The organism is Pasteurella skyensis (assembly GCF_013377295.1).
Lineage (GTDB): Bacteria > Pseudomonadota > Gammaproteobacteria > Enterobacterales > Pasteurellaceae > Phocoenobacter > Phocoenobacter skyensis.
This window is the reverse complement of the sequence record NZ_CP016180.1, coordinates 1,960,833-2,018,503: the sequence shown is the minus strand read 5'-3', so window position 1 is coordinate 2,018,503 and position 57,671 is coordinate 1,960,833. Positions and strand designations below refer to the sequence as shown.

53 protein-coding genes, 4 tRNA genes, 3 rRNA genes and 1 pseudogene (2 of these 61 cut by a window edge) are annotated in these 57,671 nt (G+C 35.7%); 32 read left to right on the top strand and 29 right to left on the bottom strand.

What is annotated here, in order from left to right:
• A protein-coding gene (locus A6B44_RS09760) for a hypothetical protein (protein WP_176673519.1) crosses the window boundary here: on the top strand, nucleotides 1-22 show its end. The gene continues 1,445 nt to the left of window position 1, outside the view; only the last 22 of its 1,467 coding nucleotides appear in the window; the start codon falls outside the window, past its left edge; the stop codon is at nucleotides 20-22.
• 583 nt (nucleotides 23-605) lie between these two features.
• Here the strand turns inward: A6B44_RS09760 and A6B44_RS09755 are convergent.
• On the bottom strand, nucleotides 606-1,319 hold the full coding sequence (locus A6B44_RS09755) for a tRNA1(Val) (adenine(37)-N6)-methyltransferase (RefSeq protein ID WP_090921448.1): 714 nt from the start codon (nucleotides 1,317-1,319) through the stop codon (nucleotides 606-608).
• A 183-nt stretch (nucleotides 1,320-1,502) separates the two neighbouring features.
• Here A6B44_RS09755 and mioC point away from each other — a divergent pair, with 183 nt between their 5' ends.
• From mioC to rrf, 6 genes are all read left to right on the top strand, one after another.
• The gene (mioC, locus tag A6B44_RS09750; protein WP_090921449.1) at nucleotides 1,503-1,940 is read left to right on the top strand and encodes an FMN-binding protein MioC; all 438 of its coding nucleotides are present in this window, start codon (nucleotides 1,503-1,505) and stop codon (nucleotides 1,938-1,940) included.
• A 331-nt stretch (nucleotides 1,941-2,271) separates the two neighbouring features.
• Nucleotides 2,272-3,814, top strand: a 16S ribosomal RNA gene (locus tag A6B44_RS09745).
• A gap of 73 nt (nucleotides 3,815-3,887) precedes the next feature.
• Nucleotides 3,888-3,964 (top strand) — tRNA-Ile (locus A6B44_RS09740).
• A 36-nt stretch (nucleotides 3,965-4,000) separates the two neighbouring features.
• Nucleotides 4,001-4,076 (top strand) — tRNA-Ala (locus A6B44_RS09735).
• Nucleotides 4,077-4,358: 282 nt separating this feature from the next.
• A 23S ribosomal RNA gene (locus A6B44_RS09730) occupies nucleotides 4,359-7,260 on the top strand.
• Nucleotides 7,261-7,371: 111 nt separating this feature from the next.
• Nucleotides 7,372-7,487: ribosomal RNA gene (gene rrf, locus A6B44_RS09725) — 5S ribosomal RNA — on the top strand.
• Together the 16S, 23S and 5S rRNA genes with 2 tRNA genes alongside form the textbook arrangement of a ribosomal RNA operon.
• A 363-nt stretch (nucleotides 7,488-7,850) precedes the next feature.
• On the opposite strand, the pseudogene A6B44_RS09720 reads toward rrf, so the two are convergent.
• The 6 genes and pseudogenes from A6B44_RS09720 to A6B44_RS09695 form a co-directional block, all read right to left on the bottom strand.
• Nucleotides 7,851-8,756: pseudogene (locus tag A6B44_RS09720) on the bottom strand (IS256 family transposase, variant Zn-binding type); the annotation flags it as partial.
• A gap of 183 nt (nucleotides 8,757-8,939) precedes the next feature.
• Nucleotides 8,940-10,586 (bottom strand): chaperonin GroEL, encoded by a 1,647-nt coding sequence (groL, locus tag A6B44_RS09715; RefSeq protein ID WP_090920796.1) that lies wholly within the window; start codon nucleotides 10,584-10,586, stop codon nucleotides 8,940-8,942.
• Nucleotides 10,587-10,634: 48 nt separating this feature from the next.
• On the bottom strand, nucleotides 10,635-10,925 hold the full coding sequence (locus A6B44_RS09710) for a co-chaperone GroES (protein ID WP_090920795.1): 291 nt from the start codon (nucleotides 10,923-10,925) through the stop codon (nucleotides 10,635-10,637).
• A 221-nt stretch (nucleotides 10,926-11,146) separates the two neighbouring features.
• On the bottom strand, nucleotides 11,147-11,548 hold the full coding sequence (gene rraB / locus A6B44_RS09705) for a ribonuclease E inhibitor RraB (RefSeq protein ID WP_090920794.1): 402 nt from the start codon (nucleotides 11,546-11,548) through the stop codon (nucleotides 11,147-11,149).
• A 3-nt stretch (nucleotides 11,549-11,551) separates the two neighbouring features.
• Nucleotides 11,552-12,184 (bottom strand): ribosome biogenesis GTP-binding protein YihA/YsxC, encoded by a 633-nt coding sequence (yihA, locus tag A6B44_RS09700; RefSeq protein ID WP_176673534.1) that lies wholly within the window; start codon nucleotides 12,182-12,184, stop codon nucleotides 11,552-11,554.
• A gap of 8 nt (nucleotides 12,185-12,192) precedes the next feature.
• Nucleotides 12,193-12,612 (bottom strand): DUF805 domain-containing protein, encoded by a 420-nt coding sequence (locus A6B44_RS09695; RefSeq protein ID WP_090920792.1) that lies wholly within the window; start codon nucleotides 12,610-12,612, stop codon nucleotides 12,193-12,195.
• A gap of 227 nt (nucleotides 12,613-12,839) precedes the next feature.
• Here A6B44_RS09695 and A6B44_RS09690 point away from each other — a divergent pair, with 227 nt between their 5' ends.
• Together A6B44_RS09690 and A6B44_RS09685 are read left to right on the top strand one after the other, a co-directional pair.
• A complete protein-coding gene (locus A6B44_RS09690; RefSeq protein ID WP_090920791.1) occupies nucleotides 12,840-14,726 on the top strand; it encodes a DUF294 nucleotidyltransferase-like domain-containing protein in 1,887 nt (628 codons plus the stop codon).
• 23 nt (nucleotides 14,727-14,749) lie between these two features.
• The gene (locus A6B44_RS09685; protein ID WP_090920790.1) at nucleotides 14,750-15,481 is read left to right on the top strand and encodes a 3'-5' exonuclease; all 732 of its coding nucleotides are present in this window, start codon (nucleotides 14,750-14,752) and stop codon (nucleotides 15,479-15,481) included.
• 63 nt (nucleotides 15,482-15,544) lie between these two features.
• On the opposite strand, the gene A6B44_RS09680 is transcribed toward A6B44_RS09685, so the two are convergent.
• Entirely contained in the window at nucleotides 15,545-16,150 is a 606-nt protein-coding gene (locus A6B44_RS09680) for a trimeric intracellular cation channel family protein (protein ID WP_090920789.1), read from the bottom strand.
• Nucleotides 16,151-16,221: 71 nt separating this feature from the next.
• Nucleotides 16,222-17,166 (bottom strand): 2-hydroxyacid dehydrogenase, encoded by a 945-nt coding sequence (locus tag A6B44_RS09675; protein WP_090920788.1) that lies wholly within the window; start codon nucleotides 17,164-17,166, stop codon nucleotides 16,222-16,224.
• Between the two features lie 159 nt (nucleotides 17,167-17,325).
• Here A6B44_RS09675 and nhaA point away from each other — a divergent pair, with 159 nt between their 5' ends.
• A complete protein-coding gene (nhaA, locus tag A6B44_RS09670) occupies nucleotides 17,326-18,495 on the top strand; it encodes a Na+/H+ antiporter NhaA (protein ID WP_090920787.1) in 1,170 nt (389 codons plus the stop codon).
• Between the two features lie 53 nt (nucleotides 18,496-18,548).
• On the opposite strand, the gene A6B44_RS09665 is transcribed toward nhaA, so the two are convergent.
• On the bottom strand, nucleotides 18,549-19,073 hold the full coding sequence (locus tag A6B44_RS09665) for a rhodanese-like domain-containing protein (protein ID WP_090920786.1): 525 nt from the start codon (nucleotides 19,071-19,073) through the stop codon (nucleotides 18,549-18,551).
• On the bottom strand, nucleotides 19,070-19,366 hold the full coding sequence (locus A6B44_RS09660) for an ArsR/SmtB family transcription factor (RefSeq protein ID WP_218061371.1): 297 nt from the start codon (nucleotides 19,364-19,366) through the stop codon (nucleotides 19,070-19,072). Before A6B44_RS09660 ends, A6B44_RS09665 begins: the two co-directional genes overlap by 4 nt.
• Before the next feature lie 148 nt (nucleotides 19,367-19,514).
• Here A6B44_RS09660 and A6B44_RS09655 point away from each other — a divergent pair, with 148 nt between their 5' ends.
• A complete protein-coding gene (locus tag A6B44_RS09655) occupies nucleotides 19,515-19,865 on the top strand; it encodes a carboxymuconolactone decarboxylase family protein (protein ID WP_090920785.1) in 351 nt (116 codons plus the stop codon).
• Nucleotides 19,866-19,967: 102 nt separating this feature from the next.
• Here A6B44_RS09655 and A6B44_RS09650 read toward each other — a convergent pair whose 3' ends face one another.
• Entirely contained in the window at nucleotides 19,968-21,128 is a 1,161-nt protein-coding gene (locus tag A6B44_RS09650; protein WP_090920784.1) for a chorismate mutase, read from the bottom strand.
• Between the two features lie 442 nt (nucleotides 21,129-21,570).
• On the opposite strand from A6B44_RS09650, the gene A6B44_RS09645 reads away from it, so the two are divergent.
• Entirely contained in the window at nucleotides 21,571-21,990 is a 420-nt protein-coding gene (locus tag A6B44_RS09645; RefSeq protein WP_090920783.1) for a hypothetical protein, read from the top strand.
• 156 nt (nucleotides 21,991-22,146) lie between these two features.
• On the opposite strand, the gene mrcB is transcribed toward A6B44_RS09645, so the two are convergent.
• The 13 genes from mrcB to fkpA all read right to left on the bottom strand — a co-directional run bounded on the left by mrcB (nucleotide 22,147) and on the right by fkpA (nucleotide 34,210).
• Complete coding sequence (mrcB, locus tag A6B44_RS09640) at nucleotides 22,147-24,486, bottom strand: penicillin-binding protein 1B (RefSeq protein ID WP_176673518.1); 2,340 nt, start codon at nucleotides 24,484-24,486, stop codon at nucleotides 22,147-22,149.
• Between the two features lie 64 nt (nucleotides 24,487-24,550).
• Nucleotides 24,551-24,973: a hotdog fold thioesterase gene (locus A6B44_RS09635; protein ID WP_090920782.1), complete on the bottom strand. Its 423-nt coding sequence runs from the start codon at nucleotides 24,971-24,973 to the stop codon at nucleotides 24,551-24,553.
• On the bottom strand, nucleotides 24,948-28,256 hold the full coding sequence (recC, locus tag A6B44_RS09630) for an exodeoxyribonuclease V subunit gamma (RefSeq protein WP_176673517.1): 3,309 nt from the start codon (nucleotides 28,254-28,256) through the stop codon (nucleotides 24,948-24,950). Before recC ends, A6B44_RS09635 begins: the two co-directional genes overlap by 26 nt.
• A gap of 52 nt (nucleotides 28,257-28,308) precedes the next feature.
• Nucleotides 28,309-28,602 carry a DUF5374 domain-containing protein gene (locus A6B44_RS09625; protein WP_090920780.1) on the bottom strand — a complete coding sequence of 98 codons (294 nt, stop codon included), beginning with the start codon at nucleotides 28,600-28,602 and terminating at the stop codon, nucleotides 28,309-28,311.
• Nucleotides 28,602-29,258, bottom strand: coding sequence for a DUF2572 family protein (locus tag A6B44_RS09620; protein ID WP_176673516.1), 657 nt, complete (start codon nucleotides 29,256-29,258; stop codon nucleotides 28,602-28,604). The genes A6B44_RS09625 and A6B44_RS09620 overlap by 1 nt, the downstream gene beginning before the upstream one ends.
• Nucleotides 29,242-29,946: a PulJ/GspJ family protein gene (locus tag A6B44_RS09615; RefSeq protein ID WP_143054808.1), complete on the bottom strand. Its 705-nt coding sequence runs from the start codon at nucleotides 29,944-29,946 to the stop codon at nucleotides 29,242-29,244. Before A6B44_RS09615 ends, A6B44_RS09620 begins: the two co-directional genes overlap by 17 nt.
• A complete protein-coding gene (locus tag A6B44_RS09610) occupies nucleotides 29,903-30,442 on the bottom strand; it encodes a pilus assembly FimT family protein (RefSeq protein ID WP_246253109.1) in 540 nt (179 codons plus the stop codon). The genes A6B44_RS09615 and A6B44_RS09610 overlap by 44 nt, the downstream gene beginning before the upstream one ends.
• A gap of 110 nt (nucleotides 30,443-30,552) precedes the next feature.
• Nucleotides 30,553-31,509, bottom strand: coding sequence for a magnesium/cobalt transporter CorA (corA, locus tag A6B44_RS09605; protein ID WP_090920778.1), 957 nt, complete (start codon nucleotides 31,507-31,509; stop codon nucleotides 30,553-30,555).
• Between the two features lie 236 nt (nucleotides 31,510-31,745).
• Nucleotides 31,746-32,018, bottom strand: coding sequence for a sulfurtransferase complex subunit TusB (tusB, locus tag A6B44_RS09600; protein WP_090920777.1), 273 nt, complete (start codon nucleotides 32,016-32,018; stop codon nucleotides 31,746-31,748).
• Nucleotides 32,019-32,026: 8 nt separating this feature from the next.
• Complete coding sequence (tusC, locus tag A6B44_RS09595; RefSeq protein ID WP_090920776.1) at nucleotides 32,027-32,398, bottom strand: sulfurtransferase complex subunit TusC; 372 nt, start codon at nucleotides 32,396-32,398, stop codon at nucleotides 32,027-32,029.
• Nucleotide 32,399: 1 nt separating this feature from the next.
• Complete coding sequence (tusD, locus tag A6B44_RS09590; RefSeq protein WP_090920806.1) at nucleotides 32,400-32,780, bottom strand: sulfurtransferase complex subunit TusD; 381 nt, start codon at nucleotides 32,778-32,780, stop codon at nucleotides 32,400-32,402.
• Nucleotides 32,781-32,782: 2 nt separating this feature from the next.
• Nucleotides 32,783-33,442 carry a helix-turn-helix transcriptional regulator gene (locus tag A6B44_RS09585; protein WP_090920775.1) on the bottom strand — a complete coding sequence of 220 codons (660 nt, stop codon included), beginning with the start codon at nucleotides 33,440-33,442 and terminating at the stop codon, nucleotides 32,783-32,785.
• A gap of 48 nt (nucleotides 33,443-33,490) precedes the next feature.
• A complete protein-coding gene (gene fkpA, locus A6B44_RS09580) occupies nucleotides 33,491-34,210 on the bottom strand; it encodes an FKBP-type peptidyl-prolyl cis-trans isomerase (protein WP_090920774.1) in 720 nt (239 codons plus the stop codon).
• A gap of 113 nt (nucleotides 34,211-34,323) precedes the next feature.
• Between fkpA and A6B44_RS09575 the strand changes: the two genes are divergently transcribed.
• Nucleotides 34,324-34,548 carry a SlyX family protein gene (locus A6B44_RS09575; protein WP_090920773.1) on the top strand — a complete coding sequence of 75 codons (225 nt, stop codon included), beginning with the start codon at nucleotides 34,324-34,326 and terminating at the stop codon, nucleotides 34,546-34,548.
• Nucleotides 34,549-34,635: 87 nt separating this feature from the next.
• Here A6B44_RS09575 and A6B44_RS09570 read toward each other — a convergent pair whose 3' ends face one another.
• Together A6B44_RS09570 and dapD are read right to left on the bottom strand one after the other, a co-directional pair.
• Complete coding sequence (locus A6B44_RS09570; RefSeq protein WP_090920772.1) at nucleotides 34,636-36,048, bottom strand: PTS transporter subunit EIIC; 1,413 nt, start codon at nucleotides 36,046-36,048, stop codon at nucleotides 34,636-34,638.
• Nucleotides 36,049-36,221: 173 nt separating this feature from the next.
• Nucleotides 36,222-37,043, bottom strand: a complete 822-nt coding sequence (dapD, locus tag A6B44_RS09565; RefSeq protein ID WP_090920771.1) for a 2,3,4,5-tetrahydropyridine-2,6-dicarboxylate N-succinyltransferase — start codon at nucleotides 37,041-37,043, stop codon at nucleotides 36,222-36,224.
• 199 nt (nucleotides 37,044-37,242) lie between these two features.
• Here dapD and A6B44_RS09560 point away from each other — a divergent pair, with 199 nt between their 5' ends.
• The 4 genes from A6B44_RS09560 (at nucleotide 37,243) to A6B44_RS09545 (ending at nucleotide 39,993) form a co-directional block, all read left to right on the top strand.
• Nucleotides 37,243-37,554: an HI1450 family dsDNA-mimic protein gene (locus tag A6B44_RS09560; protein WP_090920804.1), complete on the top strand. Its 312-nt coding sequence runs from the start codon at nucleotides 37,243-37,245 to the stop codon at nucleotides 37,552-37,554.
• Between the two features lie 16 nt (nucleotides 37,555-37,570).
• Nucleotides 37,571-38,053, top strand: a complete 483-nt coding sequence (locus tag A6B44_RS09555) for a flavin reductase (protein ID WP_090920770.1) — start codon at nucleotides 37,571-37,573, stop codon at nucleotides 38,051-38,053.
• Nucleotides 38,054-38,175: 122 nt separating this feature from the next.
• The gene (tehB, locus tag A6B44_RS09550; protein ID WP_090920769.1) at nucleotides 38,176-39,039 is read left to right on the top strand and encodes an SAM-dependent methyltransferase TehB; all 864 of its coding nucleotides are present in this window, start codon (nucleotides 38,176-38,178) and stop codon (nucleotides 39,037-39,039) included.
• Between the two features lie 354 nt (nucleotides 39,040-39,393).
• Entirely contained in the window at nucleotides 39,394-39,993 is a 600-nt protein-coding gene (locus tag A6B44_RS09545; RefSeq protein WP_090920768.1) for a nicotinamide mononucleotide transporter, read from the top strand.
• 53 nt (nucleotides 39,994-40,046) lie between these two features.
• On the opposite strand, the gene A6B44_RS09540 is transcribed toward A6B44_RS09545, so the two are convergent.
• Nucleotides 40,047-40,439, bottom strand: coding sequence for a YchJ family protein (locus tag A6B44_RS09540; RefSeq protein ID WP_090920767.1), 393 nt, complete (start codon nucleotides 40,437-40,439; stop codon nucleotides 40,047-40,049).
• A 304-nt stretch (nucleotides 40,440-40,743) separates the two neighbouring features.
• On the opposite strand from A6B44_RS09540, the gene prfA reads away from it, so the two are divergent.
• From prfA to tuf, 14 genes are all read left to right on the top strand, one after another.
• On the top strand, nucleotides 40,744-41,820 hold the full coding sequence (prfA, locus tag A6B44_RS09535; RefSeq protein WP_420801013.1) for a peptide chain release factor 1: 1,077 nt from the start codon (nucleotides 40,744-40,746) through the stop codon (nucleotides 41,818-41,820).
• Nucleotides 41,821-41,827: 7 nt separating this feature from the next.
• On the top strand, nucleotides 41,828-42,334 hold the full coding sequence (locus A6B44_RS09530; protein WP_090920764.1) for a DUF2569 domain-containing protein: 507 nt from the start codon (nucleotides 41,828-41,830) through the stop codon (nucleotides 42,332-42,334).
• A gap of 96 nt (nucleotides 42,335-42,430) precedes the next feature.
• The gene (gene bamJ, locus A6B44_RS09525; RefSeq protein WP_090920762.1) at nucleotides 42,431-43,060 is read left to right on the top strand and encodes a BamJ family beta-barrel-assembly machinery protein; all 630 of its coding nucleotides are present in this window, start codon (nucleotides 42,431-42,433) and stop codon (nucleotides 43,058-43,060) included.
• Nucleotides 43,061-43,279: 219 nt separating this feature from the next.
• Complete coding sequence (gene mutY, locus A6B44_RS09520; protein WP_090920759.1) at nucleotides 43,280-44,365, top strand: A/G-specific adenine glycosylase; 1,086 nt, start codon at nucleotides 43,280-43,282, stop codon at nucleotides 44,363-44,365.
• 2 nt (nucleotides 44,366-44,367) lie between these two features.
• Nucleotides 44,368-44,643 (top strand): oxidative damage protection protein, encoded by a 276-nt coding sequence (locus A6B44_RS09515; RefSeq protein ID WP_090920757.1) that lies wholly within the window; start codon nucleotides 44,368-44,370, stop codon nucleotides 44,641-44,643.
• Nucleotides 44,644-45,714, top strand: a complete 1,071-nt coding sequence (gene mltC, locus A6B44_RS09510; protein WP_090920755.1) for a membrane-bound lytic murein transglycosylase MltC — start codon at nucleotides 44,644-44,646, stop codon at nucleotides 45,712-45,714.
• Nucleotides 45,715-45,839: 125 nt separating this feature from the next.
• Nucleotides 45,840-45,915, top strand: a tRNA-Phe gene (locus A6B44_RS09505).
• Between the two features lie 9 nt (nucleotides 45,916-45,924).
• A tRNA-Asn gene (locus A6B44_RS09500) sits at nucleotides 45,925-46,000 on the top strand.
• Nucleotides 46,001-46,308: 308 nt separating this feature from the next.
• Entirely contained in the window at nucleotides 46,309-49,188 is a 2,880-nt protein-coding gene (gene rne, locus A6B44_RS09495) for a ribonuclease E (protein WP_090920753.1), read from the top strand.
• 125 nt (nucleotides 49,189-49,313) lie between these two features.
• Nucleotides 49,314-51,422 (top strand): TonB-dependent receptor, encoded by a 2,109-nt coding sequence (locus A6B44_RS09490; protein ID WP_176673515.1) that lies wholly within the window; start codon nucleotides 49,314-49,316, stop codon nucleotides 51,420-51,422.
• A 156-nt stretch (nucleotides 51,423-51,578) separates the two neighbouring features.
• Nucleotides 51,579-51,953, top strand: coding sequence for a 30S ribosomal protein S12 (rpsL, locus tag A6B44_RS09485; protein WP_090920747.1), 375 nt, complete (start codon nucleotides 51,579-51,581; stop codon nucleotides 51,951-51,953).
• Nucleotides 51,954-52,061: 108 nt separating this feature from the next.
• Nucleotides 52,062-52,532 (top strand): 30S ribosomal protein S7, encoded by a 471-nt coding sequence (rpsG, locus tag A6B44_RS09480; RefSeq protein ID WP_090920744.1) that lies wholly within the window; start codon nucleotides 52,062-52,064, stop codon nucleotides 52,530-52,532.
• Nucleotides 52,533-52,629: 97 nt separating this feature from the next.
• Nucleotides 52,630-54,738 (top strand): elongation factor G, encoded by a 2,109-nt coding sequence (gene fusA, locus A6B44_RS09475; protein ID WP_090920741.1) that lies wholly within the window; start codon nucleotides 52,630-52,632, stop codon nucleotides 54,736-54,738.
• Between the two features lie 62 nt (nucleotides 54,739-54,800).
• Entirely contained in the window at nucleotides 54,801-55,985 is a 1,185-nt protein-coding gene (gene tuf / locus A6B44_RS09470; protein ID WP_090920738.1) for an elongation factor Tu, read from the top strand.
• A gap of 100 nt (nucleotides 55,986-56,085) precedes the next feature.
• Here the strand turns inward: tuf and manA are convergent, their stop codons facing one another.
• The gene (manA, locus tag A6B44_RS09465; RefSeq protein ID WP_090920734.1) at nucleotides 56,086-57,270 is read right to left on the bottom strand and encodes a mannose-6-phosphate isomerase, class I; all 1,185 of its coding nucleotides are present in this window, start codon (nucleotides 57,268-57,270) and stop codon (nucleotides 56,086-56,088) included.
• Nucleotides 57,271-57,363: 93 nt separating this feature from the next.
• Here manA and A6B44_RS09460 point away from each other — a divergent pair, with 93 nt between their 5' ends.
• Nucleotides 57,364-57,671, top strand: the 5' portion of a protein-coding gene (locus A6B44_RS09460) for a helix-turn-helix domain-containing protein (RefSeq protein WP_176673514.1). Its footprint extends 475 nt past the window's final position; the window shows 308 of its 783 coding nt (coding positions 1-308); its start codon is at nucleotides 57,364-57,366; its stop codon lies off the right edge, out of view.

Genomic DNA, 57,671 nt, shown 5'->3' with positions numbered 1-57,671 from the left:
ACAGTTAAAAGGCGTATTCTAAGTTAGAACTGTGGGGCGTACTGTGTACGCCCAAATAAATTAATACCATTAAAAAATAGAGCGTTGAAATATGCAATTGGGTTGTAAAGGCATAAAAACATAAGCGGTAAGATGTGTTTGTTTTTTTGCAAATTAGAATTTCTTTCATCCTTCTAAATTTGCAAAATTTCATTAAGATCGTACCGCTTAAAAAACAATCTTTGCAAACTAGCTGTATTTATTATGTTGTAATACATTGTTTTTAAATGGTTTAGTTGTGTTTTTAATATTTATTTCAGAGTAATCCCTAAAGCTACCACACATTTATCCACAATGAATGGGGATAAATAAAGTTACTTGAAAAAATCAGCAAATAGTAAAAAAATAACATCTTATGTAGATTAAAATAAAGTGTAAAGAATACTCATATTGTGGATCAATTAAGCAAGCTGGCGATCTTTTGATAAGAGAGTGTTAGAAAGATAAAAGTAATTAAAAAAACAATGTGTTATTGTTTTATTTTATAAGATTTCAACAACTATTATTCAGTTATCCCCAAAATTATCTACACGCTATGTTAATAAAGATCTCAGTTATTCTGGTAATTAAAAATTAAGATAAAATGGCTGAGTTATTTTTTTATATTGTTCAGTATATTGATAGTTTTCATCATAAATTGTTAAGAACAAGCGGTGACTTTGTTGAAACTTTTTACAAAAAGTCACGATCATTCGTTTAGGTAGGCTATTGGGTTTGGTTATAATGCCCCAATGCTCAATACAATAGAGACCAATCTCTTTTACTTGAGTAATCAATTTTTTTGCTACTTCAAAGGGTAAAATAAAAGTAATTTTTCCCTCTTCAGAAAGGAAATTTTTAGCACATTTTAACCAGTTAAAATGACTTTGTATGGCTAAACGGGCAAGATCTCGTTCAATGGTTTGACTTGTGAGTCCATTTTCAAAGTAAGGAGGATTAGAAATAATGAGATCAAATTTTTGAACAGATTGAAAATGTAAAAAATCACAGTGTTGAACCGATAAACGATCCTTCCAAATTGTTTTTTGAGTATTTTCAACAGCCTGCTGAAAAGCGTTGGGTTCAATTTCTAAAGCTGTAATATAACAGCCAGTATTAGCAGTACGTTGTGCTAACATAATTGCAAGTAATCCCGTCCCTGTTCCAATATCTAAAATAGATGAGCAATTGCTCACATCTGCAAGGCTTCCTAATAAAATACTGTCAGTGCTTACTTTCATTGCACATTTATCGTGAGCAATAAAAAATTGTTTAAATTGAAAGCCGCTAGGTTTAGTCATTTGGGTAAATTTTTATTATGGATGATATAGAGCTACAGATTGTAACTAAAAAATCATCATATTCAAGTACAGGATATTAATAGGAGTACATATTTAGTTGAACATCATATTAATTTAGTAGTCAAAGTATAAGTTCAGAGTTACACTTGTTCTTTGAATATAGATAATTGAAAGGAATAATTTATGTCAATTTGTATTATTACAGGAAGCACGCTAGGTGGGGCAGAATATGTTGCTGATCACATTGAGCAAGTACTTATTACTAAAGGATTAAATGTTGAATTATTTAATAATGCCACATTAGATGATATAAAGAATAAACTGTATTTATTAGTAGTGACATCAACACACGGCGCAGGAGAGTTACCTGATAATATTCAACCTTTATTTGAGGAAATAGAAAAATCAACAGTAGATTTTAGTGAGATGAACTTTGGTGTAATTGGATTGGGTAGCTCTGATTATGATACGTTTTGCTATGCAGTAGATACAGTTGAACGAATTTTACAACAAAGAGGTGCAAAAAAACTTTGTGACTCGTTAAAAATTGATGTTATAGAAAGTTTTGATCACGATGAGACTGCTGAGGAATGGTTACCAAACTTTATTGATAAACTATAAGCGGTCACATTTTGCCAAAAATTTACAAAAAGCCATCGAATTGAATTAAAAATGTTCGATTAAAAGAAATTTTAAAAAATTTTGCAAAAAGTACTTGCGTCGAGTTTTAAAATCTCTATAATACGCCACACACAACGACGCGCTGTTGTGAAACAAAGTTTTAACTGGTGCGTCGTTATTTTTTGCTCTTTAACAATTTATCAGACAATCTGTGTGGGCACTTGTTGATTGACTTATTTAAAAATATATATTGATTTTAAAGTCTTAATAAGTGTCACTGAAAATTTATTTAATAAAAATTCTATGTCAGTTTATTGAGCGATTAAACTTTTAATTGAAGAGTTTGATCATGGCTCAGATTGAACGCTGGCGGCAGGCTTAACACATGCAAGTCGAACGGTAACAGGAGAAAAGCTTGCTTTTCTTGCTGACGAGTGGCGGACGGGTGAGTAATGCTTGGGAATCTGCCTTATGGAGGGGGATAACTACGGGAAACTGTAGCTAATACCGCGTAAAATCGAAAGATTAAAGTATGGGATCTTCGGACCATATGCCATAAGATGAGCCCAAGTGAGATTAGGTAGTTGGTGAGGTAAAGGCTCACCAAGCTGACGATCTCTAGCTGGTTTGAGAGGATGACCAGCCACACTGGAACTGAGACACGGTCCAGACTCCTACGGGAGGCAGCAGTGGGGAATATTGCACAATGGGCGCAAGCCTGATGCAGCCATGCCGCGTGAATGAAGAAGGCTTTCGGGTTGTAAAGTTCTTTCAGCGATGAGGAAGGGTATATATCTAATAGGTATGTACATTGACGTTAGTCGCAGAAGAAGCACCGGCTAACTCCGTGCCAGCAGCCGCGGTAATACGGAGGGTGCGAGCGTTAATCGGAATAACTGGGCGTAAAGGGCACGCAGGCGGTTGTCTAAGTCAGATGTGAAAGCCCCGAGCTTAACTTGGGAATTGCATTTGAGACTGGGCGACTAGAGTCCTCTAGGGAGGGGTAGAATTCCACGTGTAGCGGTGAAATGCGTAGAGATGTGGAGGAATACCGAAGGCGAAGGCAGCCCCTTGGAGAGAGACTGACGCTGAGGTGCGAAAGCGTGGGTAGCAAACAGGATTAGATACCCTGGTAGTCCACGCTGTAAACGATGTCAATTTGGGGGTTGGGTCTTGAACCTGGCGCCCGTAGCTAACGCGATAAATTGACCGCCTGGGGAGTACGGCCGCAAGGTTAAAACTCAAATGAATTGACGGGGGCCCGCACAAGCGGTGGAGCATGTGGTTTAATTCGATGCAACGCGAAGAACCTTACCTACTCTTGACATCCATAGAAGAAAGCAGAGATGCTTTTGTGCCTTCGGGAACTATGAGACAGGTGCTGCATGGCTGTCGTCAGCTCGTGTTGTGAAATGTTGGGTTAAGTCCCGCAACGAGCGCAACCCTTATCCTTTGTTGCTAGCAGGTAATGCTGAGAACTCAAAGGAGACTGCCAGTGATAAACTGGAGGAAGGTGGGGACGACGTCAAGTCATCATGGCCCTTACGAGTAGGGCTACACACGTGCTACAATGGCGTATACAGAGGGCTGCGAGCTAGCGATAGTGAGCGAATCTCAGAAAGTACGTCTAAGTCCGGATTGGAGTCTGCAACTCGACTCCATGAAGTCGGAATCGCTAGTAATCGCGAATCAGAATGTCGCGGTGAATACGTTCCCGGGCCTTGTACACACCGCCCGTCACACCATGGGAGTGGGTTGTACCAGAAGTAGATAGCTTAACCTTCGGGAGGGCGTTTACCACGGTATGATTCATGACTGGGGTGAAGTCGTAACAAGGTAACCGTAGGGGAACCTGCGGTTGGATCACCTCCTTACCTGAATAAGCGACAATGAGTGCTCACACAGATTGTTTGATAGAAATAATAAGAGACAAAAGACATCATTTCTGGGTCTGTAGCTCAGGTGGTTAGAGCGCACCCCTGATAAGGGTGAGGTCGGTGGTTCAAGTCCACTCAGACCCACCACTCATTGAGTGTGGTTAGAAATGATAGTGATGTGTTGGGGATATAGCTCAGCTGGGAGAGCGCCTGCCTTGCACGCAGGAGGTCAGCGGTTCGATCCCGCTTATCTCCACCAATTCATCATTGCTAAGTGAATTTGTAAATATATTTATAAGTTAATTTAGCAATGATGAAATACGTTAAGTGTTTTATTATTTGTTCTTTAAAAAATTGGAAACAAGCTGAAAACTGAAGACTTTCAAGTTTGATGTTTAAATTATTATTTATTAGTAAGTTAAATATTAAATCTTTATGAAGTCTGAGTAAGAAACTAAAAAATAGTATGTTGAACAAAAGCAACATACGAACTTGAGTTGTTTAATTGCAACTTTAAGTGTGAAAGCACTTGAGGTTGTATGGTTAAGTGACTAAGCGTACACGGTGGATGCCTTGGCAATCAGAGGCGATGAAGGACGTGCTAATCTGCGATAAGCTTGGAAGAGTTGATAAGAAACGTGATAATTCCAAGATTTCCGAATGGGGAAACCCAATAGGTGAAGAACCTATTATTAATGACTGAATACATAGGTCATTAAAGCGAACCGGGAGAACTGAAACATCTAAGTACCCCGAGGAAAAGAAATCAACCGAGATTCTGTGAGTAGCGGCGAGCGAAAGCGGAAGAGCCAGTTAGTTTTAGCAGTAGTATTAAGAGAATGAGTTGGGAAACTCAATCATAGAGGGTGATAATCCCGTATCTGAAAATGCAACTGTGGAACTAAGCTAACGATAAGTAGGGCGGGACACGTGATATCCTGTTTGAAGATGGGGGGACCATCCTCCAAGGCTAAATACTCCTGATTGACCGATAGTGAACGAGTACTGTGAAGGAAAGGTAAAAAGAACCCCTGCGAGGGGAGTGAAATAGAACCTGAAACCGTGTACGTACAAGCAGTAGGAGCATATTTATTGTGTGACTGCGTACCTTTTGTATAATGGGTCAGCGACTTATATTTTGTAGCAAGGTTAACCGAATAGGGGAGCCGTAGGGAAACCGAGTCTTAACTGGGCGTTTAGTTGCAAGGTATAGACCCGAAACCCGGTGATCTAGCCATGGGCAGGTTGAAGGTTGGGTAACACTAACTGGAGGACCGAACCGACTAATGTTGAAAAATTAGCGGATGACTTGTGGCTGGGGGTGAAAGGCCAATCAAACCGGGAGATAGCTGGTTCTCCCCGAAATCTATTTAGGTAGAGCCTTGAGCGGACACCTTTGGGGGTAGAGCACTGTTTCGGCTAGGGGGCCATCCCGGCTTACCAACCCGATGCAAACTCCGAATACCAAAGAGTGATACTCAGGAGACACACGGCGGGTGCTAACGTTCGTCGTGAAGAGGGAAACAACCCAGACCGCCAGCTAAGGTCCCAAAGTCTATATTAAGTGGGAAACGAAGTGGGAAGGCTTAGACAGCTAGGATGTTGGCTTAGAAGCAGCCACCATTTAAAGAAAGCGTAATAGCTCACTAGTCGAGTCGGCCTGCGCGGAAGATGTAACGGGGCTCAAATATAGCACCGAAGCTGCGGCATCAGATGTAAATCTGTTGGGTAGGGGAGCGTTCTGTAAGCGGATGAAGGTGAATCGAGAGGTTTGCTGGACGTATCAGAAGTGCGAATGCTGACATAAGTAACGATAAAACGAGTGAAAAACTCGTTCGCCGGAAGATCAAGGTTTCCTGTCCAACGTTAATCGGGGCAGGGTGAGTCGACCCCTAAGGCGAGGCTGAAAAGCGTAGTCGATGGGAAACAGGTTAATATTCCTGTACTTGTAATAACTGCGATGTGGGGACGGAGAAGGTTAGGTTATCAGGGTGTTGGATTACCCTGTTTAAGCCGTTAGGTGGGAATTTTAGGCAAATCCGGAATTCCATTAACACCGAGAAGTGATGACGAGACTCTAAGGAGTTGAAGTAACTGATACCACGCTTCCAGGAAAAGCCACTAAGCATAGGTTATTATAAATCGTACTGTAAACCGACACAGGTGATCAGGTAGAGAATACTCAGGCGCTTGAGAGAACTCGGGTGAAGGAACTAGGCAAAATAGCACCGTAACTTCGGGAGAAGGTGCGCCGGCGTAGATTGTAGTACTTAGCGTACGAAGGTTGAACCGGTCGAAGATACCAGCTGGCTGCAACTGTTTATTAAAAACACAGCACTCTGCAAACACGAAAGTGGACGTATAGGGTGTGATGCCTGCCCGGTGCTGGAAGGTTAATTGATGATGTAATCGAAAGAGAAGCTTCTGATCGAAGCCCCAGTAAACGGCGGCCGTAACTATAACGGTCCTAAGGTAGCGAAATTCCTTGTCGGGTAAGTTCCGACCTGCACGAATGGCATAATGATGGCCAGGCTGTCTCCACCCGAGACTCAGTGAAATTGAAATCGCCGTGAAGATGCGGTGTACCCGCGGCTAGACGGAAAGACCCCGTGAACCTTTACTATAGCTTGACACTGAACCTTGAATTTTAATGTGTAGGATAGGTGGGAGACTTTGAAGTAGCAACGCCAGTTGTTATGGAGTCAACCTTGAAATACCACCCTTTAACGTTTGATGTTCTAACGAAGCACCCGAAACGGGTGTTCGGACAGTGTCTGGTGGGTAGTTTGACTGGGGCGGTCTCCTCCCAAAGAGTAACGGAGGAGTACGAAGGTTTGCTAATCACGGTCGGACATCGTGAGGTTAGTACAATGGTATAAGCAAGCTTGACTGCGAGACGGACATGTCGAGCAGGTACGAAAGTAGGTCATAGTGATCCGGTGGTTCTGAATGGAAGGGCCATCGCTCAACGGATAAAAGGTACTCCGGGGATAACAGGCTGATACCGCCCAAGAGTTCATATCGACGGCGGTGTTTGGCACCTCGATGTCGGCTCATCACATCCTGGGGCTGAAGTAGGTCCCAAGGGTATGGCTGTTCGCCATTTAAAGTGGTACGCGAGCTGGGTTTAGAACGTCGTGAGACAGTTCGGTCCCTATCTGCCGTGGGCGTTGGAGAATTGATTGGAGCTGCTCCTAGTACGAGAGGACCGGAGTGGACACATCACTGGTGTTCCAGTTGTCTCGCCAGAGGCATTGCTGGGTAGCTACATGTGGAATAGATAAGCGCTGAAAGCATCTAAGCACGAAACTAGCCAAGAGATGAGTTCTCCCAACTTTAGAAGTTGTAAGGGTTGTTTGAGACTAAGACGTAGATAGGCAGGGTGTGTAAGCGTTGTGAGACGTTGAGCTAACCTGTACTAATTGCCCGAGAGACTTAACCATACAACGCTCAAGTGTTTTTGGAAAGACGAAGAGATAGAGAAAGTAGAAGTTAGAAGCTTGTTTTTGATTAAAGAATAAAGAAAAGATTAGATATAGATATCGAGAGATTTTCCTGATGGCTATAGTGCAACGGAACCACCTGACTCCATACCGAACTCAGAAGTGAAAAGTTGTAACGCCGATGGTAGTGTAGGGTTTCCCTATGTGAGAGTAGGACACCATCAGGGTTTTATTAAGGAAGAGCCGTAACTAGAGATAGTTACGGTTTTTTTGTGTGTGAAGAAAACTGAAAATAAATAGAGTTGAGTAGAATTATACCATTCCCCCCTTTTTTACTATATGAAGCGGTTACATTTTTGTGATTTTTTGCAAATGAGGGCATAAAGGACAAAAATAATGCTAAAAAGTCACTCAAAGCCTTATTATTACTCGATTTTACTCATTATAAATTATTGCATAGATTAGACTCAATAGTATATTTCATTATAAAATATGTGTCAGAGAGGGCATAGTAGACAAAATAGTTGGTAATTTTGAGGAGCTATGCCCATAGTAGACAAATGAGTTGGTTTTTATTATTTTATAAATAATTACCAACTCCTTTTATTTAGAAAATCTTTTATAAACATAATCTTATGGTATTTGGTTAAACCATTATGATTAGATAGTTTTCGTTTAAGTTCTCCAAATAAACTTTCAAGCCTATTTGTTGTTTTTTCTATATTTAATTCAGGATATTTTTCAAAAGTAAATAAATAATCCATATTATATTTTAAGCTCCTGTAAGCACTTCTTATATTACGATGTTTAAAAGGATATTTACCCTTTTCATTTATTTTATCGGAGCGTTCATTTAAATATTCTTTATGTTTTAAATACCAATAATGTAAATTAATATAGAACTCGTTTTTAGAGCTATTTTTTAATGTTTTAACTAATATTTTTAGCTCTTTTCCCGCTTCAGATTTAGGGTTCCTTGTTAATTTCCTTATTACATTTGCTATTTGATGAAATTGGCAAAGTTGTGCAGGCGTATTTAAAAAATCTCTTAATAATCCTCGTCTTCCATCACAAGTAATAGATTGAATAATATAGCCTTTTTCTCTTAATTTATTCATTGCTAATAGATAATAAAGATTTTTTTCTGTTGTCACAATTTGATGATAAATTACCTTCTTTGATAAAGTGTCCATAAAAACGAGAACACCAAAATTTCGACCAAAGAAAGTGGTATCCATCATTAAGTTCAATTTATTATTTTGTGGGATATTTAATGGCGTTTTAGGGGCTTTTAAAACATATCTTTGAATAGTTCTAACAGAGCAATTATATTTAATTGCTAGTTGCTTATAGGTTTGTTTACCTTCTGTGTAATCTAGCCAAATTTGGCTTGAATTTAAGGATTTTTTGAAGGTAAAAGTTTTATTACAAATAGAGCATTTATAACGTTGAACATTATTTTGGGTACCATATTTGTGAATATTCGTTTTATGACAAAAAGGACAAGTTTTTTATTCATTTTCAAAAAAGTGGGCTAAAGCACAGTAATATAAAGCTTTAACCCATTTTTTACCAACTATTTTGTCTACTATGCCTCAGAGAGCAGAGAGACAAAAATGAAAAAGCTAGGCTCATACCAATTGAACCTAGCTTTTTAAAGAATAATAAAAGAGAGGGAATTACATCATTCCACCCATTCCTCCCATACCGCCCATTCCAGCAGCACCTAAATCAGCGCTTTCTTCTTTTGGAAGATCGGTAACCATACATTCAGTGGTAATCATTAGACCTGCAATTGAACCTGCAAATTGTAATGCACTACGTGTTACTTTAGTTGGATCTAAGATACCCATTTCTAACATATCGCCGTAGTTTTCAGTACTTGCATTATAACCAAAGTTACCTGAGCCATCTTTTACGTTACGAGCTACAACAGAGGCTTCTTCACCAGCGTTTTCAACGATTTGACGAAGTGGCGCTTCCATTGCTCGTAATGCAAGTTTGATACCCACATTTTGATCTTCATTGTCACCTTTTAAGCTTTCTGCTACTTTTGATGCTGCACGAACTAATGCAACACCACCACCAGCAACAATACCTTCTTCAACTGCAGCTCGAGTTGCGTGAAGTGCATCATCAACACGGTCTTTTTTCTCTTTCATTTCAACTTCTGTCGCAGCACCTACTTTAATTACTGCCACACCGCCCGCTAACTTAGCCATACGCTCTTGAAGTTTTTCTTTATCGTAATCTGAAGTAGATTCTTCAATTTGTTGACGAATTTGAGCAACTCGACCTTTGATTTGCTCTTCATCACCAATACCATCAATGATAGTGGTATTATCTTTGTTAATTACTACACGTTTAGCTTGACCTAATTCTTCAAGACCTGCTTTTTCTAACTCCATACCGATTTCTTCTGAAATCACAGTACCTGCAGTTAGAATTGCGATATCTTGCAGCATTGCTTTACGACGATCACCAAAACCTGGAGCTTTCACGGCAGCCACTTTCACGATACCACGCATATTGTTCACAACTAATGTTGCTAATGCTTCACCTTCAAGATCTTCTGCAATGATTAACAATGGTTTATTTACTTTAGCCACAGCTTCTAATGTTGGTAATAATTCACGAATATTCGAGATTTTTTTATCTACTAAAAGAATAAATGGATTTTCTAATTCAACGGTGCCTGCATCTGGTTTGTTGATGAAATATGGTGATAAGTAACCACGATCAAATTGCATACCTTCAACCACTGCTAACTCATCTTCTAAGCCAGAACCATCTTCAACAGTGATTACACCCTCTTTACCTACTTTTTCCATTGCTTGTGCAATTAACTGACCTACAGTCGAATCAGAGTTTGCAGAAATTGTACCCACTTGTTCGATTTCTTTTGAGGTTTCACAAGGTTTAGACAGATTTTTTAACTCTTCTACTACAGAAATTACCGCTTTATCAATACCACGTTTTAAATCCATTGGGTTCATACCTGCTGCCACAGATTTTAAACCTTCACTGATAATTGCTTGAGCAAGTACTGTTGCTGTTGTTGTACCGTCACCTGCTTCGTCATTGGCTTTAGAGGCAACCTCTTTCACCATTTGAGCACCCATATTTTCGAATTTATCTTCTAACTCAATTTCACGTGCAACAGATACACCATCTTTTGTGATGGCTGGTGCTCCAAAGGATTTATCTAACACAACATTGCGTCCCTTAGGACCTAGAGTGACTTTCACTGCATCGGCTAAAACATTTACACCTTTAAGCATTTTAACACGAGCATCATTACCAAATTTTACATCTTTTGCTGCCATTTTTTATTCCTTAATTTTGTTAAATTCGTTACTTATTTTAATAATTACTTATTCTACAATCGCTAAAATATCATCTTCAGATAAAATTAAAACTTCTTCACCATCAATTTTTTCTGATTTGGTACTGTAACTATCACTGAAAATGACGACATCACCCACTTTAACATGCATTGGGTGAACTGAACCATTGTCTAAGAGGCGACCTGTACCTACTGCAATTACTTTGCCACGTGTGGATTTTTCTGCAGCACTGCCTGTTAAAACAATACCACCTGCTGATTTTGTTTCAACTTCTTCACGTTTTAAAATTACTTTATCGTGTAATGGACGAATATTCATTGAATTTACTCCTAAAAAAGAAAATTAAAATATACACTAATGTTGTGTAGCATTTGCTATATGGGGGATACTTCCATAAATTCAAGCAAAAAAGTGCTTTTTTTGCTAAAATTTTTGTGTTTGTTACTTTTTACTGAATAAGGAATATTAAAAAAGGGAGATGATAAATCTCCCTTATACTATTTTAATTGTGGTATGTAATTGATAGGACTTAATGGGGATTATTGCTCATCATCCATAAATTCAACATCATCAACATATTCATCATCTGGTGCATTCGGATCTTCAAAATATGTGCCCCAGCCTTCATATTCTGCACCAGCTTGTGCAATTAAAGGTAAAATTTCTTGTTGTTGTTTAGCAATAAGTTCTGGTTTTAATTCGATTTCAGTTACTACATCACAACAAAAAATAATGTTACCATTTTCATCTTCAAACTCTTCAGCGTCAGCAATTTCATAGCCTAATTTGAAAATATCAATAACCAGTTTTTCTAGTTTATCAAAATTTTGATGGGCAATATGATGTTCCACAATGTAGAGTGCATTAGGATCGCTCCCATCTTCTAATAAATTGGTGATAATTTCATTGGTTTCTTGATCTAATTCTGTTTGATTATACATTACTTATTCCTCTACATTAGGTTGTGTGGTGATTTCAGCAAACCAGCTATTCAATTTATTTTCTAATTTGTCTATCCCTGTGCGCTTTAATGCAGAATAGCATTCTACATCGATATCTCCCTGAAAAGGTAAAATAGCCTCTCGAACCATTTTTACTTGCTTACTTCGCTGACTTTGATTAAGTTTATCTGCTTTAGTTAAAAATAACAAAACGGGCAATTCAGATGTGACGGCCCACTCAATCATTTGTTGATCGAGATCTTTTAGAGGGTGACGGATATCCATTAAAATGACAATTCCTTTTAAACATTCACGTTTTTGTAAATATTCTCCTAGTGACTTTTGCCATTTGATTTTCATTTGCTCTGGTACAGCAGCATAACCATAACCAGGTAAATCGACAATTTTACAATTAGGTACAACTTCAAAAAGATTAATTAATTGCGTTCTGCCTGGTGTTTTTGATGTTTTAGCTAGATTTTTTTGATTCGTCAACACGTTTAATGCTGTTGACTTGCCTGCATTTGAACGTCCAGCAAACGCGATTTCAATGCCGCTATCTTCTGGCATATGGTGAATATCTGGAGCACTCATTAAAAAGTGCGTTTGATGGTAATTTAATTTTGTATTCATAATTTTTTACTTTATTTAGTCAGTGTAACAGAAAGACCCTGTTCACCATATTCATTCGATTCAGGAAAACTTTTAAAACAACCCCATTCTAAAAGTAGTGTTGTGGCAATAAAAACAGGCATTACAACACCTAATGCCCATGCCATTTTTCCTTCTGTAGTTAATGAAGCAAAATAGCAAAGAACAGGAACAAGTAGAATGCTAATTGATTTAGCAGAACGATTGCGATCGTGCAAACGCTTAATAATCACAGTTATTATGCTGTATAGTGAAATTAATAAAGGTGCGAATCCAATTAATGGCATTGTACTAAAATCCCCTAAAAGATTAGCAACAATCAATAGAAAGGCGAAATTCAGTCCAATTCCAATCCAAAAACCTTGACGATTAAGACGACCTTGTAATGAGAAAAGTGCGTGATACCAAATCATAATTTTCTTCTTTGTATTTGAAGCGGTAAGATACAATGTAAAATTTGCAAATTTTTTGCTACATCGTACCGCTTATTTTGTTAACTATCTATACTGCCTTTCATTGTACCATTTGAGGGTTCTGTAATGCTACCAATGTTTTAAATATTTGTTTACAAGACGGTAGATTTTAACATCAAAATCTAGGTATACTATCATTCTACCTCCACTTTTTATTAGAGTATGCTATGGAAATTGAACTTCTTGACGTCAAAAACTTTTTGATTCAATCAGCGCCTTTTGATGAACTTCCTGAAGAAGCTGTTGATGAATTAGTACACAATATTGAAATTCGTTATTTTCGTGCTAACACCCCTATTTTAACTTATGGAGAAGACATCAATTCTCTGTATGTTATAAGAAGTGGTGTAGTCGAAATTTATCGTCGTAGTGGTCAACTCTATAATCGAATTTCAGAAGGACATATTTTTGGGCAGATGGGGCTTTTTATGAGTAATAAAGTTCGTTTCCCTGTTAAAGCCATTGAAGATACCTTAACCTATTGTATTCCATGTGAAATGTTTTATCGTTATTGTAATGAATTTGAAGTTTTTTCAGATTTTATGGAGGTGGAAGAAAGTCAACGATTACGTCAAGTTGTTTCTGCAACAAGAGAAAATGATCTCACTACATCAAAGGTGAAAACATTAATTACAAGACCTGCCGTAACCGTTGATGAAAATACGTCTATTACTGAAACTGCAATGCGAATGGAAGAAGAAAATGTTTCCGCAGTCTTAGTTACTCAGAATGTTTTACCTACAGAAGATGATGATGATGAGCTCGATCCTTTTGTTGGAATTATTACTGATCGTGATCTTTGTACGAAAGTACTTGCAACAGGGATCGATCCTGCAACTCAAATTAGTGAAGTAATGTCACCTACGCTTTATTGCTTGGATGCAAATGCTTATGTGTATGAAGCAATGATGACAATGTTACGTTATAACATTAACCATTTACCTATTATGGATCAAGGCAATGCGATTGGTATAGTGGCAAATAGTGATTTATTGCGTTATGAGTCACAAAATAGTTTACTAATTGTAAATAGTATTTTCCAACAAAATAGCGTAGAAGAACTGACAGTGATTGCAAGTCAAGTGAAGGATTGTTTTGTTCGTATGGTTCAAGAAGATGCAAACTCTCATATGGTTGGTAGTGCAATGGCTGTGATTGGTCGCAGTTTTAAACAGCGTTTAGCAGAGCTTGCAGAGGAGAAGCTAGGACCTGCGCCTATCCCTTATTGCCTTTTAGCATTAGGTTCAATGGCACGTGATGAGCAGTTGATGTTAACAGATCAAGATAATGCTCTAATTCTTGATGAAAGTTATGATCCTGAATTACATAATGACTATTTTGCACAATTTGCAACTTTTATTTGTGATGGATTAGATGCTTGTGGTTATACTTATTGTACAGGGGATATTATGGCGACTAATCCTCAGTGGCGTTTAACCCTTTCTCAATGGAAAGAACAGTTTACAGATTGGATAGATAATCCTAATCCAACTAAACTATTACATAGTTCTATTTTCTTTGATCTTGATGGTGTATATGGTCGTACTAAATGGGCAGAGCATTTATACAGTTTTATTGTGCAACGAGCGAGAAAAAATACCATTTTCTTATCCGCTTTAGCGCACACTGCTGTATTACGTACACCGCCATTGGGATTTTTTAAGAACTTTGTAATGGAAAATGATGGGCGTCATAATAAATCGATTAATTTAAAACGTCGTGGTACTGCACCACTTGCGGATCTAATTCGTGTACACGCATTATCCATCGGCTCATTAGCAAAAAACTCCGTCGAGCGTCTTGAACATATTATTGATGCGGGTATTTTGCCTCGTAATCAAGGACAAGATTTACGTGATGCATTTGAGTTACTATCTATTGTTAGAATTCGTCATCAAGCCAATGATATTTTAGAAGAGCAGGAACCTGATAATAATATTGAGCCTGAATCAATGTCAGATTTTGAACGCCGAAATTTGAAAGATGCCTTCTTAATTCTCAGTAATGCACAAAACTTTATTAAATTCCGCTATGTAAAACAGCGTAAATTTTAAACATTAATATTCAGAGTAATGCGATGACAACAAAAAGAAAACTGATTATAAATGATGATGAAATTCCAGATAATTGGCAAGATTATTATCAAACACAAGCACAACAAGCACAAAATACTTTTCTAAAACAATTTTATCAAGCGGGTATTGTGGATGAAAATACGCCAATAAAAGAGATAGATTTTGTTGCGCTTGATTTTGAAACTACAGGTCTAGATGCCACTGTTGATGATATTGTCAGTATTGGTTTAATTCCTTTTAATTTGAAAAGTATTTATTGTAATCAAGCTACTCACTGGATCGTTCGTCCTAAGCAAGAACTAGATGAGGAATCTGTAGTTATCCATGGTATTACCCACAGTGATGTTTTCGATGCGCCAGATTTACACAAAGTATTAGACGATTTGTTGACCATTTTAGCCAATAAAGTTGTAGTAGTACATTATCGTCCGATTGAACGTCAATTTTTTAATTCAGCATTAATGGTCAGAATTAATGAAGGAATTTTATTTCCTGTTGTAGATACAATGCAAATTGAAGGGAATATTCAATATGCGAAGAGAAGCTTATTAGATCGTTTACTCAATAAAAAAATACCTTCGGTACGCCTTGCCAAGAGCCGTACTCGTTACGGATTGCCTGCTTATACAGCACATAATGCACTGATTGATGCGATTGCAACTGCAGAACTGTTACAGGCTCAAATTAGCTATCACTTTTCACCAGATACGCCTATTGGTGAGTTGTGGCGATGAAAAGTGTGAAAGAATAAATGTGATAAGGTGTAACAAAACCTACCATTTGGTAGGTTTATTTTTTTAATCTTTTGAAAAGACTGGCAAAGAAAGTTGCCACTTAATTGCGGTTAAACGAATGACTAATACGACAGCAATGCCAACTAATACATTCACAAAGCGTGGTAAGTGGGAATAGTCCAATAAACAGTATACGGTCGCTCCCATAATACAAGCGGAGGCATAAATTTCTTTTTGAAAGATAAAGGGAATTTGACGGGCTAAAACATCTCGTAATACACCGCCACCACAACCAGTGAGAGTCCCCATTAGGACAGCAACAGTAGGTGAAAAGCCATAATGTAATGCTTTTTCTGCTCCCATAATGGCAAAAAATGCTAATCCAACCGCATCAGAAACAGGTAAAATATACCAAGGCAGGCGAGTCGGTTTTTTAGTAAATGCAATCATTAATACACAAGTCGCAATAACAACCCAAATATAGTTATTATCAGTAAGCCAAAAAACAGGAACATCTAAAACAATATCTCGAATCGTACCACCACCAATGGCGACAACACTCGCTAATACTAAGACGCCTACGGCATCCATTTTTAATCGAAAAGCCATTGAAACACCTGAAACGGCGAAGATAGCCGTGCCCAGTAGATCGACAATATACAGAAACATTTATTCTCCTTTAAAATGAAGCGGTAAGATCTTGTTAAAAATTTACAAAAATCTTACCTTAGTATTTTTAGTTATAATGTTTTAGCAAAATCTTCAATATTTTGAGTCACTTTATTACATAATGTGGTTAATGCAGATTGACTTGCCCAAGCAACGTGTGGGGTGATTAATAAATTTGGCAATTGTTTTGCTGCTTGCATAAGTGGATTATCTATTTGCGGTGGTTCTTTGACCATTACATCCAGTGCTGCCCCTGCAATTGTACCATTTTTTAATGCGTCAAGTAGTGCGACTTCATCAACTAAAGGACCTCGACCTGTATTAATTAAATAGGCGGTAGGCTTCATTAGGGCTAATGTATCTGCATTAATAATATTTTGAGTGGTTTCTGTAAGAGGGCAGTGTAACGTGACTATATCAGCTTCTCTTAGTACGGTATCAAAAGGCGTATAACCTTCTCGAATGGTGGTTGTCCCTTTATGTTCTGCATAAAGTACTTTCATTCCAAGTAATGCAGCGAGACGCCCAACCTCAGTTCCTAAGCAACCTTTACCAATAATACCGAGTGTTGAACCACGAATATCAGTAATTGGAAAATCAGCGTAATAGAATTGCCCACAGGTAGCCCAGCGATCTGTTAGAATCTGATCTTTATGGTAAGAAATAAGTTGGTGCTTTAATGAAAAAATCATACCTAGTACGTGCTCTGGCACTGTTACACTGGAGTAGCCAGCTACATTTTTAACGGTAATCCCTAATTCTTTAGCGGCTTCTAAATCCACGTTATTCGTACCAGTAGCAGTGAGAGCAATCAATTTTAGTTTAGGTAACTTTGACATTACTTCACGATCAAAAATAATTTTACTCATAATAACGATATCAGCATCTTTTACTCTTTCATAAAGTTGCTCAGAAGATGTATGAGAATATTCAACCCAATTATGGGGAAATTGTGGACGTGGAATATTATGTGTATTAGGTACTGCAGTACGTTCTAAAAATACAATATTTAGCATAAAAACACCTCTATTATTTAATTATTATGTAATAGATCATAAAAAGGTTATAATCAAACAACAAAAATAAAATGTCAAATGTTCTCTTTTATTGTGAGCATATTTTTCTTAATCTTACTTAAGAAAAAACTTAATGATATATACAGAAGGATACAATTAATGCTATTAGCCATTCAATCTCTTTTAAAAAAAGAGCCAACAAGTGGAATTCTACTATTCTTATTGGCTCTTCTCGCAATGTTATTTGCTAACACGGGCTTAAATTCACTTTATACGGGTTTTTTAAATATGCCCGTTTCTATTCAAGTAGGGCATTTTGAAATTGATAAATCATTATTACATTGGATAAATGATGGTTTTATGGCAATTTTTTTCATTTTAGTGGGGCTAGAGGTTAAACGAGAACTACTTGAAGGTTCTCTATCTACTTATCAACAAGCCATCTTTCCTGCTATAGCAGCCATTGGTGGAATGGTGGTTCCTGCCGCTGTATTTTATTTAATTACACAATCCAATCCTGAATTACAGAGAGGGTGGGCAATTCCAATGGCAACAGATATTGCTTTTGCATTAGGTATTGTTGCATTATTAGGAAAAAGAGTGCCTTTGGCATTAAAAGTATTTTTATTAGCGTTGGCGATTATTGATGATTTAGGAGCGATAGTTGTTATTGCTATTTTTTACTCAGATACGTTAAGTATGACAGCCCTTATTTCGGCTGGCGTGGCGATTGTTGCCCTTGCAATTATGGGGAAATTAAAGGTTAGCTCAATTGGGGCTTATATGTTGGTTGGGTTAGTGTTATGGGCTTCGGTTTTGAAATCAGGTGTACACGCTACATTAGCTGGCGTGGTGATTGGTTTTTGCATACCATTAAAGGGGCGAAATGGAGAAAAACCATTACATCAATTAGAGCAAACATTAGTACCTTGGTGTTCATTGTTTATTTTACCTTTATTTGCTTTTGCTAATGCAGGAGTCAACTTAAATGGCGTGAGTTTTTCTATGGTTACATCAGCACTACCATTGGGTATTGCATTAGGCTTGATTGTTGGTAAACCATTAGGTGTTTTTATATTTAGTTATTTGTCTGTGAAATTCAACATTGCAAAATTACCAGAGGGTATTAATTTTAAACAAATTTTAGCGGTAGCTTGTTTATGTGGTATTGGTTTTACGATGTCAATGTTTCTTGCTAGTCTTGCCTTCGTTGATGGGGCGGGAGAAAACTTAAATGTATTGTCTCGAGTGGGTATTCTCATTGGATCAATGATTTCTGCTATTTTAGGTTATGGATTATTGAGTAAAACGACACGTATAAATCATTAATGATCAAAAAAGCGAGATAAAGTATCTCGCTTTTTGATTTTTATACTGCAATATTATTTATTCCATGGCATTTTTTGTAATGCTAATGCCATTCCACATTTTCCAGTTAGACCTGCAAAAAGGAGACCTCCTCCGAGTAATAACGTCATTAATGTACCAAATCCAGAACTAAAGCCAATCAGGGAAAAGAGAATATTAAGTCCTCCAGCCGCAATTAATACTTGACGCATCATTGGCATTTTCCCTTTTTTAACATCACGAATAATAGTCAGCTCTGCTTTATCCCATGCTTCAATACCACCAGTAAGGTTATAAATATCTGCTTCAGGAAATAGTTTTATAGCCTCTCCTGCTGCCATTTCACCACGTTTACCTTTTAAACACTGAAATACAATTTTACGTTTTTCTGTAGCAAGGTGGGGAATATGTTGATCGATATTAGTCAATGGCATTGAAATAGCATAAGGAATACGCCATTCAGTAAATTCGGAAGGTTCACGAACATCAACGAGAACGGCTTCTCCAGAGGTTAACCACTCTTGTAGTTGAATTGCTTCGATAGTTTTGATATTGCTCATTTTAGAACTCCTTGGTTATTACAATAGAGGTGATATAAGGTTTCCAACAACGTTCTCATTCGTTGATCTTTAAGATAATAGTTTAATGTACGATGATCACGATTATAATCAATAATACCTGCATTTCTTAGTACGGCAAGATGATTTGACATTAACGTTTGTGGAGCGCCAGTAATGGTCATTAGTTCAGAGACATTTTTAGCACCTTCAACCAATGCGCATAACACCATCAAGCGGTAGGGGTTGGCGATGATTTTTAGTTGTGATGCAGTCTCTTCGGCATTTATAATCATTTCTTGTTTTTGCAAATGTAAAATTCCTTCGTAGATATTTTTATAAATAGTAACATATTTTATTTAACATTAGTACTTTTAAATACCACAATATTCTGATATGATATCTCTAACTTCAGGTTTTTATGAAATAAATAAGGAGAAAATAATGAGTTATAATTACACAGAACTTACTCGAAATCTTAATGAAAAATTAGGACAACTTCGAGCCGCTATACCTGATTCAATGCAAGGGTTTAGCAAAATGGCACAATCTGCACTGAAAGAAGATGCGTTGTCTTTTAAGCAAAAAGAGATGATGGCAATGTCAATTGCGATTGCAATGCGTTGTCAAGGCTGCTTAGGCTTCCATGCTAAAGCTTTAGTCAAAGCAGGTTGTACTCGTGCTGAATTTATGGAAATGTTGCAAGTTGCTATTTATATGGGTGGTGGCCCATCAGTAATGACTGCAGCGGAAGCCTTAATGGCATATGAAGAATTTGGCGGCGAAAAAGAATAAACACGATTTACTCTTCAATGAAGCGGTAAGTTATTACTCACTTTTTGCAAAAAGTTGTGATAATCTTACCGCTATTCATAGCAAAAATAGCAGATAAGACTATTATTCAATCGCGACAGGATCAACAATTTCACTTGGATAACAACCCAAAACATTCACATAACGTGTAAATTTTTTAAGTTCTTCTAAGGCATCTTGAGTATCTTGGCTATGAATGTTTGCCCTTAATTCAATATAAAACATCTCTTCCCAAGGTTTACCATAAATAGGACGAGATTCCAGTTTTGTCATTACAATATTATGTTTTTTAAATACCATTAAAGCATCAACTAAAGCACCTGCTTGTTGAGTAGTATTCATCAATAATAGGGTTTTAGTTTGGATTTGTGGAGACACTTTTACAGACTCTTTTGCAAATACTATAAAACGTGTCATATTATGAGGTTGATTTGCAATATCCTGTTCTAATACCTCCAAACCATATAATGCCCCTCCTTCCTGATTACCCAAAGCGACAATATGAGGATTATTTAATCGTGCAACTAACTCCATTGCGTGAGAACTGCTCTCACAATATTTAATTTGTACTTTATTTAAACATTGAATAAATTGGCTACATTGTTGAATAACTTGTGGGTGGCTATAAAGGGTTTCAATGTGAGCTAAATCAAGTTGCTCTACACCTAAAACACAGTGCTTAATGGCATAAGCTAACTCTCCCACCAATGATAATTTTGTATGCTGTAATAAATCATACACTTCATTAATAGAACCAGAGGTTGTATTCTCAAGGGGTAAAATACCATAATCGGCTTCACCGTTTTCTACTTTATCCAACACATCTTTAAAAGAGGTACAATTTACTTCAATTAACCGTTCTTGATGTTGTTTAGCAAACTGACGAGTTGCAAGGTGTGAGTAAGATCCTCGCATTCCTAAATAGGCTACAGTTATTGCTGGTTCTGTGATTTGGTTAAGTTTATTTTGTAAATAATTTTGTTGTGTTAATACTGAATCTTCAATAATGCGTTGAAAAATTTGGATGATATATTGTGGGTCGAGGGGATATTTTTCTCTTTCAGCAAAAGCAACTAACTCTTGAAGCAGAGCTTTTTCTCGCTGAACATCTCGTAAAGGTTTTTGCGTATTTTCTTTACTTCTTACCACATCATATGCAAGCTGATGACGTTCTGACAACAGTTTTAATAAATGACGATCAATTTGGGTAATTTGTTGACGAATTTCTAATAAATCTAACGACATTGGTTTTCCTGCACTCATTCTTCTTGATTAATAGGGGTTAATGATAGTTATATACTGTACAAAATCATACCTCTTATTAAATAAGATTGCATTAAAATTTTATGACTACCAGTCCTTTCACACAGCGCAAAATCATATTTAGAATTATTATTGTCCTTTCTTCGAAAGTGATAGATGATCAAATTCTAAGGGGAAGGGAATCTATAGAAGGCGTTAGTTTAGTGCGTGAACACCTAATGCTTCGACAGGCTCAGCAATCGGTGTTCTAGTCGAGCAAGGGGGAGAAACAAAAAATTAAATTATAATTAGCATAATTTATGTCTTTTAAAATTAATAGTTTAAAGTATGCGGTTGTCTCGAATCAGTATACTGATTATTGGTTATACCTTGACAGTATAACCAATAAATATCTTATTAAACTGATAAATGAGGATTTGAGACAATGAAAATATTAAAAAAATGTTTATCCGCATTACTTGTTGTTATTCCTGTGCTGGCGGTTGCTGATACAGGGGAGATGATGGATAAAGTAACAGGGATTATGCTTGATAAAGGATTATCTGAGACATCGTTCAAAAGACACAGTAGATTGAAAAAGGGTAAAACAAAAACTTTCACTTTTCATACTGTAGAAGATCAAGAGTATGTTCTTGTTGGTTTGTGTGATAGAGATTGTGATGATTTAGATCTTCGAGTAAAGCATCCTACGACAGGTAAAACTCTCTATAAAGATATTGATTCATCGGATAAGGCAATTATCAAATTACCAGCACTACGTGATAAATATAAAGTTGAAGTAAAAATGGTAAAATGTAGTGATAGTTCGGGTTGTTATTTGAGAGTAAATGCATTTAAATTATAGGAAATATAGGCATAAAGGACAAAAGGATGGTAAAAAGTGGCTTAAAATAAGGTTTTAAGCCACTTTTTTAAAACACTGTTGACTCCTTTGATAACAAGGTATTAATAGTGTTTTTATTTTGCAAATTTTTGATTCAATGTACCCGCTTGGTCACTATTAATCTTGTAATGTTAAAATATCCCAAATACTTGGTTTAGGTTTTTGAGGCGTACTTCTAGGAGACGTACAGTAAAATTGCCCTTGATTACGCCAGACAGGAATTTTGTTATTACTGTCACAGTCCCACGAGCCGTAACTGTTAATACCGACCCATTGAATTGATGGTGACGTTGGTAGCTTAAAACGAGTGGGTATGGTGCGTTTTAGATATTGTTTATAAATAAATAAGGCGCCACTAGATCCTGTCAGATAAGTATCACTGTAATTATCTTTGCCTAGCCAAACCGTAGTGATGTTTTTTCCATCAATACCCACAAACCAGGTATCTCGTGCATTATTGGTCGTTCCCGTTTTTCCTGCTAAATTAAGATGAGCAAAGTTTTGTTGTAAACTACGCCCTGTCCCTCTTTTTATTGCTTGTTGCATTGCATAGAGGGTTTGAATGGTAGCTTCTTTGGGTAATACTCGTTTTGCTTTTCGTTTATTCTGTTTATAAATTAGGCGACCATTTTCAGAGATAATACTTTCAAGTGTGGTTAGTGGTAGCTTTTCTCCTGCATTGGCTAGCACTTGATAAGATTTTGTCACTTCATAAGGTGAAATGGTGTAAGAACCTAATAATGTGGCAGGATAAGGAGGGATTTTGGCGTTATCCCATCCCATTTCTTTTTGCTTTGCGATGACTTTTTTAAGTCCTACTTTCATACCAATATTGACAGTGGGTATGTTCATTGAGCGTACAAGGGCATCCATTAACATTACGGAACCACTGAATTTATTGTTGTAATTACGAGGTCGCCACGATGGGCTACCTTTTACTTTAATGGTGATAGGACTATTGTCAATCGGCGTATTTAATCGAAAATTTTGTGGATCTGATAGAGCAATGGCATAAATTGAAGGTTTAACCAGTGAACCAATTTGACGTTTGGCTTGGATGGCTCGATTAAAACCTGCAAATTGAGTTTCAACGCCACCAACAATGGCTCGAATTTTCCCTGTACTATATTCAGCGACGACCATTGCAGACTGTAAGTTTTTGACTTTATTACTACTATTTTCAAGCTGAGCAATGCCATTAATGACGGCCATTTCGGTTGCGCATTGTTGTTCTCTATCAAGGGTGGTAAAAATTTTTGAACCAGAGAGTTTAGAGGCAATATTTTTACCAAATTTTTGTTTTAATTCTTTATTTAATGCTTGCATAAAAGCAGGCTGTTGGCGGTAAATTTTGCCTTTTGGTTTTACACCTAAAGGACGTTTGGCGAGCATTGTATAAAGTTCTTTATTAATTAGTTTATTGTTAAGCAATACTTTTAAAACGATATTACGACGTTTTATCGCATATTTAGGATTACGCCAAGGGTTATACAGTGAAGGACCTTTTACAATGCCGACCAGTAATGCTAATTTATCTAAGCTAATTTCTTGAATTGGGCGACCAAAATAAAATTGGCTGGCAAGGGCAAATCCATGAATTTGGTAGTTACCGTTTTGACCGAGATAAATTTCATTAAGATAAGTTTCTAAAATACGGTTTTTACTGTAGCGGAAGTCTAAAATTACAGACATTAAGGCTTCATTTATTTTACGAACAAGGGATTTTTCAGGGGTTAAAAATAAATTTTTTACTAATTGTTGAGTTAGAGTGCTGCCTCCTTGCACTCGACGCCCTGCTCTATAATTGGTAATTAAGGCGCGTATGATGCCAAGTGGGCTAATGCCTTCGTGTTCATAAAAGTGTTTATCTTCCGTAAGAAGCAAGGCTTCAATGAGTAAACGAGGATACATTTTTAGGTGAATAGCTTGACGATCTTCATCGTTTTCAGAATGTAATATGGCAATGAGTTTTGGATCAAGGCGAAACTCATCAACTAAACGCACTCGCACTAAATCTTCAATATGCGTTAAACGATTTTGTTTAAAGCGCAATCTAAGCATTCTTTGTGCTTCAGGTTTGGTTGGAAATGGAAAAGCACGACGGATCAGTAGTAGTGAATTGTTTTCAACTTTAAAATCCCCTGGAGTTACTACTTGGGAGACTCTTCGGTAGCCATTATCGTGTAGTGTCAAAATGATTTCATCTAGGCTTTTATGGTCTTTAACTCGAATATGATCTATTCTGGAATAGACTTCGGCAGGGAGTTGCCAAATTTGTCCGTCCATTTTGGTACGAATTTTACTATCTAAATAAATACCATAAAAAAATAGGCATACAACACCTGTCAGCATTAGTTTTAAAACTATTGCGAGTAAGGCTTTTTTTTGTTTTTTATTCTGTTTGATGGGTGCCTTTTTGGTTGTTTTCTTTACTTTTTTTGACTTTGTTTTTGCCATTGTATTTTTTTATCCTAACTATTTCACGACATTTTAACCAATAACGGTACATAAAACAAAGAAGTTAGGCTTTTGTGATGATTTTTACAACTAATGTGGCGATGGAGAAAGGCTCATTTTTTTCGTTATATTGTGTGATTTCCCAAATATGTTCATCGGTATTTAAGTTTATAGGCTGAGCTTTAGCAGTGACAACTCCTTGTTTTACCGCTTTTAAATGACGAATATTCAGCTCTTTTCCTACAGGGATTTGATTTGATTCACAACACAGTAAAGAGGCAGCAGAACCAAGAGTTTCTGCCATTACTGCTGAGACACCACCGTGTAATAAACCAAAAGGTTGAGTAGTACGTTGATCGACTTGTAATGTGGCTTCTAACCAATTTTCACCAAAACGTACAAATTCAATGCCTAAGTGTGAAACCGCACAATTTTGACAAAGTTGATTAAGTTCTTGAATATTAGGTGTTATTTTCCAAATTGTCATTGTTACCTTCTGCTATGTTTTTATTTTCCCACATTACTGTAAACCAATCGAGGGTTTTTTGGTAAATTTTTTGATAAATGATACCGCTTGTTTGATTGAGAATGCGGTTTAAATATACTTTTTCGTGGTTAGTTTGGTTGTAATTTTCTGTGACTAACGAATCTAACTGCTGTTGGATGAATTGATCGAGAGAGTCTGACTTTTGATACTGTTTAAAGAACGTCTCTAAATTTTGATAAATACCCCATTGTAATTCATTAAATGACTCTAAATAATCGTTGATATAGTCATCTAACAACTCGTTTGCCTTGCTTTGTTCAACAGGTTGAAAGGTTAGTTTTCCGATTTTGTTGTCATTTTTATAATAAAACACCAGATGTTGCGATGTATTATTAACCTGTAATAATAAGTGATACAGCCACATTTGAATAATGTCTTTATCCCTTAACTTTCCTGCACGATATAACATAATATGATCATCGGCTTGATAATGTCTTAAGTTACCATAGAGAGGAAGATTATTCCCTTTGTAATAGAGCGGTAAAGTTTGTTTACCTTGTTTGATGTAGGGAGTAAGGTATTGATGAAGCATTGCTAATTCATTGATTAAATGATGTTGGGTCACTTCTCTAAAACCGTTAGCTGGCAAGGCACCTTTTAATTTTTCTTGATTAAAAAAATCCTCAAATTTTTGTGGTGGTGTTATTAATAATTCATCATAAAATTGAAATTTTTCTAAATTAGACAGGTTGAAAGGTTCTGTTTCTTCAATGGTTGTATCATATTGAGAAAAATTGATCCCCAGATGATGATTAAAGAAAAATTTAATAGGTTGTTGAATAAAATGAATTAAATCGTCTAAATCGATATAGTGAATTTCAGGTTTATTATTAATAGGCATTAAAAAATCACTGGAAATATCTTGTGGATTTAAGGTTTCTAACCAACTTTTAGCGTATGAGCGATGTGGATTATCAAGAGTAAAATTAATAGGATTGAAAGCGGTCATTGAATGTTGAATAACATTACTTTCAAAGAAAGATAACTCTCCTTTTTTAGGTAAAAAATCACACAGTTGTGAAACTAACACAGAGGGTGATTCCAACTGGTTTTTAATTAAACTTTGTCCTACATAGCTGATATAAAAAATATCTTTAGCAGAAAGTAGTGCTTCTAAAAAGAGATAGCGATCATCTTCTCGTTTAGCACGATCGCCTTTTTGTGGTGCGTGTTGCATTAAGTCAAAGCTGTTGGTGTGGTATTGACGAGGGAAATGTTTTTCACTCATTCCCAATAAACAAACGACTTTAAAAGGAATAGAGCGCATTGGTAGTAACGTCGCAAAATTAACACTTCCAGCTAAAAAGTTGAGATGTGTTTTATTATTTTCTAATAATTCATTCATTAAGCTAATAATAATTTCATCGTCAATAACATCATTAAACTGGCTGTCTGTTACGTTTTGAACCATTTCATCAATAGCATTATGTAACGCTAGTAAACTATTGATATTAGTTTCATCTTCTAAATAAAAGTCCTCAATAAGTTGTTTTAATCGTCCTTTCCACTGTTCCATATTGTGAGAGTGATGAAGAAATTCAATCCAATCCATAATTTTGCAAATAAATTGACTTAACTGACCGCTTATTTCGCTTTGTAAACCATAACTTTCATCAAATGCGACGGTTTCTTCCCAAATACCATTTTCTTCTTTTAAGCAGCTTCCTAATAGTAAGCGGTTTAAACCATTTTCCCACGAGTTATAGTTTTTCCATTGTGGACTCTCTAATTTAAGTCCAGAACGAATACCTACTTTTTTAATCCAATCACGAAGCTGTTCAATTTGTTGAGTTGAAAAATTAAATTGGTTTTGAATTGCAGTTACACTGAGTAATTCAATCATTTCCTCTGCACTACAAATTGACTCTTTTATTGAAAGTAAATGGAGAAAACTTTTTATAATAGGATCAATGTCTTGAATATGTTGATCAGAAATACTGTAAGGAATGGCACAAGGATCTTTACGCTCAAATACAGCGGTGATATAAGGTGCATAAAGATCAATATTAGGCGACATTACAATAATATCTTTTGGAGCAAGCTGTGAATCTTGTTCAAATAAGTGTAAAAGTTGATCGTACAATACTTCGACTTCTCGTAATGGGCTATGACAAGAGTGAAGTTGAATCGAGTAATCTTGTTCTTCTTGAGTAAAAGTAACCTCATCAGTTAAATTTAAAATACTGTGTTGTAACTGTGCCAATAGGTGAGTTCGATTTTCAAGTGGGTCAATATAAGCCGAAATTTCATTATCTTGTCGTTCTAATAGAATATTAAAAAAGTCTCTTCCCTGTTTTCCCCACATTGTGAGTAGAGGATTGGAAGACAAGGATGCTCCCTCACTTTCTAAGCCAATTTTTCCATTATAGAGAGCAATTTTATCCATCATTTTTTCTTCTAAAATATTACCCCAGTAGTATTGGCTAGGGTTAAGGAAAAATAGATGAATATCACAATGTTCACTCAGTTTAACAAGGGTTTCTAGTTGTGATATTGGGAGTGATGATATACCAAAAATAAAAATACGTTGTGGTAATTTGTGTTTTTCTACAGCAGTTAAGTTATTTAATTTATCAAAGAAACGCTGTTGAAAATAAGCACGATGAGAGGTTGTGAACACCGCTTCATTACTGTCTTGTTTTAGCCTTGCAACGAGTGCATTCCACAATTCACTTTGCCATTGCACCTCTGTTTGTAGGTGTGTTTTCATACTTTGGCTAAGTTTATCATTGTATTGAAAAATTTCAGCTAACACTTTTTCATTCTGATTATTTTCCCAATGAATTAACCAGTGTGGGCGATAAACAAGGTATTGGTCAAACAATTCTGCAATCGCTTTGGCTAATTGATAATATTTAGCTTGTTTAGGATTTTCGCCCAAATAAAATTTAAGTGAACTAAAGGATTCAGAGTCTAAAAAATGAGGTATGATTTGCATTAATCGCCATACCGTTAATTTTTGATCAAAAATATTTTCTTTTGGTAGCTCGGGTAATAAGTTACGGTATTGCTTCCAGAGAAAACTGGTTGGAAACGGAAATTCAAAATTAATGGCGACACCGTCCTCTTGGGCAATTTCCATTTGTAACCATTGAGCCATACCTGTACTTTGTACTAAAATCGTTTCCGCTTTAAAGGGATCATAATTTGGCTGTACTTTAAGTAGTTGGAGCAATAATTTTTTTTGAGTCTCTAATTGATTAGAATAATATACCGTAAACATTGTCATCTCTTTTGATCATTTAGGGAGATTTTCCTCTAACTGGTCACAAGATTCAAGGTTTTAAATGAAATTCTCCTAGTGGAAAGGTGACCTTTATGCTATTTGTTTGGCAACTGATATTAAACGTGATGTCATTTTGAAGAAAAGAGGATTCACAGGGTAAATTTGCCATTTTTAATGAAATTTGATTTTCAGCAACCTGCATTGCTTGTAAACGTTGATAGAGCAATATTTCTGATTTGTTCTGTTGTTTTTGCCTTTGAGTATAACTGAATAGCATTATTGAAAATAAAACTATTGCAGTGAGTAAGCTAACAAAGGTTTCTGCTTTGAGTAGGTGTCCCATTATTTTGCTCCATTTAATATATTTTGAGAACGAGGAATATACGTCCAATCGCCATATTTCTTTTTCAAATTATTAATAACACTTTTTTTATAAGATAAATTTCGCTCTTCACGTTTATTATCATAAGAGGAGTACAATTTTCCATAGAATTTTTTTCCTTTAATATCAAAATAGTAGTGAGTAATAATAATGCCATAAAAATTTCTTTTCAGACGTTCATCAATGGCATTATCTGCGATAACAATACGAGGTTTTTTGATAGATGTTTTAGGTAAATCATTTAAAGAGCGAATATGAATAATGTCTTTTTGATATTTTTTAATATCAAGATGGTGTTGAATATCAGTAAAGGAAATGTATTTCTTTTTATTTGGTTCAGTAGTAAAAATAGACACATTTTTGCAAAAAAATTGAAAGATCTTACCGCTTGTTATGATATCTATTTGCTCTTTTTTATATTGATTACACAATTGTGTTTTATCTTGATGAATATAATCAATTAATTTTAGTTTATGTTTTAAGTACTGATGGTAATAATGTTGGGTAATCGTTTCACTATGAATCAATTTATCTTTAGTGATAAACATTATAGATAATACACTTAGCAGTAAAATTATGGCAATCAGTGAGATGGATGCTTTAAATGGTTTTATCATAGTCGTTAAAAATATAAATATAAGATTGAGAAGAGTAAGTTTCCCCATTTTTCTTTAATGATAAGGATACTTGCATAATTTTGTGTTCTTTTAGCCAAGTAAAATTTAACATTGACACTTTGTAGTTGCTATTCTCGGTCAGTTTTCCCCATTCACCCTGATCACAGCTGGTGAGTAATTGTTTACATTTAGGCAATAAACATTTATTGATACGGCTATCTTCATAAATATAAATCTCTTGATTTTTTACTTTAAAACCAAAGACTTCTTTGGCTATTTGGTTGGTTTTATTTTGTTTTTTTGTAGCACACGCACTGTTTTTCTTACGATTACCAACACAGCCATCGCTGTTGATATCATAAAAAAATAGTAAACAGTGAGGCAGTATATTGACGGATAACTGGTTATTTTGGAATAAAATATAATTGCTTTGCTCTCTGTTTATGCCTTGATAATACAGATGTTGAATATGTTGTTTAAAAAAATTGATAATTTGTTGGGTATTTTGTTGTAGCTCTAAACGGGTTTTTAGTTTATTTTGATTCTGATGGCTACTGGAATAAAAAGAAGCAAAAGAAAAGAGCAAAACAGTGGTTAAGGATAATGATATCAATATCTCAACTAAAGTTACTGCTTTAAAGGATTTAACGATAGCGACATCGGCTAATCTTGTTTTTTGGAATAACATCAACGACTCCATATTGATTAAATTTTAAAATTTCACTGTATTGATTAACGGAAATATTTACACATTTTGATTCTAATGTACCCGCTATACCATCAATATTAATAAAGGTTTTTGGATAATAAAGAGAGGTATTGAGTTGAGATCCGTCAATGTTATTTTTATAGAGTAAATACTCATCAAATTTTGCACAGCTTGATAAATTAAGACAATTGCATTTTACCCGTCTTCTTGTTTTTTTCTTGATAGCAATAATGCACCATTTTTGTTTTGCTATATCTTGTGAGAGCAGTAAAGAATAGCGCTTTTTATGATAACGTGCTTTGGTTTGTACTTGATAAATAAAGGATTTAACTAATGCAATTTCAGTGTTTAACTTATGATTATCTTGTAATTTGAATATAACAGGGGAAAGGAAATAGAGAGAAATAACTAAAATACAAAGTGTTATTAATGTTTCTATTAGTGTGATTGCTTTTAATATTGAATGATTAACCATAAAGCAAAAGCCCCAGTCTATTTATTAGAGATAAATACTAGGGCTTTTAAAAAAAGAGTAAATATTATTAAATTAATTACTCGATCGAGATCGCAAAATGAAGATAAAAACTACAGCCAACCTTTATATTTAAAATAACAATAAGGCGCAACAGCGGCAAGTATCATTAATCCGATGGCAAGAGGGTAACCATAAGCAAAGCTGAGTTCAGGCATATTGGCAAAGTTCATACCATAGTTAGATGCAACCAGTGTTGGCGGTAGGAACATTACTGACACAACAGAGAATAATTTAATAATACGGTTCTGCTCAATATTGATAAAACCCATTGCTGCTTGCATTAAAAAGTTTACTTTTTGGAATAATGCTTCATTGTGTGGTTGCAATGATTCAATATCTCGTAAAATTTCACGTGCTTGTTCTAATTGGTTAGTTGGTAATCGAGTTTTACGCACTAAGAAACTTAATGCACGTTGCGTATCCATTAAACATAAACGTACTTTAGAACTTGCATCTTCAAATTCAGTTAGAGAAGAAAGCGCTTCATCAAAAGCTTCTCCTTGTTTACCATCAAGTACGACACGACTTAATTTTTCTAAGTCTGCATAAATATCTTCAATAACATCGGCTAATTGCTCGATTTTTGTTTCAAACAGATCAAGTAACAGCTCATACGCATTACCATCGGTTAATTTGGCGGTACGAGTTCGCATTCTGTATAAACGAAATGCAGGTAGCTCTCGCTCACGTAACGTAAAGAGACGGCCATCACGAATAGTAAATGCAACAGTTGCCATATCCGCATAATCTTCTTCATCTAAACAATAGAAAAATGAGTGTAAATGTAATCCATCTTCGTCTTCAAAAAAACGTGCTGAAGCCTCTAAATCTTCTAGCTCTCGCTCTTCAGCAAGGGTTTGAGAGAACCCTTTTTCTAAAACACAGCGTTCCTCTTCACTAGGATCAACTAAATCTACCCAGATACTATTATTTAATGTGTTTGGGTTATCTTCATTTACTCTTATTAAACGTGTATTATTTTCTTCTAATGCAAACGCTTTAATCATTTCATACTCCTTGTAGGGAAATGAACATAGAATGGAACAGACTTACCCGACACTCGTCGGTAAGCCTTGAGGCAGTTGGACGAAATGTGCTTAGTTTAGGTAAGTGATGTGATATTGACTAGAAGAGTCCCTATGACTGTCCAAAATGTGTTTCCTCAAATAAAAAATCGCATAAATGGTAACGATTAAGGGAGAGTTAGTCAAGATAAACAAGTATATAATTATATTTGGAATAATTATAATGCAATTTGTGGATAAAATTTCTCAGTAATAGCGATTAACTCTGGGAGGCTTACTCTTTTTAATTCTGATGATAAGGTTAATCCTCTGGCAGTCACGTCTGAATCTAAAATAAAGATATTTTTAATATTTGCAAAAAGTTGCGAGGATCGTACCGCTAGCAACATCCCATCTTGCCATAAGATGACGGCATCTTGTTCTGTGATATGAGAAAGAATGCTTTCAAGATCATCGATGTTATAGTGTGATTTAGAAAGAGTATAGAGCATAAATAATCCTAAAAAGTGAGTGTTTTTTCTGCTTGTTGAAGCATTTTAAAGAGCGTGCATTGTGGTACTTTTGTGATGTCTGAAAGAACCAAATCATTATGTTGTAGATGACGTTCCTCAAGTGACTTTTCACATACTACACATTCAGACAGTTCATAGAGCTCGATCAGTTTAAAAGTAGCAATATGATCTTTTTGCAAAATCGCCAGTGGTTTTTGATGGGTAACTAAGTTGAACACGCCATCATTTATAAAACAGATTAGAATTTCATTTTCTTCACAAAAAGCACTTGCTGCCAATAAGACATCTAAGCCTTCTCGACTTGTCGCCGTTCCAAAAGGAGGGTGAGTAAAAATAATAGCAAGTTTATATTTTTTCATTTTAAAAAGTTACCAAACGATCTGCTTTTAGTATGGCTTGTGTAAATTCACCTAAGCCAGCTAAAATAAAGGCTTCAGCAATACTTGATTGCTCTTTGATTGGAGTCGTTTGATTATCTACTACTCCTCTTCGTTGTGCGGCAGCAATGCATAAATGTAGTGATAAATGGTGTGATTGTGCTAAACACTGCCATTTTTCTACAAGGTTAATTTCATCACTAGCAGGGTTGACGAACTTGTTTGCATTAGAGACTCCATCTTGAAAAAAGAAAATTTGATCCACACAATGTCCTTGTTCTATTAGCGCAGTGACAAATTGAAAAGCTAAAGCACTGCCTTGTGATCCATAAACAGGGGATTTCACCGCAATGACATAATGCAGCATTATTCTTGTTCCTGTTTAACTTGGCGGATATATAAATACACAGTATGACGCGAGATATCTAAACGTTCAGCCACTTGGTTGATTGCATCTTTAATATCAAAAATACCTTTTTCAAACAGAGAAATGACAATTTGACGGTTTTTATTGTTATTGGCAACCGAGCTATCAATAGTAATTTCATCCACTGTTTTTTCAATAGTTTGGGCAACTAAATCTTCGACAGAGCGAGCAAACGTTTCCTCAATATATGTTCCTTCATTTGGCATAATAAAGCTATTAAAGAACTGTGAGAGAGGTACATCTAAGTTTAGATTGATGCACAGTAGCCCAATAATACGCTGTTTACTATTACGAATTGGAATAGTGTTTGATTTCATCAACACGTTTCCTTTCGCCTTAGTAAAATAAGGTTTAGAATCCTCTTGGTTATTCATTTGATGGAGAGACTGTAGCGCTCTATGTGTAATGGGTGAACCAATTTTACGATCGGTATTGTGTCCATTTGCAATATAAATAGCCGAATGTTCAAGGGCTTCAAGTGAGTGTAGTACGATTTCGCAATATTCACCAAGTAGAGACGCTAATCCGTCAACCACTGGAATGTATGATTCTATAATTGCATAATCTTCAAGGGTAAAAGGTTGTGAACTTATTGTCATAATATACATACGTGGCTAGATGTACTAACCACGTTTACTCTCGAGTTTCTATTTGGTTTTTGCTTCAGTTGATTTAAAATCGAGTAATTCAATTTTAAACATTAAGGTTGAATTTGCAGGAATACTGCCCGCTTGATGATCTCCATAGCCTAATTCAGGTGGAACAACAAGCTCCATTTTTCCGCCTTTTTTAAGCATAGGGATAGCTTCTTTCCATGCTGGAATTAATTCGCTTAACTGAAATTCAATAGGTTCACCACGTTGATATGAACTATCGAAAACAGTACCATCAGTCAGAGTACCTTCATAATGTACTTTTACCGTATCTGCTAATTTTGGTGAATTACCTTTACCAAGTTGTTCAATCTTGTAAAGTAATCCTGATTTAGTTTGTTTCACACCTGCTTTTTTCGCATAACTATCACGGAATTCTTTACCCGCTTTTAGTGTCATTGCTTCTTCTTTTTCTGCAAGGTATTGCCCCAAATCTTCTAATTGCATTTTGAGCTCTTCTTCGTTTAGCTTACTCTTATTTTTTAGCGTATCTTCAAATCCTGCTAAAATTTTCTCTTGATTATAAGTAAGTAATTTTTTTTGAGAAGCTAACATTTGCTCCACATTTTTACCCATAAATACACCAAGAGCATAAGAAGAGTCATCAACAAATTTAGTATCAGCTTTTTGTTCAGCCATAGCAGATGTAGTAACAAGTGCCGTTGCCATTACTGCTACTGAAAATGCAACAGTTGATAGTTTAGTTTTTAACATTATATATTCCTTTAATTTTGGTCTATTTATATGATATAAATAGTCCCAAAGGGTTTAAACAATAGTACAGATGAGGTAGTATATTCCTTTCGTAAACAATAGTCATCATTAAAATGAACACAGATACTCATCAATTATTCGCTTATATTGCAGAGCTTGAAACAAAAATAGCCTTTCAAGAGAATGCAATGGAAGACTTAAATCAAGCGCTTATTCAACAACAATTTATATTAGATAAATTGCAAATGCAAGTTCGTCATATTGCAGAAAAATTAGCGAATGCTTCGTCTAGCAATATTGCTTCATTGGCAGAAGAAACACCACCTCCGCACTATTAAAAGACAAAGTTGCAAGCGGTTAGTTCCTTATATAAATTGGGAGTAAGATGATTTTTTAAGGGGCTAATATAGATTAGCCCCTATCTTCTAAATACTATTTACATCATCATCGTTAATAAATAGTGTTGTGATTATAAATCCACCGATATATGAAATGAGTAATCCCATTATGTATGGTAAGATTTTTCCTGAAACCATCAATGGTGTCGCAACAATTCCTGAAGGTCCCCAAGCTGTTGCCATTACGTGATTTAGCATAATAAATGCGCCACCAAACCCAGCTCCTAAGCCTGCGGTAATAAATGGTTTAAACATAGGGAGCGTTACACCATAAATAAGTGGTTCCCCTACGCCTAATACTCCAGCTGGAAGCGCCCCCGCTATTATCTTTTTAAGCTTATTATTACCAAGTTTACGAGCTTTCATATAAATTGCGATAGCCGCACCTACTTGCCCTGCTCCTGCCATAGCGAGTACAGGGAATAACGAAACCCCTCCCATAGACTCCAATTGAATTGCGTAAATAGGAATAAGTCCGTGATGTAGCCCTAATAGAACCATAGGTAAGAATAAAGCAGAAAGCACATATCCACTTATGACACTAACTACTGGGTTAGATGAATTGATTATGACAGAAAGTCCTGCGACAAGTATATCTGAAGCAAAGCCTGCAAAAGGCATTATTACAAACACGAATATTAGACCAGTAATAAGTAGTGATAAAAATGGAGTAACGATTAGATCGAGTACATCTGGAATTCTTTTTCTTAGTGCTTTTTCTACTCTAGAAAGGATATAAACACCGATAATTACCCCAATAATTCCACCCTTACCAGTCGTAAGGATTGATTCTAAAGGTATTGTTTCATTGAAAAGCCCCATCATTTTAGATAGAGAGACTATTTGAGGGCCGATAGATATAGCACCAATTATTCCACCTAGAGCTTCAGTTGCACCGAATTGTTTTGCTGCATTAATCCCTGTAAAAATGACAAAGTAGCCTAGAAATGCTCGACCAATTAAAGTGAAAAATGTTGTAATACCTGTAACAAATTCATTTCCACCCGTATTTAAACTGGAAATTAAGCTTGCAAAACCTGAGAATAATCCTGCTGCAATAATTGCAGGAATAAGAGGGATAAAAATATTTGCAATTACTCTCACGCCTTTTTTAAGCGAACTGGATTTTTGCATACTTTTTATATTTTCTTTGTTTTCCTCCCAGTTACCTATTATTTGCTCATCTCGTGTTAAACCAAAATGTTCCACTGCCGCATCAGTCACTTTCGCTGCTTTACCTGGACCGAGTATTACTTGAAAATAATCATCGTCTGCAACTAAGCCGAGAACACCTTCAAAATTTTTGATTTTTTCATTATCTACAAGGGTTCGCTCTTTTACAGTGACTCTCATTCTAGTCATACAATTAGTAATTATTTTTACATTAGATTTTCCACCTAATGCTTCAATAATGTTTTCAGCTAATTTTAAATTGTCCATAAAAACTCCTTTCTGTATCAAGTTTGGATTATTTTTCATTTTAAAATCATACATCTCAAATATTTACACCTGTAAACATTTTTACCATTATGAACTACTAATCTTTAATTAAAAACTTCACCCCCTGTATATTCTAAAAAAATAGCCACTAAATATAGTGGCTATATGAACTATTATTCAATTGTACGCAATAACTCGTTAATACCTACTTTACCTAATGTTTTGGCATCAACTTTTTTCACAATCACAGCGCAGTAAAGGCTATATTTACCATCTTTTGATGGTAAGCTACCAGAAACCACCACAGAACCTGCTGGCACGCGTCCATAATGAATTTCACCTGTTTCACGATCATAAATACGAGTAGATTGTCCGATAAATACACCCATAGAAATCACAGATCCTTCTTCAACAATCACACCCTCTACCACTTCTGATCTTGCACCAATAAAGCAGTTATCTTCAATAATGGTTGGATTAGCTTGTAATGGTTCTAATACACCACCAATACCTACGCCACCAGATAAATGTACGTTTTTACCAATTTGAGCGCAAGAACCGACTGTAGCCCAAGTATCAACCATTGTACCTTCATCAACGTAAGCTCCGATATTGACATAAGATGGCATTAATACTGTATTTTTAGCAATGTAAGCACCTTGACGAACGGTTGCTGATGGAACGACTCTAAACCCTTCTTTATCAAAACGCTCTTGCGTGTATTCTGCAAATTTTAATGGGACTTTATCGTAGTAATTTGTTTCACCGCCATCAACAATGATATTGTCACGAATGCGGAAAGAGAGTAGTACGGCTTTTTTCAGCCACTGATGAACAATCCATTCACCATCAATTTTTTCTGCAACACGTAATTCACCAGAATCTAGTTTTAATACAGCTTCTTCAATGGCAGCTTTAGTTTGAGCATCCACATTTGCTGGCGTAATTTCTGCACGACGTTCAAAGGCTTCTTCAATAATAGTTTGTAAAGACATTTCAATTTTCCTTAAGTGATTAAAATAAAGTAATTCAATTTTTCTACATAACTTTTTAACATAGATACACTATTTTTTCCAATAATTTACGTATTTTTAATTTTAAGCGGTAAGATTTATACAACTTTTTGCAATTTTTTTTGTTAAACTAGCTATATATTTATTTTTTATTATTTAAAAAGGCGATAAATTGAACAATATAACAAAATTAACCCCTGATGAAGCCATTGATATTGCTTATGATATTTTTTTAGAAATGGCAGGGGAACATTTAGATCCTGCGGACGTTTTACTGTTTAATCTTCAATTTGAAGAACGTGGTGCAGTGGAAATGGTTGATACGAGTGATCATTGGGAAGAAGAAATTGGAGTCTTAATTGATCCAGATGCGTTTGCTGAAATATGGATTGGTTTGCTCAATGAAAATGATGAAATGAATGATGTGTTTGCACGTTTCTTAATCTCACATCAAGAAGAAAATCGTGAATACCATATCATTTGGAAAGAATAAGAGGAAAATAAAAAAGATGAGTGATTTTTCATTAGCGTTTCGTAATGCAATGGCAAACCTACCTTCTCCCGTTAGTATTGTAACGACAGAGGGTAAAGCAGGTAAAGTTGGTCTAACGGTATCAGCGGTTTGTTCCGTCAGTGATAATCCTGCAACATTGTTGTTTTGTATTAATCAAAGTAGTGGTACTCATACTGTTTTTAAGCAAAATGGCACTGCTTGTGTGAATGTGTTAAGTGCTTCACAACAAGAGTTAGCGGAACATTTTGCTAATATGTTAGATTCAACAATGGAACAGCGTTTTGAATGGGATATTTGGAAAGCAACAGAACAACCAGCACTGAAAGAGGCTGTTTCTACTTTACAGGGTAAAATTATTAACACCTATGAAGTAGGCACTCATACTGTTTTTATTTTACAGTTAACTGATATTGATACTCAAGAAGACGATGTATTAACCTATTTTAATCGAGGCTTTCAAGTCGCTAAATTTATTTAAAATAAGCGGTAACATCTGCTTCACTTTTTGCAAAAATAATCAGATGTTATAGGTTACTTTCAATGATATACCTGACTAAAATAGTCAATTTTATCCATAGCTTAACTGTAAAAGGAAATGATATGAAAGATTTAATTTGTTATAAAACGATGCCAGTTTGGAATAAAAAATCACTACCTAAAATGTTTCAAGAGAAACACAATACGAAAGCAGGCACTTGGGGAAAACTCACGGTATTAAAAGGATTATTAAAATTTTATGAGTTAACAGAAGACGGCGAAGAAGTAAGTTCTGTGATTTTATCACCTGATAATCAAGCTGATTTTGTGACACCACAACTTTGGCATAAGGTAGAAGCGGCTTCTGATGATTTAGAGTGTCAATTACAATTTTATTGTAAGCCAGAAGATTTTTATGCTAAAAAATATAATTTAACAGCGACACATTCAGAAGTGTTAAATGCTGCAAATTATGTACCAAAAGGTAAAGCATTAGATTTAGGCTGTGGACGAGGTCGTAATTCCCTTTATTTGAATTTATTAGGCTTTGATGTAACAGCAGTTGATCACAATGAAGAAAGTATCAGTTTTTTAAATCGTATTATTACACAGGAAAATTTATCTCACTTGCAAACAGATATTTATGATATTAATCAAGCGGCTATCACACAAAAATACGATTTTATTTTTTCCACTGTCGTTTTTATGTTCCTACAAGCAGATCGTATTCCTGCAATTATTTCCAATATGCAAGCACAAACAGAAATTGGTGGTTATAACCTCATTGTGTGTGCGATGAATACTGAAGCATACCCTTGTACACAACCTTTTTCTTTTACCTTTAAAGAGGGAGAATTAAAAGCATATTATCAAGATTGGGAATTAATTAAATACAACGAGGACTTAGGTAAGTTACATCGAGTTGATGAGCAAGGAAACCGTATTCAATTACAGTTTGCAACAATGTTGGCTAAAAAAGTTAGGTAATTAATACTATTATAGAAAATGGTAGAATGATTATATTAAGTCATATTCTACCGTTTATTTGTTTTTTAGAAAAATTTACAATTTCCTACAATATAAATTATACATTTGGATCAACGAAATACCATTTCTTCTCTTTATAAATAAACAATGATCATTCGTGATGTTCTGCTATTCCTTGCTTGATTTCAAGATAAGTTTTAAATTCCATCATTGCTTTGTTTTTAGCAGATTTAGAGTTACGAGTCATAATATTTTATAAACTGATAAGTATGCAGTATCCATTATTCTTATTTTTCTATATTATGATTATACAAACACAATGAAATCAGCAAAATTTATCAGGAATATAACCAAATGGGATTAGTCTTACAAATATGGGCAGCAGGATTTTATTTATTAAATAAATTTTTATTCGCAGTTGCTGAGAAAAAACAGGGTGAGAGCCGTAAAAAACTGAAAATGGGGGCTTGGATCTCGTATCTAATTGGTGTTTGTGCTTGGATAGTCATTTTAGCTGGCGAAAATAATTGGATTGCAACGGCAGTAGAAGCAGGCGGTATTCCTGCTATGTTACTGGGTTTATACAATACTTATCATAATAATAAAAAGCATAACAAATATTTTAATCGTTTCGTTTTATTATTTACTTATTTATCATTAGCTCTTGGCTTTGGCTACAGTATTATTATCCATAATGGTGTGACAAGGGTATCACAAGTCTTAGAAATGGGTATGGTATTCGGATTTTTATTAGGCAGTTATTTTATGGCAAAAAATAATCCAAAAGGTTGGTTGTTTTTTATGTTGATGAATGTAAGTGCTGGAACACTGATGCTTTTACAAGATAAACTTATTTTGGTGGTACAACAGTTGCTGTCATTATCTTTAGTAATCTATGGATACTATAGCTCTCAGAAGAAAGGTCGTTACAACAAAAAGCTAAAAAGCATTTAGTAAAACTTTGCTCCTTAACATTTCAAAATTAAGGAGTTTCTTTTATCTATGTCCTATACATTTGGATCAACAAAATACCATTTCTTATCTTTAAAAACAAACAACGATAATTCGTGGTGCTCCGCCATTCCTTGCTTTGTCTCAAAATAGGCTTTAAATTCCACTGTTGCTCTATTTTTAGCAAATTTCGGATTATGGGCAATAACGTATAAACCACACCATTTGGTTGTTTTTGCCCATTGCTTCATTACGGATTTGTCTAAATGTTTTTGCTGACTTGGTAAGGTGGTTTCTACAATATAATCAATATTAACCAACACATAAGCACTGTAACGTGATCGCATTAGTTGTTCAGCAGTGAGTGGTGTGGCGGAATGTTGATGAAAAGAGTGGCAACATTCGGCGTAATTTTTATTGGATTGACAAGGGCAAGGTTTATGATTCATTTTCGATTTTATCTTAAGTAAGTATTATACTTTGCATATGATATAAATAATTAATGGTAACAACAATTGTTTTCCACTTTTTAAGAATATTTTAATTTTCTTTTCGATAGGCTCAGGGAACTCTAAGATAAAGTGGTTAAGTATAATTAAAGGATTATTACTAAACTTGTTAAAGCACGGTTGCTGAGCCTGTCGAAGCATTAGTGCTTTTTTCCAATATTATACAAGCAATTTAGATTATTTTCCGTTACAATAAGCGGTCGTTTTTATATTAAATTTTACAAAAAATAACTTAAATAAAATTATGAAACAATCCATTATTACAAAATTAGAAACTTTAACTGAACGTTATGAAGAATTGCAAGCGTTGTTAGGCGATGCTGATATTATCAGTGATCAAGAGAAATTTCGAGCGTACTCAAAAGAATATGCACAATTGGAAGATGTAGTTAAAACATTTAGTCAGTGGCAACAACTGCAAGAGAATATTGAAGAAGCCAAAATGTTGTTGGATGATCCAACAATGAAGGAAATGGCAGAAGAAGAAATTGCAGAAAGTGAAGCCCAAATTCCTGAGATTGAACAACAACTGCAAATTTTATTATTACCACAAGATCCAAATGATGAATATAACTGTTTCTTAGAGATTCGTGCAGGAACAGGTGGTGATGAAGCGGGGATTTTCGCAGGGGATTTATACCGTATGTATTCTCGTTATGCAGAAAGTCAACGCTGGCGTGTGGAAGAGATGTCAGCCAATGAAAGTGAACAGGGCGGTTATAAAGAAGTCATTGTGAAAATCAGTGGTGAGAGCGTGTATGGTAAGCTGAAATTTGAATCTGGCGGTCATCGTGTGCAACGTGTACCAAAAACCGAATCGCAAGGACGAATTCATACTTCGGCTTGTACAGTTGCGGTTATGCCTGAGTTACCAGAATCAGAATTGCCAGAAATCAATCCATCTGATTTGAAAATTGATACTTTCCGTGCGTCGGGGGCAGGTGGTCAGCACGTTAATACGACGGATTCTGCGGTGCGTATTACGCATTTACCAACAGGTATTGTGGTGGAATGTCAGGATGAGCGTTCACAGCATAAAAATAAAGCCAAAGCGATGTCAGTACTGGCTTCTCGTATTGTGCAAGCAGAGCAAGAGCGCCGAGCAGCACAACAAGCAGATACACGTCGTAACTTATTAGGTTCAGGAGATCGTAGTGATAAAATTCGTACTTATAACTATCCACAAGGGCGAGTAACGGATCATCGAATCAACCTAACTTTATACCGTTTAGATGAAGTAATGAATGGTAAAATGGAAGAGTTAATTCAACCGATTATTACTGAACATCAAGCGGATCAGTTGGCGGCGTTGTCGGAGTAGAAGTAAAATGCTAGTAGATATTCCAGAAAAAGAGCATAAAGGTTGGTTTATCTTATTAGGTACTAGTATTTTATTTGCACCTTTTCAAATATTGGCAGAGCTTTTTCCAATTTATGAGCTGATATTTGAAAATGAATTTTGGGAGGAGCTGATTACGGTTAATTCACCGTATTATGTTCCTCATTTAAAATATTTTGTAATATGTGAATTAGTTTGTAATATTTTAATATTACTGGCTTGGATTTATCTCGCTTATTTATTTTTTACTAAACATTATAAATTTCCAAAATTATTTGTGATCATCTCATTAGCAAGTTTACTCTTTATTATAGTTGATACTTCCGTAGAGTATTTAGTTTTTAAAGATGTATTAATTTCTGTTGTACGAGGTGATATAGCAATAAGAATTATGACAATTTATTGCTTAATTTGGATAACTTATGTAAGAAAATCGGTCAGAGTAAAAAATACGTTTGTAAAGAAAAAAGGATCAACAAAAAAAGAATGTGGTTAAAATTTGCAAATTTTTGATAAAATCTTACCGCTTATTCTTGTTTTTTTAAAAAAACTCCCCATCTATAAAACTCGTTTAAACAAAAAGGAAATTATTATGGCGTTAAATTTTGACTCTGTGAAATTAGAAACTACTGAAGAAAAAGGTGGTTATGGTATTGGTTTACAAATCGGACAGCAACTTTTAGGCAGCGGTTTAGAGGTTGAGCCTGAGACAGTTATGAAAGGCATTTTTGATGTGTTACATCAAAATCCTCCTGCAGTAGATGTGAATGAAATCACTGTTGCATTACAGGAATTACAACAACGTGCAGAAAAAGCACAACAAGCAATGTTTGCTCAAATTGAACAAGATGGAAAAGCATTTTTAGAAGAAAATAAAAAAGCAAAAGGCGTTCAAGTTACTGAAAGTGGTTTACAGTATGAAGTATTAGTTGAAGGTAACGGTAAAGTGCCATCAGCAGAAGATAAAGTACGTGTTCACTATGCAGGTTCTTTAATCACTGGGCAAGAGTTTGATAGTTCAATTAAACGTGGTGAGCCAGCAGAATTTCCTGTAAATGGTGTAATCAAAGGTTGGGTTGAAGCATTAACAATGATGCCAGCAGGTTCTAAATGGCGTTTAGTCGTGCCACACGAGTTAGCTTATGGTGAGCGTGGTGCTGGTCAATTAATTCCACCATTTAGTACGTTAGTATTTGAAGTCGAATTATTAGAAGTTTTATAATTTTGACGGATATAGCGGTAACATTGTGTAAGAAATTTACACATTATTAGCGTTACCCTATATTAGAAATCGAAAGAAAGAGAGGACATTATGGTACTTTTTATAAGTATTGTGGTGTTCTTTTTTCTTTTGTAGATAGAGAAAACTTTAAAGTATTATACAGATTTTACGATTTGCGATACCATATCGTTTTAAATGTAAATATAGCTTTAACTAAAAATGAACTCAGATTTCTGCTTTGCGGAACCCGTATTACAATGGTATCAACAATATGGTCGCAAAAACTTACCTTGGCAGCAAAATAAAACTCTTTATACCGTGTGGCTCTCAGAAGTAATGTTGCAGCAGACACAAGTGGTGACCGTTATTCCCTATTTTGAACGTTTTGTGGCACGTTTCCCTACTGTCATTGATTTAGCGAATGCCGATATTGATGAGGTGTTACATTTATGGACTGGGTTAGGTTATTATGCCCGCGCGAGAAATTTGCATAAAGCAGCGATTCAAATTCGAGATAAGTTTGAAGGTGAATTTCCAACTCATTTTGATGATGTGCTTGCTTTGTCTGGGGTGGGAAGAAGTACTGCTGGTGCCGTATTATCCTCCGTTTTAGGACAGCCTCACCCTATCTTAGATGGTAATGTCAAACGAGTGTTAGCCCGTTTTTTTATGGTTGAGGGACATAGCAGTAAAAAAGCGGTGGAAAATAAATTATGGGAACTTTCTGCACAAATTACACCTAACAAAGGAGTAACTGATTTTAATCAGGCAATGATGGATTTAGGTGCAATGATATGCACTCGAACGAAACCTAAATGCACACTTTGTCCTGTTGAAGAGAATTGTAAAACCAATCAAGAGCAAGCTTGGGAGAGGTTTCCGACGAAAAAACCTAAAAAAGTGTTACCCCAAAAGCAGTGTTATTTTTTGATTTTAAAATGTGGCTCAAAAGTGTTTTTAGAAAAGCGAGAAGCCAAAGGGCTTTGGGGTGGTCTGTTTGTATTTCCCCAGTTTGATACTTTGGAGGATTTGAAGCGGTCACTTGTGAATAAAAATTTACAAAAAATGCAACAATTGGTTGCTTTTCGCCATACATTTAGTCATTTCCATTTGGATATTATTCCTATTTTAGTGGAGTTAAATGAGCAACCAGTAGAAAAGGATGTTTTGAAAGTTGCAGAGGAATCAGAAATTTATACAACCAATATATCTTTGAATCAAGATTATTGGTATGATTTACAACAACCAAATAAAGTGGGATTGGCAGCTCCCATCAAACGAATTTTAAATGAATTAAGGGTATAACAATGGCTCGTACAGTATTTTGTGAGTATTTTAAGAAAGACGCTGAAGGTTTAGATTTTCAACTTTATCCAGGTGAACTAGGCACACGAATTTTTAATTCTATTAGTAAGCAGGCATGGGCAGAATGGATTAAAAAACAGACGATGTTAGTTAATGAAAAAAAACTAAATATGATGGATGTTGAACACCGTAAATTATTAGAAACAGAAATGGTTAATTTTTTATTTGAAGGTAAAGAGGTTCATATTGAGGGTTACGTACCAGAGGATAAGAAGTAGATGAGATTTAAGCCATTTTTACTGTTATTTATTATTCTGTTTTTATCTGCTTGTGGTAGCTCAACTAAAGATAATGTACAAATTTATGCCAAAGATATCCGTGGGTTAGATATTTTAACTGGGCAGTTTTCACGTAATATTGATAAAATTTGGGGTGTGAATGAATTGCTTGTTGCGAGTACCAAAGATTATGTGAAATATACGGATCGGTTTTATACTCGCTCTCACATTAGCTTTGATGAAGGGCGAATTACCATTGAAACTTTAGGTAATGAAAGTCATTTACGTAATGCAATTATTCATACTCTTTTGATGGGAAATGATGCGTCAGGAATTGATCTATTCGCAGCAGGAGATACACCAATCAGTACACATCCTTTTTTAAAAGGACAGGTTGTTGATCATAATAAACAGCCAGTTACCAATGTTGCGATAGCAAATAATTTTGCAAGTTATTTATTGCGAAATACATTAAAAACACGTCGTTTACGCAATGGTCGAGTTGTGACTTATGTGACCATTATGATGGTGGCAAATCACGTGGAAGCTCGTGCTAGAAAATATTTGTCAATGATTCGTCATTCTGCTCAGCGTTACGGTATTCAACCAAATCTTATTTTAGCGATTATGCGAACTGAATCCAGTTTTAACCCATATGCGGTGAGCTATGCAAATGCGATAGGTTTAATGCAGGTAGTGCCTCGTACAGCAGGGCGTGATATATTTAAGCATAAAGGAAAGAGTGGTCAGCCAAGTTCGAGTTATTTATATAATCCTCAAAATAATATTGATGCAGGAACTAATTATTTATATATTCTAAAAAATGAGTATTTAGCGGGTATTACCAATCCTATATCTAAGCGTTATGCAATGATTTCAGCCTATAATAGTGGTGCTGGAGCCGTGTTAAAAGTGTTTGATAGTAAGCGTTCTGTAGCACTAGAGAGAATTAATCGTTTGCCACCAAATGCGGTATATCGAATTCTTACAACAGCACACCCATCTGCTCAAGCAAGAAATTATTTATTAAAGGTCGATAAAGCGTATAAAGGGTATAGAGGAGTAAGGTAAATATTGTTTTTTTATACAATTTGTACATAAAGCGATCTGTTAGGTCATTTTTTTGAGTTTTTTTACAAAAAGTGTTTGACGAAGAGCGTAAAAAACGGTTTAATACGCTCCGCAAACGACGAGATGCCTCGATAGCTCAGTCGGTAGAGCAGAGGATTGAAAATCCTCGTGTCGGTGGTTCGATTCCGCCTCGAGGCACCATCTCTCAATTCCTCCTTAGTTCAGTCGGTAGAACGGTGGACTGTTAATCCATATGTCGCTGGTTCAAGTCCAGCAGGAGGAGCCATATTTTAAACGCTGATTAGAAATAATCAGCGTTTTTTGTTTGCGCTTTTCATAAAACATTTCAAAATAATTTACAATAACCTTGCTAATCGAGTGCTATAAGTGTCATAATTACACGGTTTTGTTTATTTAAACTTTCATAAAAATAACAGGAATTTTAACCGTGTATATTTCGGTTGATAAATAAGCAAATAATTACGCAGTTCCAATAACATAAGACGTAAATGAATATGTAATTTATCTCTTTTTCTACAGTCGTGAGATTGATAAAAAAATAAAAGAGAAATAGGAAGATTAAGAGACAATAAAATGAGAAGAATGTTAATTAATGCGACTCAAAAAGAAGAGTTGCGTGTTGCTTTAGTTGATGGGCAACGTTTATTTGATTTAGATATTGAAAGTCCAGGACATGAACAAAAGAAATCCAATATCTATAAAGGGCGAATTACTCGTGTAGAACCTAGTTTAGAAGCTGCTTTTGTCGATTATGGTACAGAGAGACACGGCTTTCTCCCTTTAAAAGAAATTTCCCGTGAATATTTTCCTGAAGGTTATGTTTTTCGTGGTAGTCCAAGCATTAAGGATATTATCAAAGAAGGACAGGAAATTATTATTCAAGTAAATAAAGAAGAGCGAGGTAATAAGGGCGCTGCTTTAACTACTTTTATTTCTTTGGCAGGAAGTTATTTAGTATTAATACCAAACAATCCTAGAGCGGGGGGGATTTCTCGTCGAATCGAAGGAGAAGAGCGTTTAGAACTAAAAGAAATTTTAGAAAATTTAGATGTTCCTGATAATATGGGTCTAATTGTAAGAACGGCTGGTGTAGGAAAATCACCAGAAGAGTTACAGTGGGATCTACAGGTTTTATTACATCATTGGGAAGCAATTAGAAAAGCGGCTAAATCTCGTCCTGCTCCTTTCTTAATTCATCAAGAAAGTGATGTAATTGTACGTGCTATTCGTGATTATTTGCGTCGAGATATTGGCGAAATTCTAATTGATAGCAAAAAGATTTTTGAAAAAGCTAAAAACCATATTCGTCTTGTTCGTCCTGATTTTATTAATCGAGTTCGTCTATACGAAGGGGAAGTGCCTTTATTTAGCCATTATCAAATTGAATCACAAATTGAGTCAGCGTTCCAAAGAGAAGTTCGTTTGCCGTCGGGTGGTTCGATTGTTATTGATGCAACAGAGGCTTTAACTGCGATTGATATTAACTCTGCCAGAGCAACTCGTGGTAGTGATATTGAAGAAACAGCATTGAATACTAACCTTGAAGCTGCTGATGAAATTGCTCGTCAAATGCGTTTACGAGATTTAGGTGGATTGATTGTTATAGACTTTATTGATATGACACCAGTACGTCATCAGCGTGAAGTTGAAAATCGTATTCGAGAAGCGGTTCTTCAAGATCGTGCTAGAATTCAATTTGGACGAATTTCTCGTTTTGGTTTACTTGAAATGTCTCGTCAACGTTTAAGCTCTTCACTAAGTGAAGCATCTTCACATATCTGCTCTCGTTGTCAGGGTACAGGTAAAGTACGAGATAACGAGTCTATTTCACTTTCGATCTTACGTTTAGTAGAAGAAGAAGCGATAAAAGATAATTCTAAACAAGTACACGCAGTTGTTCCTGTAGAGGTTGCGTCATACTTGTTGAATGAAAAACGTAAAGCAGTGGACAGCATCGAAAAACGTCATAATGTTAATGTTATGGTGGTACCAAATGAAAATATGGAAACACCTCACTTTAGCGTTTATCGTTTACGAGAAAATGAAATATCTTCGACCTTGAGTTATGATTTAGCAAAATTTTATCAGTTAAGAGATGAAGATGGTACAGTGACAAATGATGTGTTGACTGAAAAGTCTCTTGCAAATAATGAACCTGTTATTACTGTTGAGTCTGTATTGCAAGATACTAATTTAAACTTGCAACCAGCACCAGTATCTAAAGAAAAGAAAGTGTCATTAATTAGTCGTATTATCAAAAAAATTAAAGGTATTTTTGTTGAGGAAGAAGAAGTTAAGCCTAAAAAAGGAAAATATCAACATAATAATCGAGGTCGGAATCAACGAGATCGCCGTAATCGAAAAGAGTATACGAATTCTAATAATGGACGCAAAGTAACGCAGAATAATGCTAAATCAAAAAAACGTAATGAAAGTAAGAAAAATAATGTTGCTACTAGTAATGTAACTGAAGAGGTTGTATCGGTTGTAGATAAAAAACAAGCGAAAACACCACAGCCAAATAGTAATCAGGTTGCAGAGCGTAGACAGCGTAGAGATTTACGTAAGAAAATTCGTGTTGAAAATGCAGCTAAACAAGATATTCCTCAAAAGGAAGTAGCACAGCATCAGAAAGAGATAGCGGATAGTGTTATTGAGAAAGAGCAAAGTACTACAGTGATTGAAAAAGTGGAGCAAGTTCAAGTTGCTCAGCCTTTGTTATCACAACAAGAGTCTCAACAACAAGATCAGCCATCAGAGCAAAATAAAGACACTACGATTAAGCAGAATGAAGGGAAAGAATCTTCACGTCGTCGTTTGCCTCGCCATCTACGAGTAGGTAATCAGCGTCGTCGTCAATCTCAGCAAACATCAATGAGACTAAGCTCTGCGGTAATGTCTCCTGAGTTTGCAAGTGGAAAAGTGTGGATTAAAGCTGAAAAGGTGGTTGTAGCAGACAGTAAACCTCGTTTTCTGTCCGTTGATGAAATGCTAGAACAGCAAAACAATGAGCTTCTCACTCCAGTAACGCCAATTGTAGTTAAAGATAAGAGCGTTTCGTCTTCTCGACCTTTAGGTAATGTCATTACTCAAGAATCAGACAGAGATTTGGTGAAAGAGAAAAATGAAAAACAGAAGAAATCACACTCATCGGATCAAGTAACGGTAGCTGTGAATGAAGTGCAAGAAGAAGTAAAAGGTAAGCAATTACAGACAGAGTCTTATCAAAGTAGCTATCAATTTGACGGCAATTTAGGTACTGTCTCACGAGTTGCTCATACAACGGCAGAAATGACATTAGCTACATCTCCATTAGAGTCAGAAGAGTGTTTTGAGGCTGTTGAATGGCAAGATTCTCGCTATTATTTCTACGGCAAAGGATTTGGCGGTCATTCAAGTGCGACTAGTCATATATATTCTGCTCCTCGATTAGCAAATACGAGCGAAGAATAACTTACTACCGATAAAAGGAAGAATTTGCAAATTTTGTTCTAAATGTTACCGCTTGTTTTTCCTTTTATATATTTATATAATGCCCCTTTATGATAATGACTCACATTAATATAAAGGGGTTTCTTATGAGATATAGCAATATTAGTATTGGAATAGTGTCTATAGTATTTTCTTCGAATATCTTTGCATTACAAACAGAAAACTCGACAATTCTAAATGTTGATAAAACTCCCTCTACCGAATTAGGTACGATTTACGTTCATCCTGAGTATCTTGAAATTGAACACCTCCGTAATACTAAAGAAATCATCGTTATTTCTAAAGAACAGATTCAAGAAAAAGGTCATCGTACTATCTCGGATATACTTGCCGAAGTGCCTTCTGTTTCTGTTGGGGCGACAGGGCATGGTCAAATAGATATTCGTGGACAAGGTGCAGATCAAGCCTCGCGTAATATTCAGGTAATCGTTGATGGTGTACCAATTACTGCATTAACGAATCATCCAAATCAGCTGAACTATGATGTAATTCCTGTAGAACAAATTGAGCGTATAGAGATTATTCCAGGTGGTGGTTCTGTATTATATGGTAGTGGAGCATCTGGAGGGATAGTCAATATCACTTCTAGTGTAAAAAGTGTTGATAATCCAGTCTATAGTCTATCTGGAGAATCTAACTCTAAGGGTTATCGTTTGAATGTAAATCTTGGTACCCGTTTAAATGATAATTTAGCTGTCACATTTAATGCAAGTAAGTTAAATAGAGACCTTCATTTTGTTGATACTTTTCGCCATTCAGAATATTATTCTGCAGGATTAAGTTGGGATATTAATGATACACAAAACTTAACTGTAAGAGCCTCTCACTTAAACGAAGATTCTCTTTATCTTGAGAATATTAGTTATGATAAAGTCAAAAAATATGGAACAAATTATCGACCTAAAATAAAAAATGGTAAGAGGGCGTATTTGTATGGAGATCGTCGTCAGGATCATATAAGTGTCACTTATCGTTATAATACAGTCAATAATATTAGTGTCATTTCAGATGCTTTTTATCAAAAAGGTTTTTATGTAGGAGTAAAAGAGCTTGATAAAACGGTTTATACTAATGCATTTGGTATTCGTAATAAAGTTAAATGGCACTATATGAATGGTGGAGAACTGTTAATAGGGATTGATGGAACAGTTCAAAAATCTCAATTAGAATACTATAGTTATAAAAAACCTAAGATATTTAATTATGATAAAAAAGTTTTTGCAGGATATATAGCTAACCAATTGAAATGGGGAAATTGGGAAACTAGCCAAGGTATTCGTCGAGAGTTAACAAAATGGGGCTTTGAAAAAGCGCGTTATCAGTATAGTATAAAAGAAAATCAAATATTTAATGATACCAAAAACTTATGGAATACAGCCTTTGATTTAAGTCTTGCCTATCATTACAGTGATTCAGGACGTGTTTATGCTCGTTACGAGCGAGGTTACACCGTGCCGGATGGAATACAAGTTACTGATATTGTTTCATCAATGAATAAAGACAAGAAGAAAATATATCATTATCGTGGTACAAGGGCGGAGCCTGAAAAATTTAATATGTATGAAATAGGGCTAAAAGACTCTTTTAAATTTACTACAGTCAATTTAGTAGGTTGGTATTCACAAACGAATAACCAAATGTCTCGCCTTATTTATCGTGGTAATTATGAAACTATTAATGCTTTAAAAACAAAACGTTGGGGAATGGATCTCTCAATGATACAGCAATTTGGTAATCTTACATTAGAAGAAAGTTATTCTTACTTAAAAGGTCGTACAGATTATGCAAGTGATGAGATACGTAAGTATATTGCAAGTAAACGGTATAAAGGTAAAACTTCTAACTTCTTAAGATCAGGGTTACAAAAAGTACCTCGACATAAAGTCGCTTTACGTGCAACTTATGATTTCACTGACAATTTATCGGCAACTGTACGCTATACTTATCAAAGTAAATATGAAAATACTATGTACCAAGAAGATCAAGAGGGTAAAGGAAATGATCAGGTAAAAAGTTTCGAAATTGTTGACTTGAGTATGAAGTATCAACCTAGAGATTGGATACAAGTATATGGTGGTATAACGAATGTTTTTGATAAAAAATACTTCAATTATTCATCTGGTACAGGTTTTTCTCCAACGATAGTACCTGGCGCTGAAAGAGGTTATTTTCTTGGTCTAAAAGCGGTTTTTTAATAAATTAAAGCTTTTGATAATGAGTGAAGCAGTAATATGTGTAGGTTTAATACATATTTCTTGACAATTATTCAATACAACAATAGAATTACACGTCCTTTTATTATGTATGAAAGGACTTTTAATTAATATTTAATTTTAAACTGGAGTTTTTTAATGGCAACTATCAACCAATTAGTACGCAAACCGCGTGTGAAAAAGGTTGTAAAAAGCAACGTTCCTGCATTAGAATCTTGTCCGCAGAAACGTGGCGTGTGTACACGTGTGTACACAACTACACCTAAAAAACCGAATTCAGCATTACGTAAAGTATGTCGTATTCGTCTAACAAATGGTTACGAAGTAACTTCTTATATCGGTGGTGAAGGTCATAACCTTCAAGAGCATAGTGTTGTTCTTATCCGTGGTGGTCGTGTTAAAGACTTACCTGGTGTGCGTTACCACACCGTACGTGGTGCACTTGACTGTGCTGGCGTAAAAGATCGTAAACAAGCGCGTTCTAAATATGGCGTTAAACGTCCTAAATCTTAATGGTTCTCCGTTAAGTAAGGCCAAACGTTAATTTAGTTATTTATATTTATACGAAACTCCAGTCAAAAGAGTTTTGGATATCCTGAAGATTTATACGGAGAATTTGCAATGCCACGTCGTCGTGTTATTGGACAACGCAAGATCCTTCCAGATCCTAAATTCGGATCAGAATTACTTGCGAAATTTATTAATGTTTTAATGGTAGATGGTAAAAAATCTATCGCAGAATCAATTGTTTATGGTGCTTTAGAGACGTTAGCACAACGTACAGGTAAAGACGCATTAGAAGCATTTGAGGAAGCACTTGAAAATGTTCGCCCAACTGTTGAGGTTAAATCTCGTCGTGTGGGTGGTTCAACTTACCAAGTGCCAGTAGAAGTTCGCCCAGTGCGTCGTAATGCATTGGCTATGCGTTGGATCGTAGATTCAGCTCGTAAACGTGGTGACAAATCAATGGCATTACGTTTAGCAAACGAACTTTCTGATGCAACAGAAAACAAAGGTGCATCGGTGAAAAAACGTGAAGACGTTCACCGTATGGCTGAAGCGAATAAAGCATTTGCTCACTACCGCTGGTAATAGCATAATTGTTTTATTTTTAGGCTTCATCACATACATTAAATTATGCGATGAAGCCTTGTTATATAAAAAATTTTAAAATCAATTAGGAAATAAAATGGCTCGTACAACCCCGATTGAAAGATATCGTAATATCGGTATTAGTGCTCACATTGATGCTGGTAAAACAACTACAACTGAGCGTATCTTATTCTATACAGGTCTAAGTCATAAAATCGGAGAGGTGCACGATGGTGCAGCTACGATGGACTGGATGGAACAAGAACAAGAGCGTGGAATTACAATCACATCGGCTGCGACAACAACCTTCTGGCAAGGTATGTCACAACAATACGATCAACACCGTATCAATATTATCGATACTCCAGGACACGTTGACTTTACTATCGAAGTAGAACGTTCAATGCGTGTTCTTGATGGTGCGGTAATGGTTTACTGTGCGGTTGGTGGTGTTCAACCTCAGTCTGAAACAGTATGGCGTCAAGCAAATAAATACAAAGTACCTCGTATTGCATTCGTAAACAAAATGGATCGTACTGGTGCAAACTTCCTTCGTGTTGTTGAGCAAATTAAAACACGTTTAGGCGGTACAGCAGTTGCTTTACAATTACCTATTGGTGCTGAAGAAGACTTTAAAGGTGTGGTTGATTTAGTAAAAATGAAGGCAATCAACTGGAACGAAGAAGATATGGGTATGACATTTACCTATGACGATATTCCAGAAGATATGGTTGCTGATTGCGAAGAATGGCGTGGAAAATTAATTGAAGCGGCAGCAGAAGCATCTGATGAGTTAATGGATAAATACTTCGGTGGTGAAGAATTAACTGAAGAAGAGATCAAAGCAGGCTTACGTCATCGTGTACTTGCTAATGAGATTATTCTTGTTACTTGTGGTTCAGCATTTAAAAATAAAGGTGTTCAAGCAATGCTTGATGCAGTTATTGATTATTTACCTGCACCAACAGAGGTTCCTGCAATTACAGGTATTAACCTTGATGAGACTGAAGGTGAGCGTCACGCAGATGATAACGAACCATTTGCTGCATTAGCATTCAAAATTGCAACAGACCCATTTGTTGGAAACTTAACTTTCTTCCGTGTTTATTCTGGAGTAGTTAATTCAGGTGATACAGTGATGAACTCAGTACGTCAAAAACGTGAGCGTTTTGGTCGTATCGTACAAATGCACTCAAACAAACGTGAAGAAATCAAAGAGGTTCGTGCGGGTGATATCGCTGCAGCAATCGGCTTAAAAGATGTAACTACGGGTGATACATTATGTGATCCTAATAAGCCAATCATTCTTGAGCGTATGGAATTCCCTGAACCAGTAATTTCTGTTGCTGTTGAACCAAAAACTAAAGCTGACCAAGAAAAAATGGGGCTTGCATTAGGTCGTTTAGCACAAGAAGATCCTTCATTCCGTGTTCACACTGATGAAGAGTCTGGCGAAACTATCATTTCAGGTATGGGTGAGTTACACTTAGATATTATCGTTGACCGTATGCGTCGTGAATTTAAAGTTGAGGCGAACGTTGGTAAACCACAAGTATCTTACCGTGAAACAATCCGTACTCGTGTTAATGATGTAGAAGGTAAGCACGCAAAACAATCTGGTGGTCGTGGTCAATATGGTCACGTAGTGATCGACTTATATCCACTAGAAGCAGTGGAAGATGGTCCAGGTTATGAATTCGTTAATGAAATCAAAGGTGGGGTAATTCCAAGTGAATATATTCCTGCTGTTGATAAAGGTATCCAAGAGCAACTTAAATCTGGTCCTTTAGCGGGTTATCCAGTAGTTGATATCGGTGTTCGTTTACATTTCGGTTCATACCATGATGTGGATTCATCTGAATTAGCATTTAAACTTGCTGCGTCTTTAGCGTTTAAATCAGCGTTCGGCAAAGCAGAACCAATCTTACTTGAACCATTAATGAAAGTTGAAATAGAAACACCAGAAGAGTATATGGGTGATGTAATTGGAGACTTAAACCGCCGTCGTGGTTTAGTTGAAGGTATGGATGATACTGCATCTGGTAAAACAGTTCGTGCACAAGTTCCTTTATCTGAAATGTTCGGATATGCAACGGATCTTCGTTCACAGACTCAAGGTCGTGCATCATATTCAATGGAACCATTGAAATACGCTGAAGCTCCAAGAAATATTGCTGAAGCAATTATTGAAGCTCGTAAGAAGTAATTTTATAAACCGATCTATAACACATTAAGTGTTATAGATCCTTTTTCTAGGAAAATTGACAAATGTCTAAACAAAAATTTGAACGTACTAAGCCACACGTAAACGTGGGTACAATCGGTCACGTTGACCACGGTAAAACAACTTTAACTGCTGCAATCACAACTGTTTTAGCTAAAAAAACAGGTGGTGAAGCACGTGATTTCGCACAAATCGATAATGCGCCAGAAGAAAAAGCGCGTGGTATCACTATCAATACTTCACACGTTGAGTATGATACAGAAACTCGTCACTATGCACACGTTGACTGTCCAGGACATGCGGACTATGTGAAAAATATGATCACTGGTGCGGCACAAATGGACGGAGCAATTTTAGTAGTTGCTGCAACTGATGGTCCAATGCCACAAACACGTGAGCACATCCTTTTAGGTCGTCAAGTAGGTGTTCCTTACATCATCGTATTCTTAAACAAATGTGATATGGTTGATGATGAAGAATTATTAGAATTAGTTGAAATGGAAGTGCGTGAACTTCTTTCTGACTATGACTTCCCAGGTGACGATACACCAATCGTACGTGGTTCAGCATTAAAAGCATTAGAAGGCGAAGCTGAGTGGGAAGAAAAAATCCTTGAATTAGCAGACCATTTAGATAGCTATATTCCAGAGCCAGAGCGTGCAATTGACCAACCATTCCTATTACCAATTGAAGACGTATTCTCAATTTCAGGTCGTGGTACTGTTGTAACTGGTCGTGTAGAGCGTGGAATTATTCGTACAGGTGACGAAGTAGAAATCGTAGGTATCAAAGATACAACAAGTACAGTAGTAACAGGTGTTGAAATGTTCCGTAAATTGCTAGACGAAGGTCGTGCAGGAGAGAACATCGGTGCATTATTACGTGGTACAAAACGTGAAGAAATCGAACGAGGTCAAGTACTTGCTAAACCAGGTTCAATTACACCACACACAGACTTCACTTCAGAAGTTTACGTATTAAGTAAAGATGAAGGTGGACGTCACACTCCATTCTTTAAAGGTTACCGTCCACAGTTCTACTTCCGTACAACTGATGTAACTGGTACTATCGAATTACCAGAAGGCGTAGAAATGGTAATGCCAGGTGATAACATTCAAATGGTAGTAAGCCTAATTCACCCAATCGCAATGGACGAAGGTTTACGCTTCGCTATCCGTGAAGGTGGACGTACTGTAGGTGCGGGTGTTGTTGCTAAAATTGTTAAATAATTAGATTTATTTATAAAGCAAAATGCTAAAAGAAGGCGTATCGAAAGATACGCCTTTTTGTGTTTATATTTCTAATGGTGACGTGGTTATAATTTTACATTTATACGTAAGCCCTTGCTATCACTCCCTTACCACTATATTGATAGTTTTTTAAACCGTAACCAATAAAAGCAGATTCTCCTTTGTGAAGAATAATTTGTTTGTTATGTGAGTTAATTATAATTTCCCCTTTTATACAAAATAAAATTTCTGCACTATCTAATGATTGTGTTTTTATACTTTCTGTTACAGTCATAATTGAAAATTTAAAATCTGGCACTGGAATAGGGTATTCATTGTTTTGATTTGGTTTTATTTTGATATTCTCAGGTAAAATAGAGTCAAATTTTGTGTTATCAATTAATTCTGCAACATCAATATATTTAGGGGTTAAACCTGCACGTAATACATTGTCAGAGTTTGCCATAATTTCAAGACCAGTTCCTTGTACATAAGCGTGAGGTGTTTCAGCATATAAAAACATTGCTTCACTAGGTTGAAGCTCAATCGTATTTAACATCAATGGGGATAATAATCCAATGTCGTTATCATAATATTGACGAAAATGTTGAATATAATCAAAGGCTTCTTTACCTAATTTTGTTTTAGCACCTTTTTTTAATTGAGTGTACAGTTCTGTTAGGGTTTGGTCTTTTTGTTCATTATTTAATGACATAATAGCACTGAAAAAGTGTTTTAATTCCTCACTGTTTTGTGATTGTTTTAAGGATGTGATTTCTTTTTTAAGGCTCGGTAAGTTTGCTTCTTCAAATAATTGAATGATCTGCTCGATAGGGCGAAATCCATTCATCGCTTTGTAAGGGGTTAACGCATAAACTAATTCAGGCTTGTGATTAGGATCTTTATAATTACGATAAGGGGCTTTTAAGTCGACCCCTTTTTCATTCTCTTTAGCAAAACCTAATTCAGCTTTCTTTTTATTAGGATGGACTTGAATAGAGAGTGGCTCTTCTGCACATAATACTTTGAATAAAAAAGGTAATTCTCCAAATTGTGAAGCGGTATGATCACCTAAAAAATTTACAATATTTTGATTGATAAGTGTTGATAACAACTCTCCTGTCTCTGCATTTTTAGAGCAACCATTTGGGTGTGCTCCCATCCATAGTTCAGCTTGTGGTTTGTTATCAGGATTAGGAATGTCAAATAACTGATTTAACGATGTTTTACTTCCCCAAGCGTAATTTTGAATAACATTATCCAGTTTAAATAAAAGATCACTCATAATACTCGCCTTATAAATAAATGTATTAATTTTATGTATTTAATCAGATTATATAATATAATCAGCCTATTATTCCATCATACAAATTTAAAAATGTTTACTTATAAAGCCAGTTTAACTGAAACGTTAATTTCCACTTTATTGCATTCTAAAGAGATAACGTCTGAAACAATGAAGTGGGCAGACTATTTAGACATTGATTTAACGTCTCCCCGTATAGTTTGTATCATTGAAATGGAGAGTGACACTCTTGAGGTGATGGCTGAAAGAACTCAAATAGTTCAACAGTGGCTAATCGCACAAAATAAGCAAAATCTTGTCATTCAACACTCTTTTTCTCAATTAGTATTATTAGCACCTGCATTAAATAGTGATGATAAGTGGGATTTGAATCAACATAT

What these genes read in the sequence shown, in the direction of transcription:
- tuf (WP_090920738.1), top strand. Translation starts at nt 54,801, where the DNA reads ATGTCTAAACAAAAATTTGAACGTACTAAGCCACACGTAAACGTGGGT.
- bamJ (WP_090920762.1), top strand. Translation starts at nt 42,431, where the DNA reads ATGGCGTTAAATTTTGACTCTGTGAAATTAGAAACTACTGAAGAAAAA.
- A6B44_RS09585 (WP_090920775.1), bottom strand. Translation starts at nt 33,442, where the DNA reads ATGACAATAAGTTCACAACCTTTTACCCTTGAAGATTATGCAATTATA.
- mioC (WP_090921449.1), top strand. Translation starts at nt 1,503, where the DNA reads ATGTCAATTTGTATTATTACAGGAAGCACGCTAGGTGGGGCAGAATAT.
- mutY (WP_090920759.1), top strand. Translation starts at nt 43,280, where the DNA reads ATGAACTCAGATTTCTGCTTTGCGGAACCCGTATTACAATGGTATCAA.
- recC (WP_176673517.1), bottom strand. Translation starts at nt 28,256, where the DNA reads ATGTTTACGGTATATTATTCTAATCAATTAGAGACTCAAAAAAAATTA.
- A6B44_RS09755 (WP_090921448.1), bottom strand. Translation starts at nt 1,319, where the DNA reads ATGACTAAACCTAGCGGCTTTCAATTTAAACAATTTTTTATTGCTCAC.
- A6B44_RS09665 (WP_090920786.1), bottom strand. Translation starts at nt 19,073, where the DNA reads ATGAGCAATATCAAAACTATCGAAGCAATTCAACTACAAGAGTGGTTA.
- rpsG (WP_090920744.1), top strand. Translation starts at nt 52,062, where the DNA reads ATGCCACGTCGTCGTGTTATTGGACAACGCAAGATCCTTCCAGATCCT.
- corA (WP_090920778.1), bottom strand. Translation starts at nt 31,509, where the DNA reads ATGATTAAAGCGTTTGCATTAGAAGAAAATAATACACGTTTAATAAGA.
- A6B44_RS09575 (WP_090920773.1), top strand. Translation starts at nt 34,324, where the DNA reads ATGAACACAGATACTCATCAATTATTCGCTTATATTGCAGAGCTTGAA.
- fusA (WP_090920741.1), top strand. Translation starts at nt 52,630, where the DNA reads ATGGCTCGTACAACCCCGATTGAAAGATATCGTAATATCGGTATTAGT.
- prfA (WP_420801013.1), top strand. Translation starts at nt 40,744, where the DNA reads ATGAAACAATCCATTATTACAAAATTAGAAACTTTAACTGAACGTTAT.
- A6B44_RS09540 (WP_090920767.1), bottom strand. Translation starts at nt 40,439, where the DNA reads ATGAATCATAAACCTTGCCCTTGTCAATCCAATAAAAATTACGCCGAA.
- A6B44_RS09570 (WP_090920772.1), bottom strand. Translation starts at nt 36,048, where the DNA reads ATGGACAATTTAAAATTAGCTGAAAACATTATTGAAGCATTAGGTGGA.
- A6B44_RS09675 (WP_090920788.1), bottom strand. Translation starts at nt 17,166, where the DNA reads ATGCTAAATATTGTATTTTTAGAACGTACTGCAGTACCTAATACACAT.
- tusC (WP_090920776.1), bottom strand. Translation starts at nt 32,398, where the DNA reads ATGAAAAAATATAAACTTGCTATTATTTTTACTCACCCTCCTTTTGGA.
- groL (WP_090920796.1), bottom strand. Translation starts at nt 10,586, where the DNA reads ATGGCAGCAAAAGATGTAAAATTTGGTAATGATGCTCGTGTTAAAATG.
- dapD (WP_090920771.1), bottom strand. Translation starts at nt 37,043, where the DNA reads ATGTCTTTACAAACTATTATTGAAGAAGCCTTTGAACGTCGTGCAGAA.
- A6B44_RS09645 (WP_090920783.1), top strand. Translation starts at nt 21,571, where the DNA reads ATGAAAATATTAAAAAAATGTTTATCCGCATTACTTGTTGTTATTCCT.
- A6B44_RS09615 (WP_143054808.1), bottom strand. Translation starts at nt 29,946, where the DNA reads ATGTTATTCCAAAAAACAAGATTAGCCGATGTCGCTATCGTTAAATCC.
- A6B44_RS09710 (WP_090920795.1), bottom strand. Translation starts at nt 10,925, where the DNA reads ATGAATATTCGTCCATTACACGATAAAGTAATTTTAAAACGTGAAGAA.
- mrcB (WP_176673518.1), bottom strand. Translation starts at nt 24,486, where the DNA reads ATGGCAAAAACAAAGTCAAAAAAAGTAAAGAAAACAACCAAAAAGGCA.
- A6B44_RS09660 (WP_218061371.1), bottom strand. Translation starts at nt 19,366, where the DNA reads ATGATTATAAATGCCGAAGAGACTGCATCACAACTAAAAATCATCGCC.
- A6B44_RS09530 (WP_090920764.1), top strand. Translation starts at nt 41,828, where the DNA reads ATGCTAGTAGATATTCCAGAAAAAGAGCATAAAGGTTGGTTTATCTTA.
- tusB (WP_090920777.1), bottom strand. Translation starts at nt 32,018, where the DNA reads ATGCTCTATACTCTTTCTAAATCACACTATAACATCGATGATCTTGAA.
- A6B44_RS09515 (WP_090920757.1), top strand. Translation starts at nt 44,368, where the DNA reads ATGGCTCGTACAGTATTTTGTGAGTATTTTAAGAAAGACGCTGAAGGT.
- A6B44_RS09545 (WP_090920768.1), top strand. Translation starts at nt 39,394, where the DNA reads ATGGGATTAGTCTTACAAATATGGGCAGCAGGATTTTATTTATTAAAT.
- fkpA (WP_090920774.1), bottom strand. Translation starts at nt 34,210, where the DNA reads ATGTTAAAAACTAAACTATCAACTGTTGCATTTTCAGTAGCAGTAATG.
- A6B44_RS09650 (WP_090920784.1), bottom strand. Translation starts at nt 21,128, where the DNA reads ATGTCGTTAGATTTATTAGAAATTCGTCAACAAATTACCCAAATTGAT.
- A6B44_RS09620 (WP_176673516.1), bottom strand. Translation starts at nt 29,258, where the DNA reads ATGATAAAACCATTTAAAGCATCCATCTCACTGATTGCCATAATTTTA.
- rne (WP_090920753.1), top strand. Translation starts at nt 46,309, where the DNA reads ATGAGAAGAATGTTAATTAATGCGACTCAAAAAGAAGAGTTGCGTGTT.
- A6B44_RS09625 (WP_090920780.1), bottom strand. Translation starts at nt 28,602, where the DNA reads ATGGGACACCTACTCAAAGCAGAAACCTTTGTTAGCTTACTCACTGCA.
- A6B44_RS09685 (WP_090920790.1), top strand. Translation starts at nt 14,750, where the DNA reads ATGACAACAAAAAGAAAACTGATTATAAATGATGATGAAATTCCAGAT.
- nhaA (WP_090920787.1), top strand. Translation starts at nt 17,326, where the DNA reads ATGCTATTAGCCATTCAATCTCTTTTAAAAAAAGAGCCAACAAGTGGA.
- tehB (WP_090920769.1), top strand. Translation starts at nt 38,176, where the DNA reads ATGAAAGATTTAATTTGTTATAAAACGATGCCAGTTTGGAATAAAAAA.
- A6B44_RS09655 (WP_090920785.1), top strand. Translation starts at nt 19,515, where the DNA reads ATGAGTTATAATTACACAGAACTTACTCGAAATCTTAATGAAAAATTA.
- rpsL (WP_090920747.1), top strand. Translation starts at nt 51,579, where the DNA reads ATGGCAACTATCAACCAATTAGTACGCAAACCGCGTGTGAAAAAGGTT.
- rraB (WP_090920794.1), bottom strand. Translation starts at nt 11,548, where the DNA reads ATGTATAATCAAACAGAATTAGATCAAGAAACCAATGAAATTATCACC.
- A6B44_RS09555 (WP_090920770.1), top strand. Translation starts at nt 37,571, where the DNA reads ATGAGTGATTTTTCATTAGCGTTTCGTAATGCAATGGCAAACCTACCT.
- A6B44_RS09695 (WP_090920792.1), bottom strand. Translation starts at nt 12,612, where the DNA reads ATGATTTGGTATCACGCACTTTTCTCATTACAAGGTCGTCTTAATCGT.
- A6B44_RS09690 (WP_090920791.1), top strand. Translation starts at nt 12,840, where the DNA reads ATGGAAATTGAACTTCTTGACGTCAAAAACTTTTTGATTCAATCAGCG.
- A6B44_RS09490 (WP_176673515.1), top strand. Translation starts at nt 49,314, where the DNA reads ATGAGATATAGCAATATTAGTATTGGAATAGTGTCTATAGTATTTTCT.
- A6B44_RS09635 (WP_090920782.1), bottom strand. Translation starts at nt 24,973, where the DNA reads ATGACAATTTGGAAAATAACACCTAATATTCAAGAACTTAATCAACTT.
- manA (WP_090920734.1), bottom strand. Translation starts at nt 57,270, where the DNA reads ATGAGTGATCTTTTATTTAAACTGGATAATGTTATTCAAAATTACGCT.
- mltC (WP_090920755.1), top strand. Translation starts at nt 44,644, where the DNA reads ATGAGATTTAAGCCATTTTTACTGTTATTTATTATTCTGTTTTTATCT.
- A6B44_RS09680 (WP_090920789.1), bottom strand. Translation starts at nt 16,150, where the DNA reads ATGTTTCTGTATATTGTCGATCTACTGGGCACGGCTATCTTCGCCGTT.
- A6B44_RS09610 (WP_246253109.1), bottom strand. Translation starts at nt 30,442, where the DNA reads ATGGTTAATCATTCAATATTAAAAGCAATCACACTAATAGAAACATTA.